Consider the following 57,671-nt stretch of genomic DNA (forward strand, 5'->3'; position numbering starts at 1 on the left):
AACTGCTCAGTAATGTGAAAAAATTCTTGAAAAAATCTGCAAATAGACTCTTTCAGAGAAAGTAAATCGAGTGTCTCACTATTATGAAAAGTTATTTAGCAAAAATAAAACGTCGGCATTGTGATTTGGCTGCGGCCTGAAGTAGATAATTTATGGTTAAGATATTGGCAGGTAATAAATCTTCAAATTCTGCATTTGCGTAGGGAATACCGGCGAGGTGGATAATGTTTTCTACATCAGAAACTAAATCTTCCGCAGCAGAGGGATTAGATAAATCAGCCAGTATGAAACAATGTGGGGCAGGAATGTGATAGTCAGGGTGTTTTTGATCTACAAGAGTGAAAATATAACGATCCTGCATTGCCAGAAAAAAAGTCCGTCCTATACGCCCACTTGCTCCAGTTAACAAAATAGTACGTTTTGACATTATTTTCCTTGATCCTGTCTGTTTTCAGATGAAATGTTGTTGTGATTTTATACACGAAAATTTTGACATATGTATGAAGTAAGCATATTTTAAATTTATTTTTCTCAGAAGTGATTATTTCTATTTTGTATGGTTTTTTAGTCCTGAATGCTCATAATCAAAGTATCATGGGTTATGATCCATTACAGGATCTTTTTAGTAAAATATAAAAAACTTCAATTTATGAATATTATTATCTTATCCCTACTATTTATTACCGCTGCTTTATTACATGGCATCAGTGGCATTGGTTTCCCCATTGCCAGTACAACGGCATTAAGTCTATTTATGCCATTAAAAGCGGCGGTGGTTTTAGCCTTATGGCCAACATTATTGATCAATGTGTTAAGTGTCATTTCCGGTGGGAAAATTGGCCCGATATTACATAAATACAGTTTGCTGGCACTATTTTCCTTAGTAGGCAGTTTTATTGGAGCAAAACTTTTATTTCTGGTTAATCCGGCTTATTTGCAATTACTATTAAGTGGAGTTATTGCATTTTACATTATCAATAGTATCCGTAGCACGAATCTCCGTTTATCTACAAATCCGGTTATTTTGTCACTATTCGGTTTGGTGGCGGGTATTATCGGTGGGGCGACAAATGCCATGTCACCTATATTGATAATGTGTCTGCTGGCAATGAGCAGTGATCGTCATGAAATCGCGCGGGCGGCTAATCTTTGTTTTTTGCTCGGCAAAATCAGCCAATTGATCGTATTACGTAACGAAGCCTTTGAACTATTCTCTTCGGATTATTTATGGCCTGCACTGTTACTGACAGTATTATCTGTCCTCTTTCTTTTTATTGGCACTCGTCTGAGAACTCGTATCAGTGCTCAGCATTTTCGCGGGCTGATGCTTATTCTGCTGGGAGTACTGGCAGTAATGTCTGCAATTCAGGCGATACGGGTGTTGGTATAGTGCAATGTATTTTTCAGAGGAAAATATTCCTATTTAAGGAGTCAGTAAGATGAGCTCTTGGGAATCTGTACCCGTTTTAGCCGCATTAAATATGGATGAAATGATCCAGTTTTATACCGCAAGACTAGGTTTTACCTGTGACTCTCAATTCGGTGAACAATATGGAATAGTATCGAGAGGAGATACAGAATTACATTTTTGGTCTTGCGATGATAAATATATAGCGGAAAATACTTCATGTTATATATACGTAGAGAATATTCAGGAAGTATTTGATGAGCTTAACGGTAAAGTTGAAATATCAGATATAAAAGAAACCAGTTGGGGAGGATTAGAGATGTATCTATATGATCCCAGTGGAAATCTACTCAAATTTGGTCAAATTCCATCTAATTAAAACAGAGATATTGAGTGTTTTTTCATAATCTGTTGCTATTTATTCGGCACCACTGAATTGTGGTGCCATAATAAGAAACTTATTTCAGCTTAGCGAAACAACGAGCAGCAGCATCAACGGTACGCTGAATATCTTCCTCTGAATGAGCGATAGACATAAAACCAGCTTCGAATGCGGATGGTGCCAGATAGACGCCTTCATCCAACATTAAATGGAAGAACTTCTTGAATCGTTCAACATCACATTTCATCACATCCTGATAGCAGGTAACGCTTTTCGCATCGGTAAAGAAAATACCGAACATACCGCCAACGTGGTTAATAACCAGAGGAATATCAGCTTTGGCAGCCGCATTTTTTAATCCCGTTGCCAGTTTATCCGTCAGTTCACTCAGGCATTGATGGACACCAGTCTGAGCAACTTCTTTCAGGCAGGCTAAACCTGCCGCCATCGCAATCGGGTTGCCGGAAAGGGTTCCCGCCTGATAAACAGGGCCGGTTGGAGCCAGTTTTTCCATAATTTCCTGACGGCCACCGAATGCACCAACAGGCATCCCACCACCGATGATTTTTCCAAGAGAAGTGAGATCAGGTTTAACTCCGTAATATTCCTGTGCACCACCTAAAGCAACACGAAAACCTGTCATTACTTCATCAATAATCAACAGAGCGCCGAATTCATCACACAGTTTACGCAGCCCCGGCAAAAATTCAGGTTGCGGTGGGATGCAGTTCATATTGCCGGCAACAGGTTCGACGATAATACAGGCGATCTCTTCGGGGAATTTTTCGAATGCTTCACGCACTGAATTCAAATCATTGTAGACGCAGGTCAGAGTGTGTTTGGCGAAATCGGCAGGAACTCCCGGAGAATTTGGTTGTCCGATAGTCAGAGCACCGGAACCGGCTTTTACCAGCAGGCAATCTGCGTGACCATGGTAGCAACCTTCGAATTTGATGATTTTATCGCGCTGAGTATAACCACGAGCCAGACGGATGGCACTCATCGTTGCTTCCGTGCCTGAGTTCACCATACGAACCATATCCATTGAAGGAACCAGCTTTGTTACCAGTTTTGCCATTTCTACTTCGGCAGCCGTCGGAGCACCAAAACTCAGACCACGTTCAGCAGCTTCAATGACAGCGTTGCGGATAGCAGGGTGATTGTGCCCCAGAACCATTGGTCCCCATGAACCGACATAATCGATATAGGCATTACCATCGACATCGTAAAGATAGGCACCGTTGGCACGTTGGATAAATACAGGTGTACCGCCAACTCCATTGAAAGCGCGCACCGGGGAGTTTACACCACCGGGTATAACATGTTTTGCCTGAGAGTAAAGTGTTTCGGACTGGCTCATTAATCAATGCTCCTGAAAGACGAGAGATATGTAGATTTGCCATTCTAAATCACCCAAGTAGGTAAGCCAAATTAGAAGCAAAGGAATAAGTATGTATGGCAAAACTTGAACGAATCAGTCAGGTATTAGATAATCGCTGTTAACTGATCTGAAGGTTTATGCCCCCTATTGGGTATACAGTAACTTTCCGAGAATTTTTACCGGAAAACCGGACTGGAGTAAAAATATGAGCGATGATGCTGCATTGCCTTTGCAGTTTACTGATGCCGCAGCCAACAAAGTGAAAGTATTGGTTGCTGATGAAGAGAACCCGAATCTGCGTTTGCGGGTTTATATTACAGGTGGTGGTTGTAGCGGTTTCCAGTATGGTTTCACTTTCGATGACCAAATGAACGAAGGTGATATGACAATTCAGAAACAGGGTGTTGAGCTGGTCGTTGACCCGATGAGCCTGCAATATCTGGTGGGCGGCTGTGTCGATTATACCGAAGGTCTGGAAGGCTCCCGCTTTATCGTCACTAATCCGAACGCAAAAACGACTTGTGGTTGTGGCTCTTCTTTTAGTATCTGATTGGGAACATTGAACACTCATTTCAATGTAAAACTTAAGGGCAACGTTTACGTTGCCCTTAAGGCGCTATCAAGCTTATAGAGTTTTCGCGTTGAGTCATTTTTTCATTGCACTTATTGATCTAAATAATTTTACTTATATAAAATTTAATTATTATAGATGGATGTTAATTAAATTTATTTAATGCTTAAAAGTCAACTTCGTACATATAATCCCCGAATTCTTTGAAATAAAGCTCTTGAGTTACCATAAAGTCTTTATTTAATTCTTTGAGATAATTATCATCCCGCAAGCCGAAATAGGGAGAGTGATGCATAAAGTGACCATAAATGTTTTGACAGTCATTTTGATAACGTTGAGTATCAAGAATATGATGATGCCATATTTCATCTACTTCGATAGAGGGAACGATTTTTATATCTGAGCCTTTATATTTATATAGAATAAACATAAAATTCTTATATTGTTCCATTGCATCATTTGCTCCCTCTTCTGTCCATACTTTGGCTATATTCGGGTCTTTTTGAGTGATTTTCTTAATAATCCACGTAAGATCAAGGAGTTTGACTTTTTCAGTGAATTCTTCTTTTGTCATTTTCTTAATCCCTTTTATTTTACATAGATAAATCAGGAATAGGAGTTAATCCTATTCCTGTTTGTTATTTATAAAAAGGTTTATGAGTTTATTCACAAGCTGATGGTTTAGCTATTTTTCGTGTTCTTTTCATAATTAATACCTCTAATAACATAAGTTATTTTTTTGATATCAATTTTATATTAGTAATAATTACCAGTATAAAACCGATGTGTGGATTATAACCAGAAAACAGAGATTTTAAAATATAAAAATAATGAAGCAGTAATGTTTGAATTCTTATTTTTAATGCAGTGTCAATTGCTGACACAATTGCTCAGTTGCGAGAATAATCCTTGGCCCGGCGCGGCTGAACCAGTCATCATTGATGGTGATAATTCTGATATTCAACTGTGGCCGCCAGAATTCGGCTACTCTCTGTTTTTGAGCTTCCGTTCCGCCCATCACAATGACTTCCGGTTTACGTACCAGAACCTGTTCACGGTTAACCTGAGGCCACGGTACGGGGCTATCGGCAAAGATATTTCTGCCTCCACATGCAGAAACAATTTCACTCTGAATGGTATGGCTGGATGAAGTAAAAATTGGATTTATACCAAATTGGATAAATACTGGGGTAGGGTTTGCTTTGGCATAATTTTGTTTTAACTGACTGAATTTTTGCCGGATATCCGCAGCGGCTTTTTTAGCTGTATCCGGATGTGAACTATAGGCTGCCAGCCGCTCTAAATCAGTGGCAACATCCTCTACTTTTTTCACATCAGAGTAAAAAATCGGAATACCGAGTGCAGCGAGTTGCTCCAGTGGCCTTTGTGGATTACCACCTCGCCATGCCAAGATTAAATCAGGTTTCAGGGCGATGATCCGCTCAACATTGATACCCTGCCAATCGGCGACCTGTTCCAGTTTTTTTGCTGCTTCAGGATAATCGGAGTAAGCACTGACAGCGACAAGCTGATCGCCCATGCCTGCGGCATAAGCAAGTTCAGTGGTGGAGGGGGCAAGGCTGATCACACGGGAAGCTGTTGCGTAAAGTGGAGCACTGAAAACACTTAAAAAGCTATACAGTAGAAATAAAAATACCATCCAGACCGAGTGATAATCGGTGGTTTTCAAGTAGAATTTCATTAATTGATGTTCCAAACTTTAGAGCCTATAAAATAGGCTCTAAGCGATTACTGCTTGCTGAGTTCAGTCAGCATTGCGTTGATCATTCGTGTGGATTCCTGTGCCGCGACAACCAGAAACTCATCAAAGCTGATATGAGATTCTTGATCTGCAACGTCAGAAATAGCGCGAACAACAACGAAAGGCACTTTATATTGATGACAAACATGACCAATTGCTGCCGCTTCCATTTCAACCGCTGCAACATGTGGGAAAGTCGCCCGGATGCGTGCCAGTGGTTCTGAGCCGTTGATAAAGGCATCGCCACTGCAAACCAGACCACGAACAGCGTTCAGCTCCAGAGACTGGATACATTTTTCAGCTAAAGTAATTAATTTTTCATCAGCAATAAATGCCGCAGGGCATTGCGCCATCTGGCCCGGTTCATAACCAAAAGCGGTAAGATCAGCATCGTGGTAACGTACTTCTTCAGATACCACAATATCACCCACTTTCAGTTTCGGATCCAGACCGCCGGCTGAACCGGTGTTAATTACGATATCCGGCTGACAATGTTCAATTAACAGAGTAGTGCCAAGTGCGGAAGAGACTTTACCGATCCCGGATTTCAGCAAGGCGATATCAACACCATTCAGCTTACCGGTATAAATCTCACATCCACCGCGCGACAATGTTTGCAGACCTTCGATCTGGTCGCGTAACAAAGTCACTTCCTGTTCCATTGCACCTATTACACCTACTTTCATGTGTCATACTCTCTTTTGTTATTAGTTTGTGCCTATTCATATATACCCTATGGATTTCGAGTTGCATCGCGGCGGCGAGGGAACACATCCCCGGGAGCATAGAAAACTATGTGACTGGGGTGAGTGAGCGTAGCCAACAAAGAGGCAGCTTGAAAGACGACGGGTATAGGCCTGATTAATGCGGCAGTGTATCATTAAATAATCGTCTGCCAGAGGTTCAGGCTATAAATAATCGTATCATTCGATATGGGGGGATTGATGCCTAAGATTGATTTCAAGCAAAAACTGAATTTTCAGCGCAAGTACAGAAACGCTTCTATCCATGATGCTAATGAAGAGCAGATAAACCGGCAGTTTGAAAGTGATCGCGGGCGGATCATCAACTCTGCGGCTATCCGGCGGTTGCAGCAGAAAACACAGGTGTTTCCGCTGGAACGTAATGCGGCGGTGCGCAGCCGGTTAACGCATTCACTGGAAGTGCAACAAATTGGTCGTTATATCTCTAAAACCATTATTGCCGAACTGACAAAACAGAATTTGCTGGAAAAATATGGACTGAGTGAACGTCTGAGTGCTTTTGAAAGCCTGATTGAGATGGCTTGTCTGATGCATGATATCGGCAACCCCCCGTTTGGTCATTTTGGCGAGGCGGCGATTAAGGACTGGTTTTCCCGCCGGTTAGATCCTGACTATTTACCTGAGACTGAATTACCTGAGACCGAACAGACCAACCGGCAGGATAATTGTCAGGTTGCAGCACTGTGTTTGAGTGGAGAAGAGAAAAAAGATCTATTCCGACGCCAGTTGCGGATGGATCTATGCCAGTTTGAAGGAAATGCGCAGGCTATCCGGCTGGCACACAGCCTGCTTAAACTGAATCTGACGTATGCTCAAATCGGCTGTATTCTCAAATATACCTGTCCGGCTTATCGTCTCGAAGAATCTCCGGAAGAATTCAGTTATCTGATGAAGAAAAAAGGTTATTACTGGTCAGAAGATTGTTTTATCCGTGAATTGAAAAAAGAGCTGCAATTGGGGGATTTCTGCCGTTTTCCACTGACCTATATTATGGAAGCCGCCGATGATATTTCTTACTGTATCGCTGATTTGGATGATGCGGTTGAGAAAGGGATTTTTAATGTTGATCAGCTGGTGGAATATCTGAAACAAGAATGGGAAGAGAATGGTGGTCACCACAAAGGCGATTTGTTCGAATCGACGGTAATTCAGGCTTATAAAAAAACGACCAATAATGAAGCCCGCCGTAATATTCACGAACAATTTTTCATGTATCTGCGGGTGTTTATTACCGGCAAATTAGTCCCTTATACGGCACAGCGTTTTATTGAACATTTACCAGAAATTTATGCCGGTACTTTCAATCATGCTTTACTGGAAGCCAATGGCGAAGAACACCGTTTACTGAGTACCTTAAAGAGCGTGACGCGCAAACGGGTATTCAATCACCCTGAAGTGGAAGAACTTGAATTACAGGGCTACCGGATTATTACCGGTTTGCTGGATGTTTATAGTCCGTTACTGGAATTATCCCGCCAAGATTTCTGGGAACTACACCAGAATAACTTCCACAAAAAATACTTTATTGAAACCCGCTTGTTGCACAAGCTTTCAACTAAACACCGGCTGGCTTATAACGAAGCAGTGGAGGGAATTATTGCCACTGACGAAACTGAAAAAGACGTGCTTGAATTTTACTATCGGGCACGTCTTATTCAGGATTATATCAGTGGCATGACAGACCATTATGCTTACGAAGAATACCGCAAGTTTATGGTATCGAAGTGAGTGCTCTGGCGGCTCTCAGTATGTCAGGAGCTGCCGCAATAACATGGTCGATTTCGTCAATAAACTCGAGTAGCTCAGGCTCTAAATCAGCCAGAGAAATATTCTGCCTTAACTGCTTTTCAATCAGTTCGCAAATCATCTTTAATTTAGGTACGCCGTTATAGCAGCAACTGCCGTGCAGCTGATGAACATGATGCAAAAACTGTTTACGGTGAGCCTCACCTTCTGCGCTCAATGCCTGTTCAATTCGCATTTTCATCTCCGGCAGGGATTGTACCAGCATTGCCAGCATTTCCAGCGCCAGTGATTCTTTGCCGGCGGTTTGCTGTAAAGCCAGTTTCCAGTCTATGGCTTGTGGCTTTTTCGTTGGGCTGTACTGATGCAGTAAGTCTTTTAAGCGAGCTTCATCCAGTGGTTTAGACAAACAGTCGATAAAAGGAGAATGTCCCTGATTGCAGGTTTCATCGCAGATAAAAGCGGTGACAGCAACAATGGGGGTTTGCTTATGGTCCGGTAATTGATGGATTTGCTCTGAAGTCTGAATTCCATCCATATCTGCCATCTGAATATCCATCAGGATAAGATCCAGAGAATGTTTTTTCGCCATTTTCAGGGCTTCCATACCACTGCTGCACAGAATAGTGTTGTCCACTTGCTCGCTTAAAAGTGTGCCGATTAATTTCAGATTAGCCGGGTTATCATCGACTGCCATAACCGTCATAGGCAGGCGGAATGACGAGTGGGGCTGAGATAAATGTGCAGGCACTGAATCTAACAGGAACTCCTCTTTTTCCAGCCAGATATCAAAATAAAAGACCGTCCCTTTGGTGGGTTCACTGATGAAATCGATTTCTCCGTCCATTTCATTAACCAGCCGCTTGGTGATGCTTAACCCTAACCCTGTGCCGCCGTAATGACGTGTAATGCTGGCATCGGCTTGATTGAATGCCTGAAACAGAATAGGGCGGTATTCTGATTTAATACCAATCCCGGTATCAGTCACGGTAAAATCGATTTGCACCATATGGTGCCTTTGCTGGCGCAGCTTTATTTCCAGTGTGATATTGCCTTCATCTGTGAATTTAATCGCATTGCCAATTAAGTTAGTGAGTATTTGCTGCAAACGGATAGGATCACCAATCATCAGGTTTGGTAGCTGGTCATCGATATAGTGGTGCAGGGGAAGATTTTTCGCACTGGCAGAAGGTGTCAGTAATTCGATCACCTCATTGACGGTATCACGCAGTAAGAAAGGTATTTGATCTAATATTAGTTTATTGGATTCCAGACGAGAAAAATCCAGAATGTCATTGATGATTTTCAGCAGATTGTTGGCAGAACGTTCAATGACATGAAGATATTCTGCCTGTTGATAGGTTATCGGTGTTTTCAGCATCTGTCGGGTAAAACCGATAACACCGTTAAGCGGGGTTCGCAGTTCATGAGACATATTCGCCAGAAATTCGGTTTTTATCCTGACTGCTTCCTGTGCCCGTTTTTTAGCGATAGTCAGTTCCACATTTTGAATTTCCAACTGTTCCATTGTAATTTGTAGGTCAGAAGTCGCCTGATCGATATGTAACTGCATATCGTCTTTATATTTTGACAGCGATTCCGCGACGGTATTAATCCCATTCTGGAGTGCGGATAACTCGCCCGGCATGGCTCCCGTTACTCGGGTATTCAACTGCCCCTGCCGGATACGGTTAACGGCTTTGACCATACATTCCAAAGGCTCTGTAACTTTACGCACCAGAATATGGGCAAACAGTGCCGTTCCGCCGAGACAGAGGATCAGCAAAATGATAGAAGTTGCAATCTCCTTATATTGCTGGAGTTGAGCGGCTCGCAAATCCAAATCAATGGCGATATAACCGATGGGGACGGGTTTATGTGGTGTTTCCGGCCACCCGTTAGAAGCACTGCTTTCCGAGATAATCGGCATTTTCAGGATAATGCTGTTGCTGTCTTCTTCTTTAGTCAGTGTTGTCGGAATAGGATCATTCGGCCTGAGTCGCAACAGGTTGACATCATATTTATCATTGGAAATTTCGAAAAGCTGATGGTGTTCATCAAAAATCGCAATGGCCATAACGATTTCAGAATTCCGGCGATGAAGGCGATTTATCAATGATTTTACGCCCTTACTGTTATCCAGATTTATTCCTACTTCGCTGGCAATGGACAACGGCTCAATAATGCTGATCCCACTGCGGACTATCAGGCTCTTCAACTCATAATAGCGGTATGAGATAAATGATATACTCACAAGTGTTCCGACCAATAAGACAGGAACCAAAATCAGGCTCATCATACGGGTGCGCAGGCTATATTTGGTCATAAGCATCCATTGTGGGAAAATCAAAACTCAATTTTTCAAAGTCAGTCAGAATCATGGTGCAATTTTACTCCCCAAATCACCGCTCCGTAAACCGAAGCATTATTTCCGTTACCGCAGACAATCTTGATGCTCAGGGGCAGGGTATTGCCCGCCATCAAGGCAAAACGATCTTTATTCCGGGGTTATTGCCCGGCGAGCAGGCGCAAGTTCAACTGACAGAAGAGAAACGCCAGTTTGCGAAAGCCAAAGTGGTAAAACGTTTATCAGACAGCCCGTCTCGTGTGGCTCCGCGCTGCCCGCATTTCAAAATGTGTGGAGGTTGCCAGCAGCAGCATGTCGCCCCTGAGTTACAGGCAAAAACGAAAGCCAGTGTACTGGAACGCCTGATCCAGCGGGAGACCGGAATCAGTATCAGTGCTCAGCCCATTATTCACAGCCCTGAGTATGGGTATCGGCGCAGAGCAAGGCTTGGCCTGCAATATCAGGCCAGACAGGGTAAATTAGTGATGGGATTTCGTCAGAGCCAGACCAATGATTTGGTGGATATCGGGCATTGTCCGGTCATGCATCCTGAACTGGAAAAATTATTGCAACCCTTATCCCTTTGTTTAAACAGCCTGAAAGTGGTGAAACGACTGGGACATGTTGAATTAGTGTTAGCAGATAATGGCCCGTTGGTTGTTTTACGTCATCTCGCCCCCATAAAGTATGAAGATAAAGAAATACTGCGGGCTTTTGCGAAGCAAAATCAGGTGATGATTTATTTGGCTGGCGATGAAACTTCCCTTGAGCCGTTGTCTCCTGAAGAAGAGCAATCTGAGCCGTGGTATCAGGTGGATGGTTTAAAATTGATATTCAGCCCACAGGATTTTATTCAGGTTAATGATGTGGTTAACCAGAAAATGGTCGCTCAGGCCCTGTTATGGCTGGATTTGCAGCCGGAAGACCGGATACTGGATCTCTTCTGTGGTATGGGAAATTTCACTCTGCCAATAGCGGCTAAAGTTCAGGCGGTTGTTGGTGTGGAAGGCGTTGCGGCATTGGTTGCAAGCGGGCAATATAATGCTCGGTTAAATGGGCTTAGTAACGTCAGTTTTTTCCACGAAAATCTGGAATCGGATATCCATCAGCAGCCGTGGGCCGCACAGGGCTTCAATAAAGTATTATTGGATCCCGCTCGTGCAGGTGCTGCTGGTGTCATGTCACATATAGTAAAACTGGCTCCTGAAAAAGTGGTTTATGTTTCTTGTAATCCCACAACCCTGGCGCGGGACAGCAAAGTTCTGCTGGAGGCCGGTTATCATCTTGTCAGTGTGCGGATGCTGGATATGTTTCCGCACACCGGTCATCTGGAATCTATGGCTTTATTCAGCCGAGAGCCGATGACTATCGAGTAGGGAGAAATTATGGTTGCAGTAAGAAGTGCTCATCTCACACCGGCAGGTGAATTTGCTGTCGATAAGTGGATTGCGAGTTTAAATATTGTTAATCCACAATCCAGTGAAAAATTAGCCGAAACATGGCATTACTGTCACGAAAAAGTTCAGAATCACCCTAATGCCGAGTTGTTATTGTGGCGTGGTGTTGAAATGGTGGAAATTCTGTCCACCCTGAGCATGGACAATGACAGTATGCGTGCGGCACTGCTTTTTCCCCTTCTTGATGCCCGGCTACTTAACAGCGAAACCGTGACAGAAACGTTTGGTCAACCCATCGTGGATCTGGTTCATGGTGTGCTGGAAATGGATGCAATCCGCCAGTTGAAAGCCACGCATACCGATGCTACCTGTTCAGTGCAGGTGGATAATGTACGCCGGATGTTGTTGTCAATGGTAGAAGATTTCCGCTGCGTGATTATTAAACTGGCGGAGCGGATCGCCTACCTGCGGGAAGTTAAGGATGCCAGTGAAGATGAACGGGTATTGGTTGCGAAAGAGTGCTCCAATATCTATGCACCTCTTGCCAACCGTTTAGGGATTGGTCAGTTAAAGTGGGAGCTGGAAGATTTCTGCTTCCGCTACCTGCATCCCGATGAATATAAGAAAATTGCCCAACTTTTACATGAGCGCAGGATTGACCGTGAACAATACATCGAAAAATTTATCACGACACTGCGCCGTTATATGCTCAAAGAAGGAATTTCGGGAGAAATTTACGGGCGTCCCAAACATATTTATAGCATCTGGCGCAAGATGCAGAAAAAATCGTTGGCGTTTGATGAGTTGTTTGATGTACGTGCCGTGCGCATTGTCGTTGAACGTTTGCAGGATTGCTATGCTGCATTGGGAATAGTGCATACTCACTATCGCCATTTGCCGGATGAGTTTGATGATTACGTTGCCAATCCGAAACCAAATGGTTATCAGTCAATCCATACCGTGGTGTTGGGGCCAAACGGTAAAACACTTGAAATTCAGATCCGTACCCGCCAGATGCATGATGATGCTGAACTGGGTGTGGCAGCTCACTGGAAATATAAAGAAGGTACGGCGATTGGCGGGGGTAAATCCGGCAGCTATGAAAGCCGGATTGCATGGCTGCGGAAGCTGATTGCATGGCAGGAAGAGATGGCGGATACCGGAGAGATGCTGGATGAAGTCCGCAGTCAGGTATTTGATGATCGTGTTTATGTTTTTACGCCAAAAGGCGATGTGATTGATTTACCTGCTGGTTCAACACCACTGGATTTTGCCTATCACATTCATAGCGATGTCGGGCATCGTTGTATCGGTGCGAAAATTGGCGGGCGCATTGTGCCGTTCAGTTATCAGCTCCAGATGGGTGATCAGATTGAAGTTATCACCCAGAAACAACCGAACCCAAGCCGTGACTGGCTGAATCCTAATCTTGGCTATGTCACGACCAGCCGTGGACGGGCGAAGATCCACAACTGGTTCCGTAAACAGGATCGCGATAAAAACATTATTGCCGGGCGCCAGATGCTGGATAGTGAACTGGCACATTTGGGTGTCACAGTTAAAGAAGCAGAAAAAGAGCTGATTGCCCGTTATAACGTGAATTCGCTGGAGGAAGTGCTGGCGGGGATTGGTGTCGGTGATATCCGAATTCATCAGCTGGCGAATTTCCTGCAAAGCAAATTTAATAAAACGACAGCGGAAGAGGCGGATCGCGAGGCGCTCCGTACTTTAGAAAGCAAGACGTTCACTCCTCGTAACAATAAAAAAGATAATGGTCGGGTTGTTGTAGAAGGGGTAGGCAACCTGATGCACCATATCGCCCGCTGCTGCCAGCCGATTCCGGGGGATGAGATTACCGGATTTATTACACGCGGACGCGGTATTTCCATCCATCGGGCAGATTGTGATCAGTTAACTGAACTGGAAGCAAGTGCGCCAGAGCGTGTGGTGGATGCGGTATGGGGAGAAAGTTACTCCAGTGGTTATTCTCTGGTGGTGAGAGTGCTCGCCAATGATCGCAGCGGATTACTGCGTGATATCACCACAATCCTTGCTAACGAAAAAGTGAATGTATTAGGTGTCAGTAGCCGCAGCGATGTGAAGCAGCAACTGGCAACTATCGATATGAATATTGAGATTTACAACTTGCAGGTACTGGGTCGGGTTCTGGCAAAACTGAATCAACTGCCTGATGTGATTGAAGCCAGACGTCTGCATGGAAATTAAACAGTTATGGATAAAGTAAACACGCACTCAGTTGCAAATATGACTGATAGTATGAAAAGCATTGAAAGACTGAAAGAGATTATGGCGCAATTGCGCCACCCTCAGCACGGTTGCCCGTGGGATAAGGTACAAACTTCGGCTACCATTGCACCTTACACGCTGGAAGAGACTTATGAAGTCATTGATGCCATTGAGCGTAATGATACCAGTGCTCTGAAAGAAGAATTAGGCGACTTACTGTTCCATATTGTGTTTTATGCCCAAATGGCGCAGGAAGAACAGCTTTTTGATTTCGACGATATCTGTGAAGCTGTTTGTAACAAACTGGAACGCAGGCATCCACATATCTTCAACCAACAGGCGGGTATCAGCAGCGAAGAAGCTATCGGTAGCTGGGAGCAGCGCAAAACCGCAGAAAGAGCGGAAAAAGACCAGCACTCCGTTCTGGATGATATTCCTGCCAGCCTGCCATCACTAATGAAAGCCTATAAAATCCAGAAACGCTGTGCCTCTGTCGGATTTGACTGGGATACAGTCGGCCCGGTATTGGACAAAGTTTATGAAGAAATTGATGAAGTGATGGATGAAGCTAAACAGGCAGTTGTGGATGATGAGCGCGTAGAAGAAGAGCTGGGTGATTTGTTATTTGCGGTAGTTAACTTATCCCGTCATCTGGGACATAAACCTGAAATGGCACTCCAGAAAGCCTGCCAGAAATTCGAAAATCGCTTTCGCAATGTTGAAAAGCTCATCCTCGATAGTGGCTTAACAATGGAAACTGCGACATTAGAGGAAATGGATAAAATGTGGGAGCAGGTGAAAAAGCAGCAAGCTTGATTTTACATAAAAGTCCGGTATCTCCAGAGATAACCGGACTTTTTTTGATCTGGGCAGTGATTAATTTCTCTTGGAAATTGCTACACTTGCATAGATAAAAGAGATAGGGTTTGTAGCGCATTTAAGGTTAGGGTATACTGCTTTCCCGTCCTGTTATATTCATCATCCTTTTAAACCTAAACTTTCAGGTTCAGCATGAAAACTAATTATATTTTTGTGACCGGCGGGGTCGTATCCTCTCTGGGTAAAGGCATTGCCGCAGCCTCTTTGGCGGCCATACTCGAAGCCCGTGGACTCAATGTCACCATTATGAAACTGGACCCGTACATCAACGTTGATCCAGGTACAATGAGCCCAACCCAACACGGGGAAGTTTTCGTAACCGAAGATGGCGCTGAAACTGATCTCGATTTAGGTCATTACGAACGTTTCATTCGAACCAAAATGACACGTCGCAATAACTTTACGACGGGTCGTGTTTATTCCGAAGTTCTGCGCAAAGAACGCCGTGGCGATTATCTGGGCGCAACTATTCAGGTTATTCCTCATATCACTAACGAAATCAAAGACCGCATCATCCGTGGCGCAGAAGGCTATGATGTTGTGCTGGTGGAAATCGGCGGTACTGTCGGTGATATCGAATCCCTGCCATTCCTTGAAGCCATTCGTCAGATGGCAGTAGAAGTAGGCCGTGAGAACACGCTGTTCATGCACCTGACTCTGGTGCCTTATATGGCAGCAGCCGGCGAAGTGAAAACCAAACCTACTCAGCATTCAGTGAAAGAACTGCTTTCCATTGGTATCCAGCCTGATGTTTTGATCTGCCGTTCAGATCGCATTATTCCGGCCAACGAGCGGGCAAAAATTGCTCTGTTCTGTAACGTACCAGAGAAAGCAGTTATCTCTTTAAAAGATGTTGATTCTATTTATAAAATCCCAGCCCTCTTGAAATCTCAGGGCTTAGATGATTATATTTGTAATCGATTCAGCATCGAACGCCCGGAAGCGGATCTGTCCGAATGGGAACAGGTCATTTATGAAGAAGCTAATCCATCGGGCGAAGTGACCATCGGTATGGTGGGCAAATATATCGAATTGCCGGACGCTTATAAGTCCGTGATTGAAGCACTGAAACACGCTGGTCTGAAAAATCGTCTGACCGTCAACATCAAACTGATCGATTCTCAGGATGTTGAAACCCGTGGTGTTGAAGTCCTGAAAGCTCTGGATGCCATTCTGGTGCCGGGCGGCTTCGGTGGCCGTGGTATCGAAGGCAAGATTATGACAGCACGTTACGCCCGTGAAAACAAAATCCCTTATCTGGGAATTTGTCTGGGAATGCAGGTTGCTCTGATTGAATTTGCGCGCAATGTTGCGGGTATGGAAGGGGCTAACTCGACTGAGTTTGAACCTGAATGTAAGTTACCGGTTGTAGGTCTGATCACCGAATGGCGTGATGAGAACGGCAACGTTGAAGTACGTAGCGAAGAGAGTGATCTCGGCGGAACGATGCGTGTGGGTGGCCAGCTGTGCCGTCTGACTGAAAACAGTCTGGTGCGTAACTTGTATGGTCAGGACGATATTATCGAACGTCACCGCCATCGTTACGAAGTGAACAACTTATTGTTGAAACGTATTGAAGATGCAGGCCTGCGCATTGCTGGTCGTTCAATCGATAATAAGCTGGTGGAAATTATTGAGAACCCGAATCACCCGTGGTTTGTGGCATGTCAGTTCCATCCTGAATTCACTTCAACGCCTCGCGATGGCCATCCGTTATTTGCCGGTTTCGTTGAAGCCGCAGGCAAATACCAGAAAAGCCAGTTGAAATAAGATATAGGGCGATTGATGGAGTTTTGCTCTACCTTTTGAGTAACCATCAATTGCCCGGAATTTAACTTGTACTGAGGAAAACCTAATGTCCAAAATCGTTAAAGTGCTCGGCCGTGAAATCATCGATTCCCGTGGTAACCCAACGGTAGAAGCGGAAGTACATCTGGAAGGCGGCTTTGTAGGTCTGGCTGCGGCACCATCAGGTGCATCAACAGGTTCCCGTGAAGCATTGGAACTGCGTGATGGTGATAAATCCCGTTTCATGGGTAAAGGTGTCCTGAAGGCAATTGCTGCGGTAAATGGCCCGATTGCGCAGGCTCTGGCTGGTCAGGATGCGAAAGATCAGGCGAATATCGACAAAATCATGATCGAGCTGGATGGAACTGAAAACAAATCCAACTTCGGTGCTAACGCGATTTTGGCTGTTTCTCTTGCAAACGCTAAAGCGGCAGCAGCGTCAAAGGGTATGCCTCTGTACGAGCACATTGCTGAACTGAACGGCACTCCGGGTCGATTCTCTATGCCTTTGCCAATGATGAACATCATCAACGGTGGTGAGCACGCTGATAACAACGTAGACATTCAGGAATTCATGATCCAGCCAGTAGGTGCGAGCACGCTGAAAGAAGCGGTACGCATCGGTTCTGAAGTTTTCCATAATCTGGCAAAAGTTCTGAAAGCAAAAGGCATGAACACTGCAGTGGGTGATGAAGGTGGTTATGCACCAAACCTGGAATCCAACGCAGCTGCTCTGGCCGCTATCAAAGAAGCGGTAGAACAAGCGGGTTATGTACTGGGTAAAGACATCACTCTGGCGATGGACTGCGCAGCTTCTGAATTCTATAACGAAGAAACGGGTAACTATGAACTGAAAGGCGAAGGTAAAACTTTCACTTCTCAGGAGTTCACTCACTATCTGGAAGGTCTGACCAAAGAGTATCCAATCGTTTCTATCGAAGATGGCCTGAACGAATCTGACTGGGACGGCTTTGCTTACCAGACTAAAGTTTTGGGTGATAAAATCCAGTTGGTTGGTGACGATCTGTTCGTAACTAATACCAAGATCCTGAAAGAAGGTATCGAAAAAGGTATCGCTAACTCCATTCTGATTAAATTCAACCAGATCGGTTCTTTGACCGAAACTCTGGCTGCAATCAAAATGGCAAAAGAAGCGGGTTACACAGCAGTTATCTCTCACCGCTCAGGTGAAACTGAAGATGCAACCATTGCTGATCTGGCAGTAGGTACTGCGGCGGGTCAAATCAAAACAGGTTCAATGAGCCGTTCTGACCGTGTTGCTAAATACAATCAGCTGATCCGTATCGAAGAAGCGCTGGGCAACCGTGCTCCTTTCAATGGTCTGAAAGAAGTTAAAGGTCAGGCATAATTGCTGATTTACTTCAATAAATAGTAATTTTATTTATGATTTGGCGAAAGAGTTATACCCTTTCGCCTTATTCTTCTTTTCTTTCTCTGCCGGATAATAGATAATTATTCAGGCAACTCAAAAACCAGAAATGTGACATAACTCCATAAAATATGCTGTTTTTTTGCTCTTTTAATTATTAATTAAGCAAATCTCGCGTAGCAGATCCCAAAATCGCACACCTCGTATTTTATTTATCGTTCAGACTCCTTATTATTTCACATGTAATGTAATTCTTTAACATTTAGAGCAATGATTCATTAATTATTATTTATACATTACGGAGTTATGTTTCATTGTTGTATGGAGTCTTCATGGACGCTTCAGAATCTTTAACCCCAGCGGTCGGGCCGATGCCCTCAAATAAAAGAGGCTTTATTATTCTTGCGCTGGATATCATCTTGCTGGTTGCTTTGCTGAAGTTTTTGCCTTATAGCGAAAAAGCAAATGCAGGTTTGGCATTGATGGCATTTGTCGGTGTGTTATGGCTTACCGAAGCTATTCACGTCACAATTACTGCACTGTGTATTCCAATTCTGGCGGTTGGAATGGGATTGATGAATACCGGTGACGCGCTGAAATCTTTTGCAAACCCAATTATATTCTTATTTTTTGGTGGCTTTGCACTGGCGACGGCGCTACATATCCAAGGTCTGGACAGACTGATAGCCAACCGTCTTCTGCTGATTGCCCGTGGGCGTTTGTCAGTGGCGGTGATGCTGATATTTGGTATCACAGCTCTGCTTTCAATGTGGATCAGCAACACGGCAACTGCTGCAATGATGTTGCCGCTTATTCTGGGTATTCTGGCTAATCTGGATGTACGTACCGAACGTAATACATTTGTCTTTGTGTTACTGGGTGTAGCGTATAGCGCCAGTATTGGCGGTTTGGGTACGTTGGTCGGCAGCCCGCCTAACGCAATTGCCGCGGCACAGCTGGGCATGGATTTTGTGACATGGATGAAATATGGCGTACCAATGGTGATTATTCTGTTGCCGGTTATGGTTATGCTGATGTACATCATGTTGCGTCCGAATCTGAATCATAAATTTGATCTGGAACTTGAACATCTGGAATGGAATGGTAAACGTATTATCACCATGTTTATTTTCCTGCTGACAGTTGTGTGTTGGATTTCCAGCTCTCTCATCAGTGATGCTCTGGGCGGCATTAAAGATTTGGATACCATCATTGCGGTGAGTGCGGCTATCCTGATTGGTATCACAGGCGTATCAACATGGTCACAGATCCAAAATAACACTGAATGGGGCGTGTTGATGCTGTTTGGTGGCGGCCTGACATTAAGTGCTGTCCTGAAAAACTCTGGTGCCAGCGAAGTGATGGCAAATGGCATGGCGGCAACATTTGGTTCAAGTCCTTGGTTTGTGATCATTGTTGCTATCGCAGCATTTATTATCTTCCTGACGGAATTTACCAGTAATACAGCCAGTGCAGCACTGCTTGTTCCTATTTTTGCCACAGTTGCGGAAGCGTTAGGCATGCCGGTGATTGTGCTGACTATGATTATTGGTATTGGTGCATCCTGTGCATTCATGCTGCCTGTAGCAACACCACCGAATGCGATTGTTTATGGCTCCGGCTATATCAAGCAGACTGAAATGGTACGTGTGGGTATCGTATTGAACTTGGCATGTATCGCAATTATCTCTGTAGTGGCTTGGTTCTTCTGGATTTAATTGATATTTATAGCAAGAAAAATGAGGATGCCGGTTGGCATCCTCTTTTTTTAGGAAAAAATATTTCTTCTGATTAACTTTTGTATGTATTGAAAGTGTACAAAAATGACTTATAATTGTACGAAATTCACGCAGTAAAGGAGAGGGATCATGCCTCAGATTATCGTGGAAACCAATGAGAGGATCTCATTGCGCATTAGTACTGATGCGAAATCTTTGCTGGCACGTGCAGCTGCAATTCAGCAAACTAATTTAACTGATTTTGTCGTCAGTCATGTATTACCTATTGCTAAAAAAGTTGTTGAAGATGAAGAACGGGTTCATTTAACTGAACGTGATAGCAAACTTGTCATGGAGTTACTGGATAACCCTCCCGAACCAAATGCTAAATTGTTAGCGGCTGCTTTTGCTATGCCGGAGAGAAAATAATGTTTAGTGATTGGCATGAGGAAGTCATTAGCAAACATCATAATCGTGCGGCGTTTGATTGCGGAGATGTCCAGTTAAACCAGTATCTACAGCGCCACGCACGACAAAATCATGAGAAAGGTGCAGCGAAAACTTTTCTGGCCATTGATAATCGAGATACAACACGGATCCATGGTTTTTATTCTGTCAGTCCTGCTTCACTTCTTTATGAGAGAACTCCTGATGTAATTACATCGGGACTTGGCAGATATGATGTGCCGGTATTTCGATTAGGTAGGTTAGCTGTTGATAAATCTATTCAGGGGCAGGGAGTTGGGGGACAATTACTATTATCGGCAGGGCGACGTTGCCTACAGGCAGCGATGCAGGTTGGTGGTGTGGCAATGCTGATAGATGCGAAAAACGACAATGTGTGCAGTTGGTATAAAGGGTATGGTGCAGTGCCATTGAATGATGAGCCACTTACTCTGGTATTACCGTTTAAAACTATTTATGCAGCGTTGTCGGCCTCCGGAAAACTCTAAAATCAATCGCCTCCTTTTTCGGGGCGATTGATTTTATTATGACTTAATCTTCTTTGGTACTGATGTAGATATTTTTAACTTCAGTATAGGCATCCAGAATCATTTTATGCGTTTCCCGCCCAAGTCCTGATTTCTTATAACCGCCAAATGGTGTGTGAGCTGGCAGTTCATGGTAGGTATTAATCCATATACGGCCTGCCTCAATGGCTTTGGCGACACGCAGGGCACGGTTGATATCCTGTGTCCAGACTGCTCCCGCCAGACCATATTCTGAATCGTTAGCCATTTCCACAACTTCGTCTTCATGACTGAAAGGAATGACACAAAGCACTGGCCCGAAAATTTCCTCCTGAGCTACCCGCATATTATTAGTCACATTGGTCAGGATCGTTGGCTGGACAAAGAAGCCATCGTCATAACCTGCACCAGTAATGCGTTTACCACCGGTAAGAATAGTCGCACCTTCCTGTTTAGCGAGGTCAATATAGCTCAGAATCGTATTCATCTGCTCTTCACTGACCTGACAGCTCATCTCAGTGGCCGGCTCCATCGGGTCACCGACGCGGATAGATTCAAAGACGGTTTTTAATGATTGCAGGAATGAATCATAGATATCTTTATGCAGGAATAGACGAGCACCAGACTCACAAGCTTGCCCCTGATTCAGCAAAATAGCGTGGGCTGCACATTTGACTGCTTTTTTCATATTGGCATCAGGGAAAACGATATTGGCAGATTTACCTCCCAGCTCGAGCGTCGCGGGAATAAGTCTTTTAGCGGCGGCGGCGGCAACGTTGTAACCGACTTCTGTTGAGCCTGTAAAGGCTACCTTGTCAATGCCTTCATGATCGAGGATCGCCTGACCAACAACAGAGCCACGGCCTGTGACGATATTGACAACGCCCGCAGGAAGAACCTGATTAATGATACGGCCTAGTTCTAACAGCGTGATAGGCGTCAGGCTGGCTGGGTTGATAACGATAGTATTACCGGCAGCCAGAGCAGGCGCAATTTTCCAGGCTGCCATCAGCAGAGGGAAGTTCCAGGGAATAATTTGACCAATGACACCTATTGGCTCTCTGATAACCAGACTGAGAGTATTTTCATCAATGACATCAGATGCATCAGAGTGAGCACGGATCACACCAGCAAAATAACGGAAATGATCGATAGCGAATGGGATATCAAAATTACGGCATAAAGATTGTGTTTTACCCCCATCTAAGGTTTCCAGAGTGATAAAACGTTCTGCTTCAGCTTCCAGTAAATCGGCAATTTTCAGTAGGAGGGATTGTTTTTTTTCGGCTGAAGTTTTTCGCCATGCCGGTAAAGCTTTTTTTGCCGCCCGGACAGCCAGTTCAACATCCTGAGCATTTCCTGCTGCATATTCAGTCAGTAATTCTCCGGTTGCCGGATTATAGCTCTTCATGGTTTCTTTTGAAGTGCTATCTACCCATTCGCCGCCAATCAGCATTCTATAAGATTTGGTAGGTAATAGTTCTGTTGCGATATCATGTAACTTCTTCATTATATTCTCCAGATACTTTGATTTTTGGTATGCTAAACCATATATTCAAAAAAATTATTGAGTCTATTCTTAATTCTGGATTTAAATATATAAGACCTGTATCAATAAATAAGAGGGTAATGTGTATATTTTAACGAATTAATAAACACTGGAAATAAATTCAGTGAATGATTGTTGATGTGGTTTTATTATTATTTATGTGCGGTTCTGTTGCGGTTTTAATATAAACATTCTATTTTTAATTAAATCATAAATAGATTTTTAATTATTATCTCGTCAATTTTATTATCAATATAATTTATTATCGCTATCGACTTACATTATAGGTTTTTCAGGTAACTAGTGAAAAATATTATAGAATAAAAATAGCTTAATCTAAAAATACAAGACGATGGTAAACAATTTGTAAATGTACCTTATTTAATAATAATTTTTTCAGTTAAGTGAGTTTATTTTTATCGCTCTCTGCTATTATTACACTACAGCTAATTGGGCGGGGTTGATTATGAGAAAATTGTTAGTAATTTGTTTATTGGGTTTTACATTAGCAGGGTGTGACAAACCGCTGAAGATTGATGGAACGAATGGAATAGCGGTAAAAACATCCATTGAAAAAATCAGGGATACCTTACCTGAAGATAAAAAACTAAAATTCGATGATTCATTGAATATTGTTATGTTTCATAATATCGACTTTGATGAACTGTTTAAGAACAACAAGCAGGGAAAAATAAAATATGATGCTATGGAAAGCCTGGAAAAAAGCTTTTACCAGTCATTGAATGGGAAAACCGCTGATCAGATTATTAATGAAGCAGAAAAAATTAAGAAAAATAATAAAGCTCCCTGATTGCGGGGCATTTTAGCGGTTATTGAGGCTTATCCGGTTTATTTTTTCCCAAAAGCGTTAATCGTTCCCCACATTGTCGGCAGATATAGCAGCTTTTACCTCTGAGCACCTTATTATGTTGTCTGATGCTTAATTCATGCTGCTGACAGTGACAACCATAGATGAATATCTTGCTGCAAACGGATTGTACTGAAAATTGATGGGTTCGGTTGGCAGGTACTTTAAACACGGTTTCCATAATATAACGCCACTCTTTGCCGTGAGGAGCGACCTTGCCAAACTGATGATAAACCAATAAGTGAGCTAATTCGTGAGGGATGACTTCATCAATAAACGACTGCTCGTTTTCAATAAGCAAAATTGGGTTAAGACGAATTTCCCAATCTTGTAAACGAGCACTTCCTGCAATTGTCCCTCTTTGCTGGTAGGTCACACAGGGTTCAGGAAACGTTTGCTGAAGGAATTCACTGGCCTGAATCATTTTTTGCCGTAAAGCGCGCATGACTGCTTGCTGTAGTGGAAAAGGAACCTTAACGGATTTCATAAACAGCGATAATTATGTGGTAACTGAATTTGAATAGTAACTTAACACAAAAAAAGCCCGCGTGTTATGAGCGGGCTTTTTAATGTTGTGGGATTATTTCAGCCCGGCTGCATCACGCAGGATCTCAGCTTTATCTGTTGCTTCCCACGGGAACTGCTCACGACCGAAATGACCGTATGCCGCAGTATCACGATAGATTGGATGCAGTAGATCCAGCATTTTGATCAGCCCATAAGGACGCAGATCGAAGAACTCACGTACCAGTTGAACCAGTGTTGATGTTGGCACTTTTTCAGTTCCAAACGTCTCAACCATGATAGAAGTTGGTTCAGCAACACCGATAGCGTAAGAAACCTGAATCTCACAGCGGTCAGCCAGACCTGCGGCAACGATATTTTTAGCTACATAACGTGCCGCGTAAGCCGCAGAACGGTCAACTTTAGATGGATCTTTTCCTGAGAATGCTCCACCACCGTGACGTGCCATACCACCGTACGTATCAACAATGATCTTACGGCCTGTCAGACCACAGTCACCCATTGGGCCACCAATCACAAAACGGCCTGTTGGGTTGATGAAGTATTTTGTCATCGGAGTCAGCCATTCTGCTGGTAAAACAGGCTTGATGATCTCATCCATAACTGCTTCTTGCAGCTCTTTCTGACCGATTTCTTCTGAATGCTGAGTAGAAAGTACAACGGCATCAATGCCGACAATTTTGCCGTTGTCATACTGGAATGTAACCTGACTTTTGGCATCCGGACGCAACCAAGGCAATGTGTTGTTTTTACGTACATGCGCCTGACGCTCAACCAGACGGTGAGCATAGGTAACAGGTGCTGGCATAAGAACATCGGTTTCATTGGTTGCATAACCAAACATCAATCCCTGATCACCTGCTCCTTGTTCCAGAGGGTCAGCTCGGTCTACACCCTGATTGATATCAGGAGATTGTTTACCAATCGCACTGATTACTGCACAGGAATTAGCATCAAAGCCCATTTCTGAACTGGTGTAGCCAATCTCACGTACTGTATTACGGGTAATTTCTTCGATATCAACCCAGGCGCTGGTAGTGATTTCACCACCAACCATAACCATGCCGGTTTTTACATAAGTTTCGCAGGCTACACGAGCCTTAGGATCTTGTTCTAGGATTGCATCAAGAACAGCGTCGGAAATTTGGTCGGCAATTTTATCTGGATGACCTTCTGAAACAGATTCAGAAGTAAAAAGGTGTGTAGTCATTATATTTCGATACCTTAAATATAATCTTGGTTTAAGGGTGGATGTTTTACCATCTAGACGGCTAGTCTAAGTCACTATCACTAAATATACCAGTTTTTTTGGTTCCAAATACCTTCTGTTGTGTGACATTTTGGATTTCTTATCTGTCATTCCTTGAAATGTGCAGTTTAAAGAAATCTAACTTCTTGCGCGTTATCTCTTTGTGTGTTGTTGATTGGGCTAGTTTGTTCTTTTGTACCCTAATATCACCCGGAATTGACGGAATACAAAAAATAACTATTTCTTTATTTTCAAATTGTTATTTTGTTGGTGGGGTTTATTTATCCAAGTAAATAGTGATAGAAGTGTTTTATATTAGTAAGAGATTGTTTACTTTCTATAAAGATAACGATGGAAATTTATCGGATATGATTATCTATATCTGTTAGGCATCAATAAATTTCATTTTGCAATTTTGTAGGATTACAGGTATAAACAGCGCCCTATAACTGATAGGTTTTTTATACTTCAAGTTATAGGCGTTTGCCGGATACGTTTTATGCGTGTTCTGCGTCTCATCAATTGAGAAACGGCTTTCGTAAAGCCATGTGGGGTGAATGGGGTTATGAACCATTATTTGCTGCTTGTTAACAACCGACAGCCACATTATGCCATTGGTGTATCCACATCTTGTTCCTTTCTTATCAATATGAATTCATTCCGATGTTACCTGAAACATTCGAGTAGACAGGTTGCTTCGGACAGAAGCCGTATTACCAAACTGTAAATATACATATTGTTTAGCTCCCTCTAAACGTTTTTATAATTTAAGAGCATGCTATTCCCTGACATTTATAAATGCGCAAGATACGCACACTAAATATAGTGTCTTGGGTTATTGACTACAGGTGAAGGCAAACCTCTACTCCATGAAGGAGACTGCCATGAATGATAATATCGCTCGTAAAATGCGCCAGACTTACAATATTGCATACTGGGGCGGCAACTATTACTACGTCAATGATCTGGGTAATGTCAGTGTTTGTCCAAATCCTGATTTGCCGGAAGCTCAGGTTGAGATTGTTGATCTGGTAAAGAAAGTTCAACAAGAGAAAAAACAATTACAGTTGCCAGCATTGTTCTGTTTTCCTCAGATCCTGCAACATCGTTTGCGTTCCATTAATGCCGCCTTTAAACGTGCGCGTGAATCCTATGGTTATAAAGGTGACTATTTTCTGGTTTATCCGATTAAGGTGAACCAGCAGCGTCGCGTGATTGAATCACTGGCTAATTCTGGCGAACCTGTCGGTCTGGAGGCTGGCTCCAAGGCTGAGCTGATGGCTGTATTGGCTCATGCAGGTATGACACGGACTGTAATTGTCTGTAATGGTTATAAAGATCGTGAGTATATCCGTCTGGCACTGATCGGTGAAAAACTGGGACACAAAGTGTATCTGGTCATTGAGAAAATGTCTGAGATCGCAATGGTGCTGGAAGAAGCGGAACGTATTAATGTCGTACCTCGTCTTGGTGTACGGGCGCGTCTTGCTTCACAGGGAGCGGGTAAATGGCAGTCCAGTGGCGGGGAAAAGTCCAAATTTGGTCTGGCGGCCGCACAGGTTCTACAACTGGTTGAAACTCTTCGATCAGCCGGAAAACTGGATAGCCTACAATTGCTGCATTTCCATCTGGGTTCCCAGCTGGCAAATATCCGTGATATAGCAACAGGTGTGCGTGAATCCGCCCGTTTTTATGTCGAGCTGCATAAGCTGGGTGTCAACATTCAGTGTTTTGATGTGGGAGGAGGACTGGGTGTTGATTATGAAGGTACACGTTCCCAGTCAGAATGCTCTGTTAACTATGGCCTGAACGAATACGCGAACAACGTTATTTGGGGGATTGGGGATGCCTGTGAGGAAAATGGCCTGCCACATCCGACGGTCATCACAGAATCTGGTCGTGCATTAACGGCTCATCATACAGTTTTAGTCTCCAATGTTATTGGAGCGGAATGTAATGAATTCACGGAGACGACACCACCGGCAGAAGATGCTGCACGTCCTCTGACAAGTTTGTGGGATACATGGCTGGAAATGCAGGATGATGGCTACAAACGTTCTTTGCGTGAATGGCTGCATGATAGTCAGTTTGATCTGTATGATGTTCATACCCAGTATGCCCACGGAATTCTGAATCTATCTGAACGAGCTTGGGCAGAGGAATTATATTTAAATATCTGTCGCCGTATTCAGCAGGATCTTGATCCAAGTAACCGTGCTCATCGTCCGATCATTGACGAATTACAGGAGCGCATGGCAGATAAACTCTATGTGAACTTTTCTCTGTTTCAGTCCATGCCGGATGCCTGGGGGATCGATCAGCTGTTCCCTGTTCTGCCGCTTGAAGGGCTGGACAAACCGCTGGATCGTCGCGCTGTTTTGCTGGATATCACTTGTGACTCTGACGGTATCATTGATCATTATGTTGAAGGTGATGGTGTGGCAACAACAATGCCAATGCCAGCCTACGATCCGGAAAATCCGCCACTGATCGGTTTCTTTATGGTTGGTGCCTATCAGGAAATTCTGGGTAATATGCATAACCTGTTTGGTGATACTGCGGCTGTTGATGTCTACGTTAGCGAAAACGGTGAAGTGACTTATCAACAGAGTGAAGAGGGCGATACGGTTGCCAATATGCTGCAATATGTGAAACTGGAGCCTCAGGTACTGCTGACCCGCTTCCGTGATCAGGTGAAATCGACTGATTTGGCTGAAAATCTACAGGAACAATTCCTGCAAGAGTTTGAAAGTGGCCTGTATGGTTATACTTATTTAGAAGATGAGTAATTCTAATTAGTCGGCATTATATACCCAATTGATTTCGGGTTGCATTGCGCTGGTAAAGGAGTGAATCCAACCAAGAGGATCGTGGGTAATTTTATTCAGAATGGAAGCGCCTTTCAGGCGCTTCTCAATCCAACAAGGTTGATATTCTGTTACAATTAATTAATTTTTAAATTAAAATAATTAATGTTCTAAAACGATCATAATATATTGAATGCTGAAAAAACAGCTAAATATAGTCAGTGATAATTATACTAAAATAAAAGAATAGTTTAGTTTAATTTAATGAATAAAAAATAATTTGAATTATATTAATATCAATCTACACTTAATATAATTAAAGTGTAATTTTTTCATGAAAAAATATTAAAGTTAGATTGAGAGGTGAAACAATTAATACTTTATATTAATCTTAATTATAATCCTATATTATAAAAATAAATCCTTTCTGAGAAACGAAGAAATGTTTCTTTTTCTAGAGAAAAGTTCTATTTTTTATCTAAAAAATTAGGAGTATTATCATGACTGAACTTAAAGTTATTGAAAACGTATATATATCTAAATTAGAGGTGCTTCCTCCTGAATATATAGATAATGCCAATACTGTTAAACTCTATTTTTATACTTTCGATGGAAAAAAACGTACTGATTATGGACCCTATTATTTTTCTCGGAGGGATGCACTGGAAGGAACAGAGATGTATATAGCTCTATTGATGGCTTTATTATCTAAGAAAAAAGTTAATTTGAAAGTTAATCCTCCATATGTATATCTTATTGGTGTTGTTATAGATGACTCTCCTGAGTGAATATTAGATAGTCTGGATAGATAGAATGGGGATTAATTTAAATAATATAAAACAAGGTTTATATTATGAAAAATAAAAATGAAATTACACCAAAAAAAGAGATGGATGTTTTTCCTGAGCCGAATATTTCAGAGTATAAAGACGATAATTTTAACAATAAATGTGAATTAATGTATGAAAAAAAATCACCTCAAATTTTTAGTAAAATATCACATAATATTTCATATAAATTAAGGGCTAAAGATGGCTCTTTGTTAGCAATGGATAGAAAGGGAATTATATCCGGGAAACGATACGTTTTTTTTGCAAAAGATATATCTTTTCATGCAAATGATGTGGTTATTATAAAGTTTTATGGAGATCCAAGCGAAGGTGGTCAGTTAGTAACTGGTTATAAGGAAAATAAATATGATAAATATTTTCTTTATGCTAATGGACCCGAAACATCATGGAATTGGATTTATTGGGATAAAGCAGGTGAAAGCTCTAAAGAGCTATTAATAAGGATGCGAGTAGAATATGCTGGGCAATCGATAGTGGGTGACCTGTATAAACTTATTTGGGATAATAATGGAACAGACATGTTCCTTTGCAGAGCAGATGACGAGTGGGGATATGTATCTTCTAAAGATTATACTCTTTTTACCTTTGAATCTTGTTTTATTGATCAAAATGATATATTTGAAAAACTAAAAAATACCTGGCCCACTGCTGAAATTTATTTCCATATGAAAAAACAAAACTATGAAGCAATTAGTAATATAACAATTAATGAGATATATAATGAGTCTGGATTAGATAAATATAAAATTAGAGATTATTCATTTACTAGTGAAGACTTTTGCTATGTATACAAATCAGAAGCATCAAAGCATGCATACAATAAAGAATTAACGCATGGGTATGCTGTTGGAATCATGTATTTTACTCAAAACGATAATACTATTGGCGCGGTTAACGTTTTTATCGATTCTTCACTGGATGTTTATATTTTCAATCCAGAATTTCGTTCTATAATAAAAGTTAAAGACTGGGATTATCCACCTTCGAAAATAATAATGTAAACATAACTTAAAAAACCAAATTCTTTGTCATTTTTATTTGAACGATTAAATGAATATTATGTAGATAATTTCCAAAAATTTTCAGGGGAATTTCATAATGGGTTATTTCATGATTATTAACATAATAAGCGATGTGAACTGCGCTTATTATAACAAAAAATCAAACTAATTTAATCTCTATTCGGTTTAATCCCTTTCCTTTATTCTTTCTGGATAATTTAACTGTTCCTATTTCTTTTGTATTGCTCACATGCGTACCGCAACAAGGCATTTCTATTTCGTTGCAACACCATAATCTTATTCCATCCTGATATTTAAAAATTATCTCGTGTCCTTGACTGATAAAGCGATTGACTTCTTGTTCCAGTGCAGAGAGGGATTGAGGATCAATATTCTGTGAAAGAAAATAGTCTGCACGGTCTTTTTCATTATTAACAAAAGAGCCTTCGATAGACAAAAAAGTGGGCATTTTTCGCATGAAGAATTCGACAATATGGCTGGCAGTATGCAGCCTCATTGTATTCAGTCTTCTGGTACTATCGATTTGCCCCTCGATTTTCTGCCCGATACTGAAATTATCAGTTGTGACATAGTGTCTTATCGGAGCACTAAAATCTAATTTCCCTTCATCGGTATTGTCGACATGTACAGCGGTTACCGGATATTCGCCAATGGAACCAATATCGAAATCCTGATTCCCGGAAAGAGGATAAAATAATGTCTGATCCAGAACTATGTGATCATCACCTACATAGATGACAGTAGCTTCGAAATGTTTTTCATAGGGAATTTCGTCAAATAATCGTTTTGTTGAAAGCATGGTTACTCTCTTTATATCAAGAATAAAAAAATAGAATCAAAAAAGACGATAACTGAGATGATTTAGCTAGAGATTCAATCAAAATTAAAATTACCGGAACAGCGGAGACTATTCAACGATTCTTATAGAATTGGTGTAACGGAAGCATGGTTATTGTGTACTAAATTGAGGGGTTCCATTTTTTCCAGATAGTTGCTGCGTTTATTTCATCTAATTACCTCAAAAGTGTAGCAAGAAAAAATGATGTCTAATACTATATGCCCGAATATTGGTGGGTATGAGTAATTATCTGTTTTTTGATATTAATTGGTTGTTTTTAAAGGTTATTTAAAAAGTCAGACTTCTTGTGAAGTTAGCGTAATGTAATCAAGCCCTATGTTAATTAAACAGAAGGCTTTAGAGGATATATTATGAGTATTAGTTCCTTAGGAAACCAAATCGACAACTCTCTGGTTTCAAACGCCTTTGGCTTCCTGCGCTTCCCGTTGAATTTCCAGCCTTATTCCGGTGATGCGGAGTGGGTTATTACCGGTGTACCCTTTGATATGGCAACATCCGGCCGGGCTGGTAGTCGCCACGGGCCAGCCGCTATTCGTCAGGTCTCGACAAATCTGGCTTGGGAAAGCAGCCGGTGGCCCTGGAACTTCAGCCTGCGTAAGCGCCTGAATGTGGTTGATTGTGGTGATCTGGTCTTTAATTTTGGTGATGCCCAGGATATGAGCGACAAACTACAGGCTCATGCTGAGAAAGTGCTGGCATCAGGCAAAAAAATGCTGACTTTTGGTGGCGATCACTTTGTCACGTTACCGCTGTTGCGTGCTCATGCGAAGCATTTCGGTAAAATGGCTCTGGTTCATTTCGATGCTCATACCGATACTTATCCTAACGGCAGTAAGTTTGATCACGGTACGATGTTTTACCATGCGCCAAACGAAGGGTTGATCGATCCGGCGCATTCTGTCCAGATCGGTATTCGTACTGAACACGATACAGATAATGATTTCACGGTATTAGATGCAGGGCAGGTGAATGATCGCAGCGTTGAAGATGTTGTTGAGCAGATCAAATCTGTTGTCGGCGATCTGCCGGTATACCTGACTTTTGATATTGATTGTCTTGATCCGGCATTTGCGCCCGGTACGGGAACGCCAGTGATCGGTGGTTTGACTTCAGATCGTGCGCTGAAAATTCTGCGCGCTCTGCAACCGCTGAATATCGTTGGTATGGATGTGGTGGAAGTTGCTCCTTCCTATGATCAGTCAGAAATTACTGCGCTGGCAGCAGCAACAATCGGTCTGGAATTACTGTATTTACAGGCTTCGAAAAAAGCTGTCTGATATATTCAGCCATACATAAATGTTGATTGAAAGCTCGTCCTGATGACGGGCTTTTTTCTTTTTTACTGTACCTTCGCTGTATTTATAGTGGTAAAGAAGTATATAGGGGAAAGTATTCCCAAACGCACCTATTGTTCCCAAATTGAAACAATCCCGCAAAACCATCGCTTAACCTTGCAGCATAGAAAAACTGCGTTAGGATGTTTTAAAAGGCATTCTTATGAGGATACAAGCATGATAATCACTTCAACTGAATTTAAGAATAATGATTTTCTGAGCAAAGAGCAGGAATTCAATGAGTTTGGTGGTAATGGTGGTAATCGCTCACCTGAGCTTGTCTGGACAGATGCACCTGCCGGAACAAAAAGTTTTGCGGTCACGGTTTATGATCCTGATGCCCCAACGGGCAGTGGTTTCTGGCACTGGGTGGCATTTGATATTCCGTTGGAAATACAGGCTTTATCCCCAGATGCCGGACGGAGTGATGGCAGCAAATTACCGGCTGGCATCATTCAGAGCAGAAATGATTACGGGCAGTTTGGTTTCGGTGGAGCGTGTCCGCCAGAGGGAGATAAAGCCCATCGCTATATTTTCACGGTACATGCTATGTCAGTAGAAAAACTGGGTATTGACGCTGAAATAACCAATGCGGTCGCACGTTTTATGATCTACGCCAATAGTCTGGCAACCGCCACTATTACCGGTTATTACCAGCGTTAACTGATTCATTGTTTTCCGGTTTTAAGATCTTCAGTTTATAAAAAAAGGGTATCAATATATGAGCAGCAATTCTTTTTCTTCTCCAAAGAAAGTTCAATGGAATCAGGGATTACAACAGGAAGCCGTCGAGATCCTGTCTAATGATGGCGGAATGATTGTCTGCCCGACTAAAGTGGGTTACATCATTATGACTTCCGATGCGAAAGGGCTGGAGCGCAAATTTGAGGCTAAGCAGCGCAATCGTAATAAGCCCGGAGTTGTATTGTGTGGATCTCTGGAACAGTTGAAAGAGCTGGCTCAGCTTAACCCGGAAATTGAAGAGCTTTATCAGAAACACTGGGATGCAGATGTGTTATTGGGTTGTATCTTGCCGTGGAAAGAAGAAGCGGTTAATCGTATTCCCGATGATGGTTCCAAAGAGCTGATGATGGATGGTCGTGGTACAAGCTGTTTTGTCATTAAATTTGGTAAGCCCGGTGAAATTCTGGCGAAAGAGCTGTGGGAAAAATACGGTAAATTCTCTTTCGCCAGTTCGGCTAATCCATCAGGCAAAGGTAATCGTGGTTTGGTGGAGTGTATTGGTGAACGCATTGAGGAGCGTGCAGATCTGATTATTACTGCCAATGATTATGTGAAATCTATTCAGCCGAATGAGACTGAGCAAACCCGCTATGAGCAGGGTGTGATGATTTCAATGGTAGATGACAATGGTAAATTAGTACCGACACAAAATGGTCAGCGTGATATTACACCGTGCCCGGTATTGATCCGTAAGGGGCTGGATGTGCATAAGATTATGGTAATCATGTCTGATATTTTCACAACATGGGATTACCGTCACGGTAACTATTATTAATAATCGCTGCGGGTGCGGCACCGTACCCGCTCAAATTCCGGCGAATAAAGCCAGAAGAAACTAATTCTGTCCGGTTGGTCACACTGGCTTTGGCAAAAATATTACGCAGATGAGTTTTTACCGTAGAGAGAGAAATACTGAGCTGTAATGCTATGCGTTTATTACTCGCTCCTTCCCTGACCCACTGAATAATTTCCTGTTCTTTTGCGGTGAACGTGACCTGTGCATCGGGCAAAATATCAAAAGTCATTAATTCGGCCACAGGAATAATAGAGTGAAGTCTGATGATTTCCTGATGTTGAAACAGATAATCTCTGAAAACTGAAAGACCCGCGAGGATTTTATTCCCACGGCGGATAAAGATTTCGACTCTATCCGTTAAGTTATTGGGCTGCATAAAATCATGATAAAACTGTTGGCCACTCTCTTTCATATTGTCATTCATGCTGACAAGACGCTGTTCATTATTTCTGAAATTTTCCGGATGCAGCGGATCTAACTGACAAAAATACGCGACATATGCCTGATACACATCGGGTGTGATGCCATACAGGATACGGTGTTCGGGCTGCCACTTTTCATTAACGAGATAATAAACAGCGGCAGACACGGGAATGATGTGAGCAATGGTATTCAGGCAGCAATTAACCAGTGTCTGTTGATGATGGCTGAGTGGTGATGTATTCATTGATCGTACCTATCTGATCCAGTTGTGAATTTATCATGGCTTTTCTGATTATGAATACAAAATATACATATTAATAATGTGAGATTGATTGCATTATTAAAAACTTATTCTTTCATGTTTTATCTGCTTTTAGACTGACTTTGTACATATTGCCTTTTATTTATTAACATATTAATTGATTGTTTTTTCATTATCGCCTGATATTTCTTGAGTTACGGTATTTTTTATCTTTTTCTTTGGTACTTTTCGGCAAAAAACAGTATGAGATACCCCTTTTGGGTATCGTTCTTTAGAATGATGGCAACACTTTTCCCCTTATCCCTATAGTTAAATCACAGTCACCGTTCGTTTACAAAAAATTCACAATTAAACCGACTGTATCTCAGGGTAAAAGGGGGAAGAAAAATGAATATGTCCTCAAAGTTAATCTCACATATTGAGAAGGGTAAAGTCGGTTTTCCGACGACACTTGCCAGTTCTGTTGGTGTGATTATGGCAAGTCCGGTTATTTTAACCGTCACCAGCGGGTTCGGAATAGGGGGTGATACATTCGCTCTGGCTGTGTTTCTCAGCTTTATTGTGATGCAGGCTCAGTTAACAACGTTTGCTGAAGCTGCCGCGATTTTGCCTACTTCCGGCTCAGTATATGATTATATTTCTTGTGGTATGGGACGTTTCTGGGCAATAACCGGAGCACTTTCTGCCTATTTAATCGTGCATGTTTTTGCCGGTACTGCGGAAACCATTCTTTCCGGCATTATGGCATTGGTGAATTTTGAAAGCCTCAATACCGTGATGGAGAGCAATAATGCGTCCTGGATGGTTGGAGTAGGGCTAGTGATTACCTTTGGTCTACTTAATGCGTTTGGGATCGAGGCATTCAGTAGAGTGGAGATTGTACTGACGTTTGCCATGTGGAGTACGTTAGTGATCTTTAGTTTGTGTGGCCTGCTTATGCCATTTCACACTTCAGTTGATGGCTGGTTTGGTGAGCCGCTGAATATTGCTGAACCGACCGTGATATTAAGTTTGATCGGCATGGCGATGTTTATGTTTATGGGCTGTGAGCTGGTGACGCCAATGGCACCAGAAATTAAAAATTCAGCAACAGTCATCCCTCGTGCAATGGCAATCGGATTGTGTGGTGTCGCGTTCTGTATGTTTATGTACGGTGCTGCGATGACACATCAGGTGGAAAACGTCATTGTTGACCCAGCAAATAATGTCAGGTTACTGGAAACTCCGATGGCAATTCCGGCTTTTGCCGGTCAGGTCATGGGGGATTTTGGTAAATACTGGATTGGTTTTGGCCTGCTGCTGGCGGGAGCGGCAACGATTAATACGCTGATGGCTGCTGTTCCCCGTATTTTATACGGGATGGCACTTGACGGTACTTTACCCCGTATTTTCATCTACCTGCACCCAAGATTTAAAACGCCCGTATTTGGTATTTTAGTGGCTGTTTTGATCCCCTGTATCCATGCTTTTGCCATTCAGGGCGATTTGAATCGCATTATGCCGCTGGTATTGGCTGCGGTTTGTTCTTGGGGAACGGCTTATCTGTTAGTCACAATTTCTGTCATCCTGCTACGTATCCGTCGTCCTGACCTGCATCGTGCCTATAAATCACCGTTTTTCCCTTTACCGCAGATTATTTCCGGTGTGGGAATTGTCATCGCTCTTATTTACATTACGCCTCCGGGCATGGATAAAGCGGATGTTTATATTCCGTTTATGATAATGCTTGGTTTAACAGCGGCCTATGCACTGGTATGGACGATATTTGTTCAGAAAGTTAATCCATTTAAGCCTGTCGAGGTGGAAGACGTACTGTCTAAAACGTTCTCTGAAACTGAATTGAAGGAGATTAAACTTGAGCCATTACGCAGCCTCCGCTAAATCTTCTTTCTGGCAAAAGATCAATCAACAGCGCTTGCCTGCCGACTATCAGGCAGGCCTGACTCTTAATCGGCTGGAGCGTGATCTCCAGCCTTATGATTGTGAAAGGACGGAGCCGGGAGAGCTGATCGTCAGACCAGAAGACCAGTTGGCAATATGTGTCAGCGAAAGGGTGAAAAAGTTGTTTATGGCATTCATCGTTTATACGCGTTTTTCTGTTTCCGGTGTGATAGATCAACCTTTGAATGCCGATATACAGGTAAAGACGGGAGGTAGCCTGCGTAAAAAGCGGGTGAGATTCTGTTCAAAACAGGAAGATGGACTCAAATTGATTGAACAATTGGCGCAATATCCTGTGATTCGACAGACGTTAGAGGAACTGGATTTCCGGTCATGCAGCCTGCAAATCACGGAAGGAAAATGGTGTTGCGAAATTGAACATTTTGCTGCTTCTGAAATTGTCAGCCGGTTTCCGGCGACCCGCCGTTATCTGCGTTTAACATCAGAGCAGCGTCATCGTTTACTCAGTACGTTGCATCTGATCCATCAGCTTATGCTGCAAGGTATTGGCAAAAAGCCGTACACGTGAAGAGAGCGTTTCTTCAGATTTAAACAGGACCCAGGATTGATAGATATCCATGTCCCATTCGGGCAGAAGCCTTATCAGTTTTCCGGCGGTGACGGATTCATGGGTGATATAGTCCGGTAGGTAAGCAATACCCGCTCCAGCCAGCGCCGAACTCATTAATGCTACACTATTATTAATGCGAAAACGGCTGCGCACTTCAATATCAAATTTATTTCTCTCTTTCTGAAACGGAAGGGAGATAGTATGAGCAGGGCCGCGAAACAGCAGATAATCATAACGGGGAAGATCTTCTGGCCTCTCTATAGTCGGAAACTGGCTGAGATAGTCCGGAGTAGCGTAAAGCCCCCAGGTGATATCAATCAGGGGCATCACAAGTGGATGGTCTGGTGTTTCACGGCCTACCACAATGGCGATATCACATTGATCTTTTTCCATGTTAATGATCCTGTCGGTCAGTTCCAGATCGACGCTGACATGGATATTTCCGGCAACAAAATTGTTCAGGGCCGGAACAATGCATTGACTGCCGAAAGATACCGGTGCAATCAGGCGCAGGCTTCCCATCGGTTCTTCATGGAAATTACGGATAAAACGTTCGGCATTTTTGGCTTCATTCAGAATACGCTGACAATATTGGTAATAGCTCATTCCGACTTCTGTCACCTGAATCTTGCGTGTGGTTCGGTTGAGTAACTGAGTACCGAGCCTGATTTCTAACTGTGCGATTTCACGACTGACGGAAGACTTAGAAAGCCTTAATGATTTTGCCGCTTCGGTAAAGCTCAATGTCTCTACGACACGGGCAAAGATCACCATTGAGCTGAGATTCTCAATATTATTCATAAAGTAACCTGATGATTTACTCCGAAAAACGATAACATATCACAGGTTCTGTTCAGAAGGGCTTTATTTTCTGTAGAAATTTTTCATTTAACGAACGACTGTTCCATGACAGAAACAGTGAGCCGAACGGTGGCATTTTGCTGCGATAAAGAGTAATTATTTTATAACAATAACAAGCTGTTCTTTTTCAGCATGTCTAAATATTCTGGAGGGCAATGTGAGATGAACCAAACTATGACACAAAAGATTCTCGCTCGGGCGAGTGGGCGTAAACAGGTCACACCGGGCGAAGTGGTTTGGGCAAAAGTGGATATCCTGATGTCCCATGATCCCTGTGCCCCCGGCGTTGCCAGCGTATTTAAAAAAGAGTTTGGTCAGGATGCCAAGATCTGGGATCCGACCCGTTTTATTATGATCCCAGACCATTTTGTTTACTCTGCTGATCCGCAGGCTAACCAGAATATACGGGTAATGCGTGAATTTGCCGCAGAACAGAATGTTAAGTATTTCTATGATGTCGGAACCCCCAATTATAAAGGTGTTTGTCATATCGGATTGGCGGAGGGAGGCCATACTCGCCCCGGAGAAGTTTTATTGGGGACGGATTCTCATACTGTTACCGCCGGCGCATTCGGAACATTCGCGATTGGACTGGGGATTACTGATGCTGCTTATGCCATAGGAACGGGAGAAATTCCGCTGAAAGTTCCGAGTACCATTCGTGTGAATTTTACCGGCACGAAGCCAGCTCATGTTCTGGCTAAGGATATGATCCTGGCGGTATTGTCAGAACTGACAGTAGATGGCGCGACCTATCAGGCGATTGAATTCGGTGGCAATGTCATTGATGAATTATCTGTCGAAGAGCGTATGACGATTTGTAATATGGTCGTCGAGTGCGGTGCCAAAAATGGCATTATGGTACCGAATCAGGCAACGCTTGATTATCTGGCAGAGCGGAATGAGGTGCCGTTTGAGATTGTTTACCCGGATGAAGACGCCCAATATACCCGTGTATTAAATATTGATGTATCGGATATGCAGCCGAAGATAGCCAAACCGCATTCTCCGGATAATGTGGTTTCCATTGAAAAAGTTGCCAATGTTGCTATTTCTCAGGCCTATATCGGTTCCTGTACCGGCGGCAAGATTGAAGATTTCATCGCCGCTGCCCGTATTATAAAAGGCCATAAGGTTAAAATTCCGACTTACGCGGTACCAGCAACAAAAGAAGTATTCCATAAAACCATCACAACCCAGATTGAGGGCGTTTCTGTTTATCAGATTTTAACGGATGCGGGAGTGAAACTTTCTGCTGAAGCGGGTTGTGCTGCCTGTTGTGGAGGCCCATTGGATACTTTTGGTCGCGTTAATGATCCGATATCCGTGATATCCACGACTAACCGTAATTTCGTCGGAAGAATGGGGCATAAGCGCGCTAATATTTACCTTGCTTCACCGTACTCTGTTGCTGCGGCAGCAATTACTGGCCAGATCACTAATCCGGGAGAATTTTTATGAGTGATGTCGTTATGAATGATGCTGTTTTAAATGAACATAAGGAAAATATCATTCGTGGTCAGGTTTATGTTCTGGAGGATAATATTGATACTGACCAGATTCTGGCCGGGGAATATATCAAGGTAAATCCCTCGTCACCTGAAGGTTATGCTCAATTAGCGTCACTGGCGATGTGTGGATTACCTGAAGGGTCGCTGCCTTTTATCGATGAAGAAAAAGGTAAGGCGAAATATCCGATTATCGTTGCCGGGCAGAATTTTGGCTGTGGTTCTTCCCGTGAACATGCCGTCGTGGCACTGGGCGCTTCGGGTGTAAAAGCCATTCTGGCACAGTCTTATGCCCGGATATTTTTCCGCAATTGTGTCTCTACTGGTGAATTATTGCCTGTCGCCGCACAGGAACGCTTGTGTGACAGCTTAGTGACCGGTGACAGCATTGAGATCGATATTGAAAATCAGACCGTAACGATACTGAAAAGCGGTGAAAAATACCCGACCGATCCTGTCGGAGAACTGGCTAATATTGTTGCTGCTGGTGGGCTGTTCTCTTATGCGCGGGCAACCGGCCGGATAAAATAATATACCCGTCGTCTTTCAAATTGCCTCTTTGTTGCTCTTTTACCGCCGTGAAGCAACTGGAAATCCAGAAAATATGCCAGCAGATTATAAGCTGGCATATTTGTTTCGGCTTTCTTCATCCAACGATATAGGTCAATAACTGTTGTTGCGGCATCAGAACAAAATTTCCGTGAAACAGAGATCCGGCCTGATAATCATCAGTGAGTGTTTTCAGCAATTTTATGGTCACAGTGTGATGAATACAGTCAACTTCCACAATTTCTGCCGCATGGAAATCAAAAAATTGCTTCACATGGGGGTAAAGCGCTTTATAAAGACTTTCCTTGATGGAAAAGGCAAGTGTGAATGCCTGAATAAAAGTAAGCGGAGATTTTGCCAGTAATTCTTTCTCAGTTTCATTGATAATACTGGCTGAAACACTATCAATAGTTTCCTGTTTTATCTCTTTTTCGATATCAATCCCCACCCATTGATATTTATCACTTGAAGCCGCGAAAACAACAGCGCAGTTGGTTGAGTGAGAGATTGAGCCACAAATTCTTTCAGGCCAGATAGGAGAACGATCCTGAGCTGATTCCACCTGAAATTCAGGGTATCCCATGTTATTTAATATATTACAGGCACAGTAACGGGCAGCCAGATATTCCGCCCGACGTTTAGTGACAGCATTTCGCAATCGTTCAGGGTAGGTCACGCCATACTCAGTAAATAAATCATCCCGATAGCTGCCTTGAGTGAAATAAGCCAACATAATCTGGATATCTGGATGCCCTGATAGTAAGCCCTTTTGTATCGCAGTGAAAAAGGGGTCATTGATGGCAGTTGTCTGTACAGGGGTAAAAGTAATTTCTTTCATTATTGTTCATCGGAAATGTGGATAAAGACAATTTTGCCACATTTAGTTTTAGTTCACTAAATGGTTAACTCTTTTTATACTGTACTTCGACCAATAAGAACAGGGATCTGAAAACAGGGCGTATCTTATTGGTTGAATAACTGTTTGATTCAGTCCAATTTAAAAAAGAGGTAAATGTGGAAATATTAGTGACAGGTGGGATGGGATATATTGGTAGCCATACCTGCGTCCAGATGATTGAAGCAGGGATGACGCCGATTATTGTCGATAACCTGTGTAATGCCAGTCAGGAAGTTCTGGCCCGCATTGAAGCGCTGACGGGTATCAGGCCACTATTTTATCAGGGGGATATTCGTGATGAAGCCTTCCTTGATTCTGTTTTTTCCCGTCACTCTATAGCGTCCGTTATCCACTTTGCCGGTCTGAAAGCGGTTGGCGAATCAGTCGAAAAACCCCTTGAATATTATGATAATAATGTCAACGGTACATTAGTGTTAGTGCGCAGCATGCACAAAGCAGGAGTAAAAAGCATTATTTTCAGCTCATCGGCAACGGTATATGGCGATCCTGAAATTGTTCCGATTACTGAACAGTCTGCGGTAGGTAATACCACCAATCCTTACGGTACAAGTAAATATATGGTTGAGCGCTGCCTGTCTGATTTCCATCATGCGGAAAGTGACTGGTCAGTCGTATTATTACGTTATTTCAATCCGGTAGGCGCACATCCATCAGGTACGATGGGAGAAGATCCTCAGGGCATTCCTAATAATTTAATGCCATATATTGCTCAGGTAGCGGTAGGTCGTCGAGAAAAACTGTCTGTTTATGGCGATGATTATCCTACTCCGGATGGAACAGGCGTCCGCGATTATATCCATGTGATGGATCTGGCTGATGGTCATATTGCGGCACTGAATGCAGTCGGTAAAAAATCTGGTCTGCATATCTATAACTTGGGAACAGGAACAGGTACAAGCGTACTGGATATGGTGGCCGCATTCGGTCAGGCATGTGGTAAACCGGTTCCTTATGAAATTTGCCCTCGTCGCCCGGGCGATATTGCAGAATGCTGGTCAAGTCCTGAAAAAGCTGAGCGCGAACTGGGCTGGAAAGCAAGCCGCACTATTGTGGAAATGACCGAAGATGCATGGCGCTGGCAGTCTCAAAATCCTAATGGTTATAAAGCAGGATAATACGCACTTGGTGCTTTAATCGCATCATACAGACATAGCAGCTACACGGGCATAAAGGTATTTATGCCCATCGATTCATGTACCGTTCATGAGTACAGGGATTGACACCTGAATGAGCATTTAGGTTATGTCAAAAATGCAATTTAATCAGGCTGATTATCCACACAGGCGCTATAACCCTTTAACAGGGCAGTGGGTAATTATCTCACCACATAGGCTGAAACGACCGTGGATTGAGGTAGAGAAACCATTACAGCCTCCTGTATCTCCAGTTTACGATAAACAGTGTGCTCTATGCCCGAATAACACGCGTGCCTCAGGGGATATTAATCCTGATTATCAGGATATCTACGTATTTCAGAACGATTATTCAGCCTTATTGCCGGAAACTCCTGTTGTCGCCACTACTGACGATCCGCTGTTTATAAGTCAACCGGCAAGAGGAACCTGCTGCGTTATCTGCTTTTCACCAAACCACAGTAAAACCTTTCCTGAATTATCTCTGACAAATATCCGCCGTATTATTGATGTCTGGAACAGTCAAATAGAAGAACTTGGACAACGCTATATCTGGGTTCAGGTATTTGAGAATAAAGGGGAGATGATGGGGTGTTCCCAGCCTCATCCACACGGACAAATATGGGCCAGTGATTTTCTGCCTAATGAGCTGGTTCGCAAAGATGAGTTACTGAGGCAATATTATGATCAGCATGGCGCTAATTTATTACTGGATTATGCCAGAGCTGAACAGAAAAACGGTGTGCGCACAGTCGTGGATACCAAATACTGGCTGGCTGTTGTGCCTTATTGGGCGGTGTGGCCGTTTGAAACAATGTTGTTGCCGAAAAGCCCTATCCGGCGTATGAATGAACTGACAGAAGTGCAGCGTGAAGACCTGGCCGTTGCGATGAAAAAACTGACCAGCCGATACGATAACCTGTTCCAATGCTCCTTTCCTTATTCTATGGGCTGGCATTTCGCTCCTTTTTTTACCAATAAACAGGCCGATATTGAGCACTGGCAGTTACATGCGTTGTTTTATCCGCCATTATTGCGTTCTGCAACTATCCGTAAATTTTTAGTGGGTTATGAGATGCTGGCTGAATCCCAGCGCGATCTGACACCGGAACAGGCTGCACAACGGCTGCGGGATGTCAGTGATGTTCATTTCAGGAGTTGAAATCCCTGATACAGCATTTTACGAGGAGCGCGGTGATGAAGGCATTAATTCAAAAAGTCACTGAATCTTTTAATGTAGTTTTTCACTCTTCACCGACTCATTTTTTTCAGGCTCCCGGACGGGTGAATTTAATTGGCGAACATACCGACTATAACGAGGGGTTTGTCTTACCCTGTGCGATTGATTATCAGACGGTAGCTGCTGCTGCCAAACGCGATGATACGCTGATCCGGGTGATTGCTGTTGATTATCAAAATGATCGTGATGAATTCGATCTCTCTAAGCCGATCCCTTTTCATCAGGATAAAATGTGGGCGAATTATATCCGCGGTGTGGTGGTGATGTTGATCCAACATGGTTACTCATTTGGTGGAATGGATATCGCAATAAGCGGGAATATCCCACAGGGGGCGGGTCTCAGCTCTTCGGCATCGCTGGAAGTGGTTATCGGCCTGACCATCAACGTGCTTTATCAGCTCGGCATTAATCGGAAGTTGATTGCCGTTAATGGTCAGCAGGCCGAAAATCAATTTGTAGGTTGTAAATCCGGTGTCATGGATCAACTTATTTCAGCCTGCGGCGAAGAAGGTCACGCTTTGCTGATTGATTGCCGCACCCTTGAAATACAGGCTGTTCCGATGCCGGAAAATATCACTGTGATGATTATTAATTCCAATCGGCAGCGCGGTCTTGTAGACAGCGAATACAATATGCGGCGTCAGCAGTGCGAAGCAGCTGCCCGAATTCTCGGTGTCCGGGCATTGCGCGATGTCTCTATTCATGATTTCAATGCGAAGCAGAAACAATTGGATGCTGTGCTTGCCAAACGAGCCCGCCACGTTATTACTGAAAATGCCCGGACTCAGGCTGCTGTTGCTGCTTTAAGGTCAGGAGACTTATCCCGCCTCAGCCAGCTTATGGCTGAATCTCACTTCTCTATGCGTGACGATTTTGAAATTACCGTCCATGAAATAGATGTGTTGGTGGAGATTGTGAAAAATGTTATTGGAGATCGGGGAGGTGTCCGTATGACAGGTGGTGGTTTTGGCGGCTGTATCGTTGTATTGCTTCCCTCTGATTTGGAGAGCGATGTGAGACAGGCCATCGAAAGTGAATACCAGATAAAAACTGGCCTGCAAGCGTCTATTTACATTTGTCAGGCAAGCAGGGGGGCAAGCCAGTTGATAAATCAGGCATAAATGGCTGGCTTTTATTTTTGGTTAACTTATATTCAGGTTGAATCTGGGCATGAGTAAACATTTGTCTTATTTTTTTATAAAGAGGAGTGTTGTCTTGAATAGCAATCTGCAATACGAAGAATTACAACAACAATGGTCATCAGTTGATAGTTATCTAAAGAAGAGCCTGTTACATCCTGTATCTCATCTCGAACAAACCCTTGAATATAACGCCAGTCAGGGATTACCTGCCATTGATGTTTCCGCCCTGCAAGGGCAGTTTTTGATGATGATGGTTCAGATCAGCGGAGCAAAACGCATTCTCGAAATCGGCACGTTAGGTGGCTATAGTGCTCAATATATGGCCAAAGCATTACCCGATGATGGTTTACTCATCACGCTGGAAAAAAATCCCAAAATGGTACAGATTGCACGGCGTAATATCGAATTAGCTCAACTCACTCATAAGATTGAAGTTATCGAGGGAGATGCCAATGAGACTTTACCAACGTTGAGTGAAAGAGCACCTTTCGATCTGATTTTTATTGATGCTGATAAACGGAGTAGCCAGATTTATCTCGATTGGGCAATTAAACTGGGTCGTCCGGGCAGTATTATCATCATGGATAATGTCGTTCGTGGCGGTGCAGTTATCCATGAGCAGCGTGATGAGTTCGCTGAAGGTATTCATCAGACACTGGATAAGATACTTAATCGTCCGGAAATCACCGTAACTGCTTTGCAGACGGTGGGGGAAAAAGGCTGGGATGGATTTGCATTGTTACGGATAAATGATGACGTGAATTAATTCGGGCAGGGTAATCCCCTTGTTACATTCCCTTTGGTAGATCCCTGCTGGTGGCACCGTCAGGCGTATTTCAGCCAGAGATCTACCGAGAATTTTACCTGTCGTCTTTCAGGCTGTCTTAAAGAAGCAACCTGAAATCCATTGGTCGCTGGCACTTCTTCAACTCCGGATTTTATGGATTTTTTCCTCTTTATTTGGTCCATTAATTACTTTGGCTTCCCTTGCTGACTGGCATGCCTTACGTTCATTTGATTCACGATCTTTAATCACTCTCGCCGTTTCATCTACAGTAGGAAGTGAAAACCCCATATCATCATAGGCTCCGAAACCGGTCAGATGGTAACTACTGAATGGGGCATCCACAGGAATACGGAATTCCTTTTTTTCTCCCGGTGCCAGTGAATCAAATGAATACACAATGAGTGATTGCGGGTCGCAGGTTGTATTAAGGGGTAAAATTGCCAGATATCCACCAGCCACAGGCTCATCTCCCTGATTTTGCATTGTTCCCCCGACGAAGAATTGTCCTTTTGCTCCCAATCCCATGTGGAATAACAGGTGAGCTTCCCCTTGTGCCCACAGTACCGGGCTGAAAAAGCCACTTATCATTAATATCAATAACATTCTGTATGAGTAACTTCCCCGTTTCATTGTCTCTCCTCCTTTACTGAATGATTGTATTCTGGCTCAGTGAATTGCCTATATTACTGATTGGATGGTGGTGTCAGAGAGACACACTTTGCTGTTTTTTTTACATCTTCTGAGTCTGCGTCCTGAGGTTCATTGAGCAGTTTTTTGAACTGTTCAGGATCCAGCAGGGCGATATAACTGGTTAAATAATGGTTGCATCTCAGACTGTCAGTGATATTGAGGCCATCCGGTGCTTTAAGGATCGTTGATTTTGTCAGGGATTCATACTCCAGTATGAATGGAATATCAGGAGGCAGATGAGGCACCAGATCATTTTCATATCTGAATGTTTCATAGTTTGCAAAATGGTTATCGATATAGTTAATAAATTCATGGTTACCGGCTTTTGGGCTGGCAAACAGGATCGCTTTGTGTTTATCGCCAAGCAAGGGAATATCTCTCATAAGATAGGTCGCAATGACTGCGCCAAGGCTATGACCCAATATAGTGTATGCAGTATTGATACCGATGAATTGAGCAACCGCATTGGGAAATCTGAGGTGGCTGTAACTATCTTTCGATTCAGGCTCAACAATAGTCAGTTTCAGTGAATTATAAACACTATAAAATCCCATACTGACTTTTTGTTGGGGAGTATCAGCCCACGGTGAGGTGAAGACTGGTACGATATCATGTAATGCTTCAAACAGATTGGAGCTGTCGGTACCCCTGATAACAATGACATACTCTGCCGGCGTTTTTTTATTCTTAGCAATATATCCATAACAAACATGGTTAGGCAGCATAATTAAAAATTGCTGATTATTTTTGGGGTTTACGGAAAAAGAGAGGTCATTACCACTAATATAAGCTACTAAATCCCAGCCATCTTCTGCTAAACGCGGGTCTGCGGGGGGAGTCGGATTATTGTAATACTGACTGTTCATCTCTGCTGCATACAGTATCAATGATGCCTGTTGAGCTTCTTTGGTTAACATATTGTTATACATTATTATTAACTCCTCTTGATACCGCTCGTTTTTCCGGTGACCTTTTAGCTGTGTCGTTCCTTTTCATTCGCCGAGGCGCAACTGGAAATTCAGCGGGTATATTATTATTGGCTGTGTGTATCTGTCATTTTTGTTGTACTGCAATATCAAATTTTATCAGCATAAAAAATACAGAAAGGATAATTTAAGCGTATATCATCCTGACAGGATTTCTGAGAATTTGAGTCATTGATATAACATTTTAGTTAAGAGTCTGTATTAGAAAGTACTTACTATTGTTCAATATCGAATTAATTAATTACTTTTAGTTATATGTAGTTTTGATTTGTTCTTTTTAATCTATTGTCTAACGGCGTTATTCTTCACGGATCTATAAGTCTTACTTTCAAATATTACTGAATATTAAGAGGCTAATATGTCTGCACCACGTTCGGTTCTGGAGTTGATCGGGAATACACCGTTGCTGGAACTGACCCATCTGGATACCGGCCCATGCCAACTCTTTATTAAGCTAGAGAACCAGAATCCGGGCGGTTCTATTAAAGACAGAGTTGCACTCTCAATGATTGAACAGGCAGAAAAACAGGGGTTACTGAAACCCGGTGGCACTATCATTGAAGCAACGGCTGGTAATACCGGTATTGGGTTAGCACTGGTTGCTGCCATGAAAGGTTATAAGCTGATACTGGTTGTACCGGATAAGATGAGCAGGGAAAAAATATATCACCTGAGAGCATTGGGAACGGATGTCCGTCTGACCCGTTCTGATGTGGGTAAGGGGCATCCGGAATATTATCAGGATTATGCGTTGCGTCTGTCGAAGGAAATCAGTGGCGCGTATTACATTGATCAGTTTAATAATGCATCTAATTCACTGGCTCATATGACAACGACCGGCCCTGAAATATGGCAGCAGATGGAACACGATGTAGATGCTGTTGTTGTTGGTGTGGGATCAGGCGGAACGCTTGGCGGTTTAAGCCAGTATTTCCGGGAAGTTTCTCCCGATACCCGATTTATTCTTGCTGATCCTAAAGGCTCTATTCTTGCTGATTATGTTGAATATGGCCATTACGATGAGGCGGGAAGCTGGTTCGTTGAAGGGATTGGCGAGGATTTTATCCCACCGCTGGGGGATTTCTCTAATATTAGTCATGCTTACCGGATCGCCGATGCCGAAGCATTTTCTTGTGCAAGGGAGCTGCTTTTACAGGAAGGTGTTCTTGTTGGTTCATCTTCAGGCACGTTATTGTCTGCGGCATTACGCTATTGCCGGGCACAGAAAACACCAAAGCGTGTGGTAACTCTGGCTTGTGATAGTGGCAATAAATATTTATCCAAAATGTTTAATGACTACTGGCTACTGGAACAAGGGCTGCGTTCACAGCAGAAAGAAAATGATTTAAGTGATTACGTGACATATCGCTACCGGGATGGCGCGACAGTTTTTGTTTCTCCACAGGATACCCTACAGATTGCTCATGGGCGAATGCGGTTGTATGACATTTCGCAACTCCCTGTACTCGATAATGACCAGATTGTCGGCATTATTGATGAGTGGGACTTGATGAATGCCATTCAGGCTGATTCTCATAATTTCTCTTTATCAGTCAGTCAGGCCATGACCAGCCAGGTTAAGACTCTCCATAAAAATGCACCATTGGAGCAACTGGTTGCAACCTTTGATGCGGGTCATGTGGCGCTGATTGTTGATGATAATAAAAACTTTATTGGCCTTGTTACCCGTACTGATGTGCTGAACGCATGGCGTCAACAACTCAATTAACCTATTTCAGGAATAACTTAATGACTAAATTTGATACTAAAAGCGTTCACGCCGGCTATGTCCCTGATCATACAGGGGCTGTAATGCCTGCAATCTATGCCACATCCACTTATGCGCAACCTGCACCGGGTCAGCATACGGGATACGAGTATTCCCGTAGTGGTAACCCCACGCGGGATGCTCTGGAGCGGGCGATTGCTGAACTGGAAAATGGCAGCCGGGGTTATGCATTTGGCTCGGGTTTAGCAGCCAGTTCGACGATTCTGGAATTACTTGATAAAGACAGCCACATCGTTGCTGTGGATGATCTGTATGGCGGTACTTACCGGTTACTGGAAAAAGTGCGTCGCCGGACTGCCGGATTGCGTGTCACCTATGTCGAAGCGGGAGATACTGCGGCACTGGAAGCGGCTATCCAACCTGATACAAAAATGATTTGGGTGGAAACGCCAACCAACCCATTGCTTAAACTGGCAGATTTGGCCGCAATTGCTCAGGTAGCACAACACCATAAAATTATCAGTGTTGCAGATAATACGTTTGCTTCTCCTTATATCCAGCGCCCACTGGATTTAGGGTTTGATATTGTTGTTCATTCCGCAACTAAATATCTGAATGGTCATTCCGATGTTGTTGCTGGCCTTGCGGTAGTGGGAAACAATGCTGAATTGGCTGAGCAGCTTGCTTTCCTGCAAAATTCAATTGGTGGGATCCTTGACCCTTTCAGTAGTTTCCTTGTCTTGCGTGGTATACGGACACTATCACTGCGTATGGAAAGACATATCAGCAATGCAGAAAAAATTGCCCACTGGCTGGAACAGCAGCCACAAATAGAAAAAGTCTTTTACCCTGGTCTTGATTCTCATCCTCAGCATGAGCTGGCGAAGCGTCAGATGAAAGGTGCTGGTGGCATGATTTCTATTGTGCTGAAAGGGGATGATGATACTACTCATCGGATGATAAAAGCACTGAAACTATTCACACTGGCTGAAAGTCTGGGTGGCGTGGAAAGTCTGGTTGGTCAGCCATTTACCATGACTCATGCATCTATTCCGTTGGAAAAACGTTTAGCGGCAGGCATTACACCACAATTAATCCGTCTTTCAGTGGGTATTGAGAATGTCGATGATTTGATTGCCGATTTATCGCAGGCTCTTAGCGCAGCAAATCTGTAAAGCTGAAATATACACGTCGTCTTTCAAGTTGCCTCTTTGTTGGTTGTGCTCGCTCACCCCAGTCACCGTTTTTATAAACATACGGTTATCTATGTGACTGGGGGTTTTCTCCCTTGCAGCCGGGACGCATCTTGAAATTCATTGTGTATAATATGCCAGCCCAATTTTCGGGTTGGCATTTTTTTATGTTTTTATTTCTATACAGACTCAGTTTTGCCCGCCACTTCTATAGCATGGCCTACTCGTAGTACTGTTGCATCATCCATTGCCCGGCCAATCACTTGTATACCGATAGGCAGGCCTTGTTTATCCTTCGCTACAGGCAGTGTTAAGGCCGGTAGCCCCGTGATATTGGCAGGAGTGCATAGGCGAAGATAGGCATTTATGATGGTTTCCTGAGAATTGTCAGACCAAGTAAACGATTCCTGCCCGACGAGCGCTGCTGTCTCAGGGACTGTAGGCGTGAGTAAGATATCGATATCATTAAATAATGTATTCCACTGCTGGCATATTATCCGTCTGGCCCGTTGTGCTTTCAGATAATCTCCGGCAGGTAACAACTGGCCTGCTTCAAGGAAAGTCCGCACATCATCCCCATACAGTGATGCAGACTTACGTAAAGTACGAGAATGTATTGAAGCCGCCTCAGCCACTGTGATGCCCCACTGGGTTGGCATCAGGTAATCTGCCAGAGGTATGTTGAAGGTCGTGACTTCAGCTCCCTGCTGTTTAAGGCGTTCTGCGGTCTGTTTTACAGCTGCTTTCACTGATTCAGCAACCTGATCAAAATAATAGTTTTGTGGAATGCCAACCCGTAATCCTTTAATTTCCTGTTTAGAGAAATCCGCATAATTTGTATTCGGTGCCTGACGGCTTGCCGGGTCACGTTCATCAAAGCCCATTAATGCCTGTAATATTAATCCGGCATCTTCAACTGTTCGGGTCATCGGCCCGGCATGATCCAGTGACCATGCTAGTGGCGTAACACCATAACAGGAAACTAATCCATAGGTCGGTTTAAAGCCGACAATTCCGCACAGTGCGGCCGGTATTCTGATAGAACCGCCGGTATCTGTTCCCATTGCTGCCAATACTCCGCCGTAGGCTACCGCAGCAGCAGAACCACCACTGGAGCCGCCAACGATACGACGAGTATCAAGAGGATTACGTGTTTGTGGCGTAGTTACACCAAATGCAAATTCGTGAGTATGGGTTTTCCCCAGTAAGATGGCACCTGCACGATGTAAAGCATCCGTTACTGCACTGTTGGATTGGGCAATATGTCCTGCTCGGACTTTAGAGCTGGCTGTGGTCGGTTTACCGGCGACATCGAACAGGTCTTTCAATGCCAGAGGGATCCCATGTAACGGCCCGCGATATTTTCTCTGACTGATTTCACGTTCTGCCTGTTTGGCCTGTTCCCGTGCCTCTTCCGCCCAGACAGATACAAAAGCATTAATCTCTGGCTCTGCTATTTTTATATTGGCAAGGGCGGCATCAACCAGCTCTACCGGAGATAATGTCTGTGCAGCAATCGCTTGACTGGCTTGAGAAATAGTCAGGTTTTTCAGGTCAATCATATTTTTCTTTCTCCTCCGGCATTGAAAGCCAGCGCCGGAAGATCAGCATCATCCATCGGCAGCTCATCTAATCGGGCGATTGCCGTACGGATATGATGCAGTGCTCCTGCAATATATTGCGCTCGCTCTGCATCCAGTATCAGGCCGACACTGGCTGCCAGTAATTGTGTTTCTTCCGCAGATAAAGGATCAGGTACTGTTATATTCATATTATTTCCTTAACGGTATTGAGATATTTTTATTCAATATTGTCAGTAGAATAGCCAGTAAAACCAGAGCTATGATGACTGCTCCGTAGACATTGACCGCAACCAGCAAACCAGACTGATGGGCGAAATAACCAATCGCAATTGTAGGAACACTGTTGGCAAGGTAACTTTCAATATAAAAAGCGCCCATCAGACCGCCTCTTTCATGAGGTTCAGCCAGTGGTAATACGGTTCTTATCGCACCAAGAAAGGTTGCTCCAAAGCCGAATCCAGTGATAACTGAGCCTATCAGCAATAGCATGACATATTCCCGATTTGCAGCCAGTAGGATCAGTAATAACCCTGTTGCTAAAGCGAGTTCACCTGATAACAGGGTCATAAAAGAGGTTAGTTTACGGGCGGCGATGATTGCAATCGCACCACTGAGCGTTAATGCTGCGACTGAAAGGCCTCCCATCCACGGTGATGTTGTGTGAGTTGTTGCAACAATCAGTGATGGCATGAGAGATAAGTAGAATCCACCGATCATCCATACAGCAAAATTAGCCGGAGTAATTGCCCGTAACGCATTGCGGGCCTGTACGGGCACCATAATGCGGGGGCGTAGGCTTTCCCATGCTCCCGAACGACGTTGTACAGTTTCAGGAGCCAGCTGAGTAAGAATGAATACCACCAAAAACACAATCAGTAATAAAACATATATGGTGTGGAGTGGGCCGGGAGCAAATACCAGCAATGTGGTACTGCCTAATGCACCGGCAGCCATACCCAGCATCGGTGCAATACTGTTAATCAGCGCCCCACGTTCTCTGTTCATATCTAACAGAGCAGCCCCTACAGAAGCAGTCGCCAAGCCGGTTGCAAGCCCTTGTATAATGCGTGCACCTACCAGCCATGCGGGATCAGAGGCCAGTAAAAAAGTACTCATGGATATGATTTGTAACAATAAGGCTAAACTGATCACCGGTCGTCGCCCGATATGATCTGATAAGCGCCCTGCTATCAATAAAGCCAGCAGCAAAGCTAGTGCATAGGCGGCAAAAATTACCGCCAGTAGCGTTGAGCTGAACCCCCATTCATGCTGGTAAATACGATAGAGTGGCGTAGGTGCACTGGATGCCGCTAAGAAGGCCATTAACGTGATGGCGTGAAGTACAGTCGCGGCTTGGTAAGACATCCGATTGTTATGAGATTGTGGGCAAGAATCAGGTGTGTTATTTGACATAACAACTCCATAAAAGCAAAATGTTAGCTTTAATGATGCTACAAGAATTATTCCACTAACGCAATTTTTTTGCTTTAGTGGATTTGTGTGAATAGTGACAGAAGTAGGAGCAGAGAAAGAAATGACTCACAGAGCAGCACCGCGTCCCGGTGGTCGTAGTGCCCGCGTGCAGGCGGCTGTCCATCAGGCTGTGCGGGAATTACAACAAGAACTTTCCCGTACTGAATTGACTGTGCCCGCGATTGCTGCCCGTGCAGGTGTGACACCATCAACTATTTATCGCCGCTGGGGGGATTTGTCACAATTACTGGCAGATGTTGCAGTTGAAGAGCTACGGCCGGATCACTCTCCTGTTGAAACAGGTTCATTTCGAACAGATCTTCTGACATGGCTTGAGCAATACTTTGAAGAGATGGCATCTGAACCCGGTCGGGCAATGTTAAGAGATGTACTGGGTACGCCGGGCCATGAATATGCCGGTAAGTGTGATGGATGTATACGCCAGCAAATAGAGGCAATCTGTCAGCGAGCACAGGAAAAAGGCGAAAAGCCCATGTCTGTTGATTTGATTATTTCGGGTGTTGTTGCACCGTTAATGTATCGCATCCTGTTTGCAAATGATCCCCCTACAAGTGAACAGATACACACATTTTTCGAACAGCTGGAAGCAAGGTAAAGCGAGTTATATTATTCTTAACGTTCCGTGAACAAAGGAGAATGGTTATGGCTGTTTTAGATATACTCACAATTCCTGATGAAAGACTGAAACAGAAATGTGTTGATGTCGCTCATGTTGAAGATATCCAAACGTTGGTCGATGATATGTTGGAAACAATGTATGACACGGATAATGGCATTGGGCTGGCCGCACCTCAGGTAGGAAGAAGAGAATCTGTATTAGTTATTGATATTTCACCAGAGCGGAATCAGCCTCTGGTTTTAATCAATCCTAAAATCGTTGAAAAAGAACGTAGGGTCGTGAATCAGGAAGGTTGCTTATCAATTCCCGGTTATTATGCTGATGTAGAACGATTTGAAAAAGTGAAAGTAGAAGCGCTGGATCGAAACGGTCAGGCTATCACAGTGGAAAGTGAAGATTTTCTTTCTATCGTGATGCAGCATGAAATTGACCATTTGCACGGTATTATTTTCATCGATTATTTATCGCCATTAAAAAGACAAATGGCACTAAAAAAAGTGAAAAAATATTTGAACAGTAGAGTAAATTAGCGAGAAATGGTAAGTATATAGTTTAATATGCTCCAGTCACTATGGCTATGGTGACTGGAATAAGCGGGGGAGCAGAAAATAGTGAAATTTACGTGGTAACACTAATCAGAACCTATGAAAAAGTGACGAGCTAATAATGGCGCGGTAAGGCTTTTCTTTAAATAAAAACCACGGGGAAGTGTCATAATCGGTTGTCCATATTCACCAATAGCTTCTGTTAATGCCCGGCTGTTTGCTGCTTTTGGGCGCAATTGCAAGACTTCACCATGACGGGCTGTAATACTCTCAACTTTGCCTAACACAATGAGATCCATCAATTCTTCCCAATCACATCTTAATAACTCTTCTTCAATCGGATTTGGACTCCAGAGGAGCGGAGAACCAACACGACGTTCAGCAAGCGGGATCTCTCTTTCTCCTTCAACAGGCACCCATAAAACACGAGACAGCTTACGCCTGACATGGCAGTTTTCCCATGTGATGCCGCTGTTGCCAGTTAAAGGAGCAACGCAGACAAAAGTGGTTTCCAGCGGCGTGCCTTTTCTGTCCACCGGAATTGTTTTCAGTTCAACACCAATATGCTCAAAATCTTGTTCTGGCTTACTTCCCGCACTCGCGCCCAGATAATATTCAAGCAACATGCCCACCCAACCTTTGTCCCGTTTCAGATTAGGCGGTATGGGAATGCTGGCTTGGGTAGCCAGTTCTCCTAACGTTAAGCCGGCCAGAGACTGGGCTCGCTTAAAGAGTTGTTGTTCGTTTTCTGGTGGTGCTGGTGGTGTGAATTGCATGGTTATAAGATATATTTAGCCTTGTTTAAAAAATGAACACAATAATTGTGTAATTTCATTATGAGTTTATTAGTATACGGATTAACCAGATAATGACATGATATACAAGATATTTTAATTCGTGTTCTTCGTATTAAAAATAAACTCATTATGATTGTTCACCTATTCACCGTGATAATAAACAGGATCTTACACCATGTTATCCACAGAACTATGGGATAAGTGATGAAAATTGCGATCACTGGTTTGATTTACAGCCTTATCTAAGGTGGTTTTCTACAAAAACCGCATGTATTTGTTTAACTAAAAGGCATATCCTGTGGATAAATTCACCATTGGTTGATATTTGCGCAGTGTAAGAAAAATAGAAAACTGTGATGTTCCGCACAGGTTGAGGTAATGCACGTTATAAACATTAACATAATGAAAAATAATAGGTATTTATTTAATCTTATCAGACGATTGAAAGGGGTAAAGAAAATTATACCTGCATTACCCCTGACTTTTTCACATACATATCCACAGAAAAAGTGAATAAAATTATCATTGTCAGACTATAATTGTTTATAACTTTCGCTTTTTCTGTGAATTATCCTTCCGGAGGTGTAAACCATGCAGATTTAAAGTCAAACCATCCAAAAGTATTCATTTTCACCCCTCTCATGCTTCTTTGCCCCTGTAATTCAAGCCAATGATGGAATAATGGGTGTAACCTATGCTCATCAACGATTTTTTCACACCACTCTTCAACATTCAGCTTATCCTGTCGCCATAAAGAAACCTCGATGTTTAAATCGCTGTTCAGACATTTTTTCAGCAAGGGTATTTCGTAAAGAGTTGCAAACAGTGAAAACTCCAGTGGCTTATAAAAATTGGCTGTAGCTAACCAGACATCGCTTTCGGCATCGCCATTGAACCATGTTTCGTAATCCACAATATTGATAGTCAGCTCAACACCATACTTTGCCAGAATAACTTGCAGGATTTTACTGATAGTATGGTACTCATGATGCTGTTGATAAAAAGTAACTGTCAGGTTGGTAATATCTTCCGGTTTTTGGCGTTGCGGGAGGAGTTTGCTGTGATGCCAGCGTAGCAATAGCCCATAAGCTGGTGACCAATGGCGCTGATAGAAAGGATCACAGTGTGCTAATAAATTAATCGGGGTGAGTAAACTACATAGCCAATCACGCACCTCCTGCCTTGCACATTTTGCCGAGCGTTGATCACTTAACAGGAAATAACAGCCTTCTTCCATTCGGCTATCCAATGAATTGTTATTGTTGCCATCATTTCCCAGATGCAGAGTTGTACAAACCAGTTTTTCTGTCAATTCAGGATGAATCGAGATATTAACTTCATCAAGTAGTGCTCTGAAACCAAAATAGTGATCAAATGCTTTAATTTTTAATTTATGGCTATTATTGGTAACGACCTGATAAGGACCGGTTCCGACTGGGCGTTGAGCAAAGTTGGGCAGGCTTTTCCATTCTTCTGGCAGGATCATGGCATGAGGGCTGCCCATCAGAAAGTCAAACCGAGTGTCAGGCTGATGAAGAAAGATATCTACCGTATAGGGAATAGTAGAGGTGATTTTTGCAATGTGGGAAAAAAGCGGAAAGCATTTTAAATGCTCCAGTGAGCTGATGATATCTTTTGCCTGTAATTCTCTGCCGTGGTGGAAATAGATGGCTGGCCGCAGATAAAAACGCCAATGATGTTCTGTCATTTGCTGCCAGTGATGAGCCAGATCACCTTCAACTTCCTCTTTTTCCTCATTTATACGGGTTAATCCGTTGAAAATTTGCCGTATCAGGTGAATTTCTGAACGCCTGAGTGCTGTGCCGGGTAATAAATTTGGAAATGGGCGATAGTAAATAATGCGTAGTGTGCTTTTGCCCTGCCTGAAATTGCGCTCCAGTTGCGATAGTACCATTTGGCGCACGGTATTTTTGTCACCGACTAAATGAACCAGTTCCTCAATGTCTTCCTGTTCGAATAGTTTTTCTGCCCGCTGTTGCTGGAGTTGTAGTCCACTGCGCAGAAAGTGGAGCCGGGAACGTTTTCCTCTGCCGGCTTCAGCGTGCCAGCGTAACCAGCCAGACTGCTGCATATTATTTAATAGAGAACGGACATGGCGACGTGAACAGTGCAGGATATCAGCGAGTATCTGGAGTGTGGTTTCAGCATTTTCGCCCTGATAATGCTGCCATAACTGGATGAACTGTTGTTGCAGGCGAGGGTTCGGCATAAAAGAGGAACTCCACTGATTTTTCCATCAATTTTTATTTCCTTATATTAAGCCGATAATAAGTCAGATTTAAAGTCATTTATAAGTGGAACGTTATCACTTACTGACTCCCGATTTTTTGAGTAATGGTATTTTTACCAGCCAGTAAGGCGACTTACTGGCCTATTTTCTTTTATACCAGATTAGTTTTGTTTGATGATATTTTGAGCAATAATATCACCCATTTCATCAGTGCTGATTGCCTTTCCGTTACCCGCTAAATCAGCGGTTCTATAACCCTGTTCCAGTGCAGTATTGACTGCTGTTTCAATGGCATCTGCAATATCATCACGTTTAATGCTGTAACGAAGCAAGAGAGCGGTGGATAGGATCTGGGCGATTGGATTGGCTATATTTTTTCCTGCGATATCCGGAGCAGAGCCCCCGGCAGGTTCATATAAACCAAATCCTTTCTCATTCAGGCTGGCAGAAGGCAACATGCCCATTGAACCGGTGATCATGGCACATTCATCAGACAGAATATCACCAAAGATATTGGAGCAAAGCAGTACATCAAACTGAGAAGGTGCTTTGATGAGCTGCATTGTGGCGTTGTCGATATACATGTGATTGATTTCAACGTCAGGATATTCTTTCGCAATTTCACTGACAATTTCACGCCACAGAACAGAACTTTGCAAAACATTGGCTTTATCAATCGAAGTCACTTTATGGCGACGTTTGCGGGCCGATTCGAAAGCAATACGGGCAATTCTTTCTATTTCAAACCGATGGTAGACTTCCGTGTCGAAAGCGCGTTCGTATCTTCCTTCACCTTCCCGTCCTTTGGGCTGACCAAAATAGATCCCGCCCGTCAGTTCACGCACACATAAAATATCGAAACCTTTTTCCGCAATATCATGACGCAGCGGGCAAAAAGACGCCAGACTGGCATATAAGTGTGCCGGACGTAGGTTACTGAATAGCTTGAAGTGCTTGCGCAGTGGTAATAATGCCCCGCGTTCTGGCTGGTTGGCCGGGGGTAAATGCTCCCATTTAGGGCCACCGACAGAGCCAAACAGAATCGCATCCGCTTTTTCACAACCAGCAACAGTGGCTTCGGGTAAAGGACAACCAT

52 protein-coding genes (1 of these 52 running past the window's edge) are annotated in these 57,671 nt (G+C 43.2%); 31 read left to right on the forward strand and 21 right to left on the reverse strand.

Features of this window, described 5'->3' with window-relative positions:
* Window positions 1–91: 91 nt before the first annotated feature.
* Complete coding sequence (locus tag Xsto_RS11100) at window positions 92–427, reverse strand: NAD-dependent epimerase/dehydratase family protein (protein WP_099125093.1); 336 nt, start codon at window positions 425–427, stop codon at window positions 92–94.
* Between the two features lie 222 nt (window positions 428–649).
* Here Xsto_RS11100 and Xsto_RS11105 point away from each other — a divergent pair, with 222 nt between their 5' ends.
* Window positions 650–1,390 (forward strand): sulfite exporter TauE/SafE family protein, encoded by a 741-nt coding sequence (locus tag Xsto_RS11105; RefSeq protein WP_169926630.1) that lies wholly within the window; start codon window positions 650–652, stop codon window positions 1,388–1,390.
* Between the two features lie 49 nt (window positions 1,391–1,439).
* Entirely contained in the window at window positions 1,440–1,787 is a 348-nt protein-coding gene (locus tag Xsto_RS11110; RefSeq protein ID WP_099125095.1) for a bleomycin resistance protein, read from the forward strand.
* Between the two features lie 79 nt (window positions 1,788–1,866).
* Here the strand turns inward: Xsto_RS11110 and hemL are convergent, their stop codons facing one another.
* Entirely contained in the window at window positions 1,867–3,150 is a 1,284-nt protein-coding gene (gene hemL, locus Xsto_RS11115; protein ID WP_099125096.1) for a glutamate-1-semialdehyde 2,1-aminomutase, read from the reverse strand.
* A 226-nt stretch (window positions 3,151–3,376) separates the two neighbouring features.
* On the opposite strand from hemL, the gene erpA reads away from it, so the two are divergent.
* Window positions 3,377–3,721 carry an iron-sulfur cluster insertion protein ErpA gene (gene erpA, locus Xsto_RS11120; protein ID WP_099109965.1) on the forward strand — a complete coding sequence of 115 codons (345 nt, stop codon included), beginning with the start codon at window positions 3,377–3,379 and terminating at the stop codon, window positions 3,719–3,721.
* A gap of 187 nt (window positions 3,722–3,908) precedes the next feature.
* On the opposite strand, the gene Xsto_RS11125 is transcribed toward erpA, so the two are convergent.
* From Xsto_RS11125 to mtnN, 3 genes are all read right to left on the reverse strand, one after another.
* Entirely contained in the window at window positions 3,909–4,316 is a 408-nt protein-coding gene (locus Xsto_RS11125; RefSeq protein ID WP_099125097.1) for a glycine-rich domain-containing protein, read from the reverse strand.
* A gap of 285 nt (window positions 4,317–4,601) precedes the next feature.
* Complete coding sequence (btuF, locus tag Xsto_RS11130) at window positions 4,602–5,402, reverse strand: vitamin B12 ABC transporter substrate-binding protein BtuF (protein WP_422646194.1); 801 nt, start codon at window positions 5,400–5,402, stop codon at window positions 4,602–4,604.
* An 89-nt stretch (window positions 5,403–5,491) separates the two neighbouring features.
* The gene (mtnN, locus tag Xsto_RS11135) at window positions 5,492–6,190 is read right to left on the reverse strand and encodes a 5'-methylthioadenosine/S-adenosylhomocysteine nucleosidase (protein ID WP_099125099.1); all 699 of its coding nucleotides are present in this window, start codon (window positions 6,188–6,190) and stop codon (window positions 5,492–5,494) included.
* A gap of 258 nt (window positions 6,191–6,448) precedes the next feature.
* Between mtnN and dgt the strand changes: the two genes are divergently transcribed.
* A complete protein-coding gene (gene dgt, locus Xsto_RS11140; RefSeq protein ID WP_099109961.1) occupies window positions 6,449–7,996 on the forward strand; it encodes a dGTPase in 1,548 nt (515 codons plus the stop codon).
* Here the strand turns inward: dgt and Xsto_RS11145 are convergent.
* Window positions 7,980–10,337: an ATP-binding protein gene (locus tag Xsto_RS11145; RefSeq protein ID WP_099109960.1), complete on the reverse strand. Its 2,358-nt coding sequence runs from the start codon at window positions 10,335–10,337 to the stop codon at window positions 7,980–7,982. The genes dgt and Xsto_RS11145 overlap by 17 nt on opposite strands.
* Window positions 10,338–10,390: 53 nt before the next feature.
* On the opposite strand from Xsto_RS11145, the gene rlmD reads away from it, so the two are divergent.
* The 8 genes from rlmD to Xsto_RS11185 all read left to right on the forward strand — a co-directional run bounded on the left by rlmD (window position 10,391) and on the right by Xsto_RS11185 (window position 20,730).
* On the forward strand, window positions 10,391–11,734 hold the full coding sequence (gene rlmD, locus Xsto_RS11150; RefSeq protein ID WP_099125139.1) for a 23S rRNA (uracil(1939)-C(5))-methyltransferase RlmD: 1,344 nt from the start codon (window positions 10,391–10,393) through the stop codon (window positions 11,732–11,734).
* Window positions 11,735–11,743: 9 nt separating this feature from the next.
* Window positions 11,744–13,981 (forward strand): GTP diphosphokinase, encoded by a 2,238-nt coding sequence (gene relA / locus Xsto_RS11155; RefSeq protein WP_099109959.1) that lies wholly within the window; start codon window positions 11,744–11,746, stop codon window positions 13,979–13,981.
* Between the two features lie 51 nt (window positions 13,982–14,032).
* Complete coding sequence (gene mazG, locus Xsto_RS11160) at window positions 14,033–14,818, forward strand: nucleoside triphosphate pyrophosphohydrolase (protein ID WP_099109996.1); 786 nt, start codon at window positions 14,033–14,035, stop codon at window positions 14,816–14,818.
* Window positions 14,819–15,013: 195 nt separating this feature from the next.
* Complete coding sequence (gene pyrG, locus Xsto_RS11165) at window positions 15,014–16,651, forward strand: glutamine hydrolyzing CTP synthase (protein ID WP_099125100.1); 1,638 nt, start codon at window positions 15,014–15,016, stop codon at window positions 16,649–16,651.
* Between the two features lie 85 nt (window positions 16,652–16,736).
* A complete protein-coding gene (gene eno / locus Xsto_RS11170) occupies window positions 16,737–18,038 on the forward strand; it encodes a phosphopyruvate hydratase (protein WP_099109957.1) in 1,302 nt (433 codons plus the stop codon).
* Between the two features lie 353 nt (window positions 18,039–18,391).
* Window positions 18,392–19,777 carry an SLC13 family permease gene (locus tag Xsto_RS11175; RefSeq protein WP_099109956.1) on the forward strand — a complete coding sequence of 462 codons (1,386 nt, stop codon included), beginning with the start codon at window positions 18,392–18,394 and terminating at the stop codon, window positions 19,775–19,777.
* 150 nt (window positions 19,778–19,927) lie between these two features.
* Window positions 19,928–20,206: a type II toxin-antitoxin system TacA family antitoxin gene (locus tag Xsto_RS11180; RefSeq protein WP_099125101.1), complete on the forward strand. Its 279-nt coding sequence runs from the start codon at window positions 19,928–19,930 to the stop codon at window positions 20,204–20,206.
* A complete protein-coding gene (locus tag Xsto_RS11185; RefSeq protein ID WP_099125102.1) occupies window positions 20,203–20,730 on the forward strand; it encodes a GNAT family N-acetyltransferase in 528 nt (175 codons plus the stop codon). Before Xsto_RS11180 ends, Xsto_RS11185 begins: the two co-directional genes overlap by 4 nt.
* Before the next feature lie 43 nt (window positions 20,731–20,773).
* Here the strand turns inward: Xsto_RS11185 and Xsto_RS11190 are convergent, their stop codons facing one another.
* Entirely contained in the window at window positions 20,774–22,258 is a 1,485-nt protein-coding gene (locus Xsto_RS11190) for an aldehyde dehydrogenase family protein (protein WP_099125103.1), read from the reverse strand.
* Window positions 22,259–22,763: 505 nt separating this feature from the next.
* Here Xsto_RS11190 and Xsto_RS11195 point away from each other — a divergent pair.
* The gene (locus Xsto_RS11195) at window positions 22,764–23,108 is read left to right on the forward strand and encodes a DUF6694 family lipoprotein (RefSeq protein WP_099125104.1); all 345 of its coding nucleotides are present in this window, start codon (window positions 22,764–22,766) and stop codon (window positions 23,106–23,108) included.
* Window positions 23,109–23,127: 19 nt separating this feature from the next.
* On the opposite strand, the gene Xsto_RS11200 is transcribed toward Xsto_RS11195, so the two are convergent.
* Window positions 23,128–23,652: a SprT family zinc-dependent metalloprotease gene (locus tag Xsto_RS11200; RefSeq protein ID WP_099109953.1), complete on the reverse strand. Its 525-nt coding sequence runs from the start codon at window positions 23,650–23,652 to the stop codon at window positions 23,128–23,130.
* Window positions 23,653–23,745: 93 nt separating this feature from the next.
* Complete coding sequence (metK, locus tag Xsto_RS11205; protein ID WP_099109952.1) at window positions 23,746–24,900, reverse strand: methionine adenosyltransferase; 1,155 nt, start codon at window positions 24,898–24,900, stop codon at window positions 23,746–23,748.
* A gap of 923 nt (window positions 24,901–25,823) precedes the next feature.
* Between metK and speA the strand changes: the two genes are divergently transcribed.
* The 3 genes from speA to Xsto_RS11225 all read left to right on the forward strand — a co-directional run bounded on the left by speA (window position 25,824) and on the right by Xsto_RS11225 (window position 29,598).
* A complete protein-coding gene (speA, locus tag Xsto_RS11215; protein ID WP_099109950.1) occupies window positions 25,824–27,728 on the forward strand; it encodes a biosynthetic arginine decarboxylase in 1,905 nt (634 codons plus the stop codon).
* Window positions 27,729–28,246: 518 nt separating this feature from the next.
* Window positions 28,247–28,534: a hypothetical protein gene (locus Xsto_RS11220; protein ID WP_099109949.1), complete on the forward strand. Its 288-nt coding sequence runs from the start codon at window positions 28,247–28,249 to the stop codon at window positions 28,532–28,534.
* A gap of 65 nt (window positions 28,535–28,599) precedes the next feature.
* Window positions 28,600–29,598 (forward strand): lectin MOA-related protein, encoded by a 999-nt coding sequence (locus tag Xsto_RS11225; RefSeq protein ID WP_099125105.1) that lies wholly within the window; start codon window positions 28,600–28,602, stop codon window positions 29,596–29,598.
* 160 nt (window positions 29,599–29,758) lie between these two features.
* Here Xsto_RS11225 and Xsto_RS11230 read toward each other — a convergent pair whose 3' ends face one another.
* On the reverse strand, window positions 29,759–30,418 hold the full coding sequence (locus tag Xsto_RS11230; RefSeq protein ID WP_099125106.1) for an alanine--tRNA ligase-related protein: 660 nt from the start codon (window positions 30,416–30,418) through the stop codon (window positions 29,759–29,761).
* Between the two features lie 410 nt (window positions 30,419–30,828).
* Between Xsto_RS11230 and speB the strand changes: the two genes are divergently transcribed.
* The 3 genes from speB (at window position 30,829) to Xsto_RS11245 (ending at window position 33,331) form a co-directional block, all read left to right on the forward strand.
* Window positions 30,829–31,755: an agmatinase gene (speB, locus tag Xsto_RS11235; protein WP_099109946.1), complete on the forward strand. Its 927-nt coding sequence runs from the start codon at window positions 30,829–30,831 to the stop codon at window positions 31,753–31,755.
* A gap of 234 nt (window positions 31,756–31,989) precedes the next feature.
* Entirely contained in the window at window positions 31,990–32,475 is a 486-nt protein-coding gene (locus Xsto_RS11240) for a YbhB/YbcL family Raf kinase inhibitor-like protein (protein WP_099109944.1), read from the forward strand.
* 58 nt (window positions 32,476–32,533) lie between these two features.
* Window positions 32,534–33,331: an L-threonylcarbamoyladenylate synthase gene (locus Xsto_RS11245; protein WP_099125107.1), complete on the forward strand. Its 798-nt coding sequence runs from the start codon at window positions 32,534–32,536 to the stop codon at window positions 33,329–33,331.
* Here the strand turns inward: Xsto_RS11245 and Xsto_RS11250 are convergent.
* On the reverse strand, window positions 33,294–34,019 hold the full coding sequence (locus tag Xsto_RS11250; protein WP_099125108.1) for a helix-turn-helix transcriptional regulator: 726 nt from the start codon (window positions 34,017–34,019) through the stop codon (window positions 33,294–33,296). The two genes, Xsto_RS11245 and Xsto_RS11250, sit on opposite strands and share 38 nt — an antisense overlap.
* A gap of 405 nt (window positions 34,020–34,424) precedes the next feature.
* Here Xsto_RS11250 and Xsto_RS11255 point away from each other — a divergent pair, with 405 nt between their 5' ends.
* The gene (locus Xsto_RS11255; RefSeq protein WP_099109941.1) at window positions 34,425–35,918 is read left to right on the forward strand and encodes an APC family permease; all 1,494 of its coding nucleotides are present in this window, start codon (window positions 34,425–34,427) and stop codon (window positions 35,916–35,918) included.
* Window positions 35,893–36,507, forward strand: a complete 615-nt coding sequence (locus tag Xsto_RS11260) for a DUF3156 family protein (protein WP_099109940.1) — start codon at window positions 35,893–35,895, stop codon at window positions 36,505–36,507. The genes Xsto_RS11255 and Xsto_RS11260 overlap by 26 nt, the downstream gene beginning before the upstream one ends.
* On the opposite strand, the gene Xsto_RS11265 is transcribed toward Xsto_RS11260, so the two are convergent.
* Entirely contained in the window at window positions 36,439–37,350 is a 912-nt protein-coding gene (locus Xsto_RS11265) for a LysR family transcriptional regulator (protein ID WP_099109939.1), read from the reverse strand. The two genes, Xsto_RS11260 and Xsto_RS11265, sit on opposite strands and share 69 nt — an antisense overlap.
* Before the next feature lie 222 nt (window positions 37,351–37,572).
* Between Xsto_RS11265 and Xsto_RS11270 the strand changes: the two genes are divergently transcribed.
* Both Xsto_RS11270 and Xsto_RS11275 read left to right on the forward strand, forming a co-directional pair.
* A complete protein-coding gene (locus tag Xsto_RS11270; RefSeq protein ID WP_099125109.1) occupies window positions 37,573–38,871 on the forward strand; it encodes a 3-isopropylmalate dehydratase large subunit in 1,299 nt (432 codons plus the stop codon).
* Window positions 38,868–39,449 (forward strand): LeuD/DmdB family oxidoreductase small subunit, encoded by a 582-nt coding sequence (locus Xsto_RS11275; RefSeq protein ID WP_228859330.1) that lies wholly within the window; start codon window positions 38,868–38,870, stop codon window positions 39,447–39,449. Before Xsto_RS11270 ends, Xsto_RS11275 begins: the two co-directional genes overlap by 4 nt.
* 115 nt (window positions 39,450–39,564) lie before the next feature.
* Here Xsto_RS11275 and Xsto_RS11280 read toward each other — a convergent pair whose 3' ends face one another.
* Entirely contained in the window at window positions 39,565–40,305 is a 741-nt protein-coding gene (locus Xsto_RS11280) for a 4'-phosphopantetheinyl transferase family protein (RefSeq protein WP_099109937.1), read from the reverse strand.
* Window positions 40,306–40,481: 176 nt separating this feature from the next.
* Between Xsto_RS11280 and galE the strand changes: the two genes are divergently transcribed.
* From galE to Xsto_RS11300, 4 genes are all read left to right on the forward strand, one after another.
* On the forward strand, window positions 40,482–41,501 hold the full coding sequence (galE, locus tag Xsto_RS11285) for a UDP-glucose 4-epimerase GalE (protein ID WP_099125110.1): 1,020 nt from the start codon (window positions 40,482–40,484) through the stop codon (window positions 41,499–41,501).
* Between the two features lie 127 nt (window positions 41,502–41,628).
* Window positions 41,629–42,681: a UDP-glucose--hexose-1-phosphate uridylyltransferase gene (locus Xsto_RS11290; protein ID WP_099109935.1), complete on the forward strand. Its 1,053-nt coding sequence runs from the start codon at window positions 41,629–41,631 to the stop codon at window positions 42,679–42,681.
* 35 nt (window positions 42,682–42,716) lie between these two features.
* Window positions 42,717–43,880, forward strand: coding sequence for a galactokinase (gene galK, locus Xsto_RS11295; RefSeq protein WP_099125111.1), 1,164 nt, complete (start codon window positions 42,717–42,719; stop codon window positions 43,878–43,880).
* A 94-nt stretch (window positions 43,881–43,974) separates the two neighbouring features.
* Window positions 43,975–44,667, forward strand: a complete 693-nt coding sequence (locus Xsto_RS11300; protein WP_244590378.1) for an O-methyltransferase — start codon at window positions 43,975–43,977, stop codon at window positions 44,665–44,667.
* A 159-nt stretch (window positions 44,668–44,826) separates the two neighbouring features.
* On the opposite strand, the gene Xsto_RS11305 is transcribed toward Xsto_RS11300, so the two are convergent.
* Window positions 44,827–45,318, reverse strand: coding sequence for a membrane-associated Zn-dependent protease 1 (locus Xsto_RS11305; RefSeq protein WP_099125113.1), 492 nt, complete (start codon window positions 45,316–45,318; stop codon window positions 44,827–44,829).
* Between the two features lie 53 nt (window positions 45,319–45,371).
* A complete protein-coding gene (locus Xsto_RS11310) occupies window positions 45,372–46,307 on the reverse strand; it encodes a lipase family protein (protein WP_099125114.1) in 936 nt (311 codons plus the stop codon).
* 415 nt (window positions 46,308–46,722) lie between these two features.
* On the opposite strand from Xsto_RS11310, the gene Xsto_RS11315 reads away from it, so the two are divergent.
* The gene (locus Xsto_RS11315; RefSeq protein ID WP_099125115.1) at window positions 46,723–48,093 is read left to right on the forward strand and encodes a pyridoxal-phosphate dependent enzyme; all 1,371 of its coding nucleotides are present in this window, start codon (window positions 46,723–46,725) and stop codon (window positions 48,091–48,093) included.
* Between the two features lie 20 nt (window positions 48,094–48,113).
* The gene (locus Xsto_RS11320; RefSeq protein ID WP_099125116.1) at window positions 48,114–49,268 is read left to right on the forward strand and encodes a trans-sulfuration enzyme family protein; all 1,155 of its coding nucleotides are present in this window, start codon (window positions 48,114–48,116) and stop codon (window positions 49,266–49,268) included.
* A 197-nt stretch (window positions 49,269–49,465) separates the two neighbouring features.
* Here Xsto_RS11320 and Xsto_RS11325 read toward each other — a convergent pair whose 3' ends face one another.
* The 3 genes from Xsto_RS11325 to Xsto_RS11335 are packed head-to-tail and all read right to left on the reverse strand — an operon-like array spanning window position 49,466 to window position 52,282.
* Window positions 49,466–50,848: an amidase gene (locus Xsto_RS11325; RefSeq protein ID WP_099125117.1), complete on the reverse strand. Its 1,383-nt coding sequence runs from the start codon at window positions 50,846–50,848 to the stop codon at window positions 49,466–49,468.
* Entirely contained in the window at window positions 50,845–51,057 is a 213-nt protein-coding gene (locus Xsto_RS11330; protein ID WP_099109927.1) for a hypothetical protein, read from the reverse strand. The genes Xsto_RS11325 and Xsto_RS11330 overlap by 4 nt, the downstream gene beginning before the upstream one ends.
* Window position 51,058: 1 nt before the next feature.
* Window positions 51,059–52,282 (reverse strand): MFS transporter, encoded by a 1,224-nt coding sequence (locus Xsto_RS11335; protein WP_141554504.1) that lies wholly within the window; start codon window positions 52,280–52,282, stop codon window positions 51,059–51,061.
* 94 nt (window positions 52,283–52,376) lie between these two features.
* Here Xsto_RS11335 and Xsto_RS11340 point away from each other — a divergent pair, with 94 nt between their 5' ends.
* Together Xsto_RS11340 and def are read left to right on the forward strand one after the other, a co-directional pair.
* A complete protein-coding gene (locus Xsto_RS11340) occupies window positions 52,377–52,958 on the forward strand; it encodes a TetR/AcrR family transcriptional regulator (RefSeq protein ID WP_244590379.1) in 582 nt (193 codons plus the stop codon).
* A gap of 47 nt (window positions 52,959–53,005) precedes the next feature.
* Window positions 53,006–53,512 carry a peptide deformylase gene (gene def, locus Xsto_RS11345; RefSeq protein WP_099125119.1) on the forward strand — a complete coding sequence of 169 codons (507 nt, stop codon included), beginning with the start codon at window positions 53,006–53,008 and terminating at the stop codon, window positions 53,510–53,512.
* Between the two features lie 101 nt (window positions 53,513–53,613).
* Here def and mutH read toward each other — a convergent pair whose 3' ends face one another.
* The 3 genes from mutH to leuB form a co-directional block, all read right to left on the reverse strand.
* The gene (gene mutH / locus Xsto_RS11350) at window positions 53,614–54,303 is read right to left on the reverse strand and encodes a DNA mismatch repair endonuclease MutH (RefSeq protein ID WP_169926631.1); all 690 of its coding nucleotides are present in this window, start codon (window positions 54,301–54,303) and stop codon (window positions 53,614–53,616) included.
* A 589-nt stretch (window positions 54,304–54,892) separates the two neighbouring features.
* Complete coding sequence (sgrR, locus tag Xsto_RS11355; RefSeq protein WP_099125121.1) at window positions 54,893–56,554, reverse strand: HTH-type transcriptional regulator SgrR; 1,662 nt, start codon at window positions 56,552–56,554, stop codon at window positions 54,893–54,895.
* Window positions 56,555–56,736: 182 nt separating this feature from the next.
* Window positions 56,737–57,671 carry the 3' portion of a 3-isopropylmalate dehydrogenase gene (leuB, locus tag Xsto_RS11360; protein WP_099125122.1) on the reverse strand. 184 nt of this gene lie beyond the right edge of the window, so only the last 935 of its 1,119 coding nucleotides appear in the window; its start codon lies off the right edge, out of view — the gene reads right to left on this strand; the stop codon is at window positions 56,737–56,739.

Origin of the sequence: Xenorhabdus stockiae (genome assembly GCF_002632825.1) — a bacterium.
Taxonomy (GTDB): Bacteria; Pseudomonadota; Gammaproteobacteria; order Enterobacterales; family Enterobacteriaceae; genus Xenorhabdus; species Xenorhabdus stockiae.

Coding starts and splice junctions, on each gene's coding strand:
- dgt (WP_099109961.1), top strand. CDS start 6,449: ATGCCTAAGATTGATTTCAAGCAAAAACTGAATTTTCAGCGCAAGTAC.
- Xsto_RS11240 (WP_099109944.1), top strand. CDS start 31,990: ATGATAATCACTTCAACTGAATTTAAGAATAATGATTTTCTGAGCAAA.
- relA (WP_099109959.1), top strand. CDS start 11,744: ATGGTTGCAGTAAGAAGTGCTCATCTCACACCGGCAGGTGAATTTGCT.
- Xsto_RS11320 (WP_099125116.1), top strand. CDS start 48,114: ATGACTAAATTTGATACTAAAAGCGTTCACGCCGGCTATGTCCCTGAT.
- Xsto_RS11265 (WP_099109939.1), bottom strand. CDS start 37,350: ATGAATAATATTGAGAATCTCAGCTCAATGGTGATCTTTGCCCGTGTC.
- Xsto_RS11305 (WP_099125113.1), bottom strand. CDS start 45,318: ATGAAACGGGGAAGTTACTCATACAGAATGTTATTGATATTAATGATA.
- Xsto_RS11225 (WP_099125105.1), top strand. CDS start 28,600: ATGAAAAATAAAAATGAAATTACACCAAAAAAAGAGATGGATGTTTTT.
- Xsto_RS11105 (WP_169926630.1), top strand. CDS start 650: ATGAATATTATTATCTTATCCCTACTATTTATTACCGCTGCTTTATTA.
- Xsto_RS11110 (WP_099125095.1), top strand. CDS start 1,440: ATGAGCTCTTGGGAATCTGTACCCGTTTTAGCCGCATTAAATATGGAT.
- Xsto_RS11290 (WP_099109935.1), top strand. CDS start 41,629: ATGTCAAAAATGCAATTTAATCAGGCTGATTATCCACACAGGCGCTAT.
- btuF (WP_422646194.1), bottom strand. CDS start 5,402: ATGGTATTTTTATTTCTACTGTATAGCTTTTTAAGTGTTTTCAGTGCT.
- hemL (WP_099125096.1), bottom strand. CDS start 3,150: ATGAGCCAGTCCGAAACACTTTACTCTCAGGCAAAACATGTTATACCC.
- Xsto_RS11125 (WP_099125097.1), bottom strand. CDS start 4,316: ATGACAAAAGAAGAATTCACTGAAAAAGTCAAACTCCTTGATCTTACG.
- Xsto_RS11330 (WP_099109927.1), bottom strand. CDS start 51,057: ATGAATATAACAGTACCTGATCCTTTATCTGCGGAAGAAACACAATTA.
- speA (WP_099109950.1), top strand. CDS start 25,824: ATGAATGATAATATCGCTCGTAAAATGCGCCAGACTTACAATATTGCA.
- Xsto_RS11195 (WP_099125104.1), top strand. CDS start 22,764: ATGAGAAAATTGTTAGTAATTTGTTTATTGGGTTTTACATTAGCAGGG.
- Xsto_RS11270 (WP_099125109.1), top strand. CDS start 37,573: ATGAACCAAACTATGACACAAAAGATTCTCGCTCGGGCGAGTGGGCGT.
- Xsto_RS11255 (WP_099109941.1), top strand. CDS start 34,425: ATGAATATGTCCTCAAAGTTAATCTCACATATTGAGAAGGGTAAAGTC.
- mazG (WP_099109996.1), top strand. CDS start 14,033: ATGAAAAGCATTGAAAGACTGAAAGAGATTATGGCGCAATTGCGCCAC.
- Xsto_RS11220 (WP_099109949.1), top strand. CDS start 28,247: ATGACTGAACTTAAAGTTATTGAAAACGTATATATATCTAAATTAGAG.
- Xsto_RS11190 (WP_099125103.1), bottom strand. CDS start 22,258: ATGAAGAAGTTACATGATATCGCAACAGAACTATTACCTACCAAATCT.
- Xsto_RS11275 (WP_228859330.1), top strand. CDS start 38,868: ATGAGTGATGTCGTTATGAATGATGCTGTTTTAAATGAACATAAGGAA.
- metK (WP_099109952.1), bottom strand. CDS start 24,900: ATGACTACACACCTTTTTACTTCTGAATCTGTTTCAGAAGGTCATCCA.
- Xsto_RS11245 (WP_099125107.1), top strand. CDS start 32,534: ATGAGCAGCAATTCTTTTTCTTCTCCAAAGAAAGTTCAATGGAATCAG.
- Xsto_RS11200 (WP_099109953.1), bottom strand. CDS start 23,652: ATGAAATCCGTTAAGGTTCCTTTTCCACTACAGCAAGCAGTCATGCGC.
- Xsto_RS11315 (WP_099125115.1), top strand. CDS start 46,723: ATGTCTGCACCACGTTCGGTTCTGGAGTTGATCGGGAATACACCGTTG.
- Xsto_RS11100 (WP_099125093.1), bottom strand. CDS start 427: ATGTCAAAACGTACTATTTTGTTAACTGGAGCAAGTGGGCGTATAGGA.
- Xsto_RS11325 (WP_099125117.1), bottom strand. CDS start 50,848: ATGATTGACCTGAAAAACCTGACTATTTCTCAAGCCAGTCAAGCGATT.
- sgrR (WP_099125121.1), bottom strand. CDS start 56,554: ATGCCGAACCCTCGCCTGCAACAACAGTTCATCCAGTTATGGCAGCAT.
- Xsto_RS11180 (WP_099125101.1), top strand. CDS start 19,928: ATGCCTCAGATTATCGTGGAAACCAATGAGAGGATCTCATTGCGCATT.
- Xsto_RS11145 (WP_099109960.1), bottom strand. CDS start 10,337: ATGACCAAATATAGCCTGCGCACCCGTATGATGAGCCTGATTTTGGTT.
- Xsto_RS11175 (WP_099109956.1), top strand. CDS start 18,392: ATGGACGCTTCAGAATCTTTAACCCCAGCGGTCGGGCCGATGCCCTCA.
- eno (WP_099109957.1), top strand. CDS start 16,737: ATGTCCAAAATCGTTAAAGTGCTCGGCCGTGAAATCATCGATTCCCGT.
- def (WP_099125119.1), top strand. CDS start 53,006: ATGGCTGTTTTAGATATACTCACAATTCCTGATGAAAGACTGAAACAG.
- Xsto_RS11280 (WP_099109937.1), bottom strand. CDS start 40,305: ATGAAAGAAATTACTTTTACCCCTGTACAGACAACTGCCATCAATGAC.
- Xsto_RS11230 (WP_099125106.1), bottom strand. CDS start 30,418: ATGCTTTCAACAAAACGATTATTTGACGAAATTCCCTATGAAAAACAT.
- galK (WP_099125111.1), top strand. CDS start 42,717: ATGAAGGCATTAATTCAAAAAGTCACTGAATCTTTTAATGTAGTTTTT.
- mtnN (WP_099125099.1), bottom strand. CDS start 6,190: ATGAAAGTAGGTGTAATAGGTGCAATGGAACAGGAAGTGACTTTGTTA.
- erpA (WP_099109965.1), top strand. CDS start 3,377: ATGAGCGATGATGCTGCATTGCCTTTGCAGTTTACTGATGCCGCAGCC.
- pyrG (WP_099125100.1), top strand. CDS start 15,014: ATGAAAACTAATTATATTTTTGTGACCGGCGGGGTCGTATCCTCTCTG.
- rlmD (WP_099125139.1), top strand. CDS start 10,391: ATGGTGCAATTTTACTCCCCAAATCACCGCTCCGTAAACCGAAGCATT.
- Xsto_RS11250 (WP_099125108.1), bottom strand. CDS start 34,019: ATGAATACATCACCACTCAGCCATCATCAACAGACACTGGTTAATTGC.
- Xsto_RS11310 (WP_099125114.1), bottom strand. CDS start 46,307: ATGTATAACAATATGTTAACCAAAGAAGCTCAACAGGCATCATTGATA.
- Xsto_RS11335 (WP_141554504.1), bottom strand. CDS start 52,282: ATGTCAAATAACACACCTGATTCTTGCCCACAATCTCATAACAATCGG.
- mutH (WP_169926631.1), bottom strand. CDS start 54,303: ATGCAATTCACACCACCAGCACCACCAGAAAACGAACAACAACTCTTT.
- speB (WP_099109946.1), top strand. CDS start 30,829: ATGAGTATTAGTTCCTTAGGAAACCAAATCGACAACTCTCTGGTTTCA.